This window comes from Candidatus Merdisoma sp. JLR.KK006, assembly GCF_036941035.1.
Lineage (GTDB): Bacteria > Bacillota > Clostridia > Lachnospirales > Lachnospiraceae > Laedolimicola.
Genome location: NZ_JAYMNS010000011.1, coordinates 1 through 57112, shown reverse-complemented (window position 1 = coordinate 57112; position 57112 = coordinate 1). Strand labels below are relative to the sequence as shown.

General features: G+C 45.3%; 57 protein-coding genes, 2 tRNA genes, 2 pseudogenes, 1 riboswitch and 1 other annotated feature (1 of these 63 cut by a window edge). Of the genes and pseudogenes, 51 read left to right on the top strand and 10 right to left on the bottom strand.

Annotated elements, in window-relative coordinates; all coding sequences use genetic code 11:
* Nucleotides 1-598, top strand: partial view of a glycosyltransferase family 2 protein gene (locus tag VSQ61_RS10775; RefSeq protein ID WP_334344433.1) — the 3' portion only. 377 nt of this gene lie to the left of the window's left edge; the window shows 598 of its 975 coding nt (coding positions 378-975); the start codon falls outside the window, past its left edge; its stop codon occupies nt 596-598.
* Complete coding sequence (locus VSQ61_RS10770; RefSeq protein WP_334344432.1) at nt 585-1658, top strand: glycosyltransferase family 2 protein; 1074 nt, start codon at nt 585-587, stop codon at nt 1656-1658. The genes VSQ61_RS10775 and VSQ61_RS10770 overlap by 14 nt, the downstream gene beginning before the upstream one ends.
* Nucleotides 1659-1805: 147 nt before the next feature.
* Here the strand turns inward: VSQ61_RS10770 and VSQ61_RS10765 are convergent, their stop codons facing one another.
* From VSQ61_RS10765 to VSQ61_RS10750, 4 genes are all read right to left on the bottom strand, one after another.
* Entirely contained in the window at nt 1806-2606 is an 801-nt protein-coding gene (locus tag VSQ61_RS10765; protein WP_334344431.1) for an ABC transporter ATP-binding protein, read from the bottom strand.
* Between the two features lie 2 nt (nt 2607-2608).
* Nucleotides 2609-3514: an ABC transporter permease gene (locus VSQ61_RS10760; protein WP_334344430.1), complete on the bottom strand. Its 906-nt coding sequence runs from the start codon at nt 3512-3514 to the stop codon at nt 2609-2611.
* 136 nt (nt 3515-3650) lie between these two features.
* On the bottom strand, nt 3651-4727 hold the full coding sequence (locus VSQ61_RS10755) for an ABC transporter substrate-binding protein (RefSeq protein WP_334344429.1): 1077 nt from the start codon (nt 4725-4727) through the stop codon (nt 3651-3653).
* A 159-nt stretch (nt 4728-4886) separates the two neighbouring features.
* Nucleotides 4887-5148: a binding site (T-box leader), on the bottom strand.
* Between the two features lie 71 nt (nt 5149-5219).
* Nucleotides 5220-6923, bottom strand: coding sequence for an ABC-ATPase domain-containing protein (locus tag VSQ61_RS10750; RefSeq protein ID WP_334344428.1), 1704 nt, complete (start codon nt 6921-6923; stop codon nt 5220-5222).
* A 596-nt stretch (nt 6924-7519) separates the two neighbouring features.
* Between VSQ61_RS10750 and VSQ61_RS10745 the strand changes: the two genes are divergently transcribed.
* The 7 genes from VSQ61_RS10745 to VSQ61_RS10715 all read left to right on the top strand — a co-directional run bounded on the left by VSQ61_RS10745 (nt 7520) and on the right by VSQ61_RS10715 (nt 12755).
* Nucleotides 7520-8509 (top strand): helix-turn-helix domain-containing protein, encoded by a 990-nt coding sequence (locus VSQ61_RS10745; protein WP_334344427.1) that lies wholly within the window; start codon nt 7520-7522, stop codon nt 8507-8509.
* A 27-nt stretch (nt 8510-8536) separates the two neighbouring features.
* A complete protein-coding gene (locus VSQ61_RS10740) occupies nt 8537-9469 on the top strand; it encodes a helix-turn-helix transcriptional regulator (protein ID WP_334344426.1) in 933 nt (310 codons plus the stop codon).
* A 200-nt stretch (nt 9470-9669) separates the two neighbouring features.
* Nucleotides 9670-10020, top strand: a complete 351-nt coding sequence (locus VSQ61_RS10735; RefSeq protein WP_334344425.1) for a TfoX/Sxy family protein — start codon at nt 9670-9672, stop codon at nt 10018-10020.
* Nucleotides 9998-10720: a GyrI-like domain-containing protein gene (locus VSQ61_RS10730; RefSeq protein ID WP_334344424.1), complete on the top strand. Its 723-nt coding sequence runs from the start codon at nt 9998-10000 to the stop codon at nt 10718-10720. Before VSQ61_RS10735 ends, VSQ61_RS10730 begins: the two co-directional genes overlap by 23 nt.
* 283 nt (nt 10721-11003) lie before the next feature.
* Nucleotides 11004-11768: a MerR family transcriptional regulator gene (locus tag VSQ61_RS10725; RefSeq protein WP_334344423.1), complete on the top strand. Its 765-nt coding sequence runs from the start codon at nt 11004-11006 to the stop codon at nt 11766-11768.
* A gap of 138 nt (nt 11769-11906) precedes the next feature.
* The gene (locus tag VSQ61_RS10720) at nt 11907-12056 is read left to right on the top strand and encodes a MerR family DNA-binding transcriptional regulator (RefSeq protein WP_334344422.1); all 150 of its coding nucleotides are present in this window, start codon (nt 11907-11909) and stop codon (nt 12054-12056) included.
* Between the two features lie 24 nt (nt 12057-12080).
* Complete coding sequence (locus VSQ61_RS10715; protein WP_334344421.1) at nt 12081-12755, top strand: TipAS antibiotic-recognition domain-containing protein; 675 nt, start codon at nt 12081-12083, stop codon at nt 12753-12755.
* A gap of 255 nt (nt 12756-13010) precedes the next feature.
* On the opposite strand, the gene yfcC is transcribed toward VSQ61_RS10715, so the two are convergent.
* Both yfcC and iadA read right to left on the bottom strand, forming a co-directional pair.
* Nucleotides 13011-14519: a putative basic amino acid antiporter YfcC gene (yfcC, locus tag VSQ61_RS10710; RefSeq protein WP_334344420.1), complete on the bottom strand. Its 1509-nt coding sequence runs from the start codon at nt 14517-14519 to the stop codon at nt 13011-13013.
* A 106-nt stretch (nt 14520-14625) separates the two neighbouring features.
* Nucleotides 14626-15798: a beta-aspartyl-peptidase gene (gene iadA / locus VSQ61_RS10705; RefSeq protein ID WP_334344419.1), complete on the bottom strand. Its 1173-nt coding sequence runs from the start codon at nt 15796-15798 to the stop codon at nt 14626-14628.
* 891 nt (nt 15799-16689) lie between these two features.
* On the opposite strand from iadA, the gene VSQ61_RS10700 reads away from it, so the two are divergent.
* The 14 genes and pseudogenes from VSQ61_RS10700 to VSQ61_RS10635 all read left to right on the top strand — a co-directional run bounded on the left by VSQ61_RS10700 (nt 16690) and on the right by VSQ61_RS10635 (nt 29518).
* A complete protein-coding gene (locus VSQ61_RS10700) occupies nt 16690-17985 on the top strand; it encodes an ATP-binding protein (protein ID WP_334344482.1) in 1296 nt (431 codons plus the stop codon).
* 91 nt (nt 17986-18076) lie between these two features.
* Nucleotides 18077-18361, top strand: a pseudogene (locus tag VSQ61_RS10695) (ATP-binding protein); the annotation flags it as partial.
* Complete coding sequence (locus VSQ61_RS10690; protein WP_334344418.1) at nt 18358-18552, top strand: excisionase; 195 nt, start codon at nt 18358-18360, stop codon at nt 18550-18552. The pseudogene VSQ61_RS10695 and the gene VSQ61_RS10690, both read left to right, overlap by 4 nt.
* A gap of 120 nt (nt 18553-18672) precedes the next feature.
* The gene (locus VSQ61_RS10685; RefSeq protein ID WP_334344417.1) at nt 18673-19872 is read left to right on the top strand and encodes a site-specific integrase; all 1200 of its coding nucleotides are present in this window, start codon (nt 18673-18675) and stop codon (nt 19870-19872) included.
* 150 nt (nt 19873-20022) lie between these two features.
* Nucleotides 20023-20499 carry a low molecular weight protein-tyrosine-phosphatase gene (locus tag VSQ61_RS10680; RefSeq protein ID WP_334344416.1) on the top strand — a complete coding sequence of 159 codons (477 nt, stop codon included), beginning with the start codon at nt 20023-20025 and terminating at the stop codon, nt 20497-20499.
* Between the two features lie 581 nt (nt 20500-21080).
* Entirely contained in the window at nt 21081-21401 is a 321-nt protein-coding gene (locus VSQ61_RS10675) for a PadR family transcriptional regulator (RefSeq protein ID WP_334344415.1), read from the top strand.
* Between the two features lie 17 nt (nt 21402-21418).
* The gene (locus tag VSQ61_RS10670) at nt 21419-22114 is read left to right on the top strand and encodes a DUF1700 domain-containing protein (RefSeq protein WP_502877032.1); all 696 of its coding nucleotides are present in this window, start codon (nt 21419-21421) and stop codon (nt 22112-22114) included.
* Nucleotides 22111-23088 (top strand): DUF4097 family beta strand repeat-containing protein, encoded by a 978-nt coding sequence (locus tag VSQ61_RS10665; protein ID WP_334344413.1) that lies wholly within the window; start codon nt 22111-22113, stop codon nt 23086-23088. Before VSQ61_RS10670 ends, VSQ61_RS10665 begins: the two co-directional genes overlap by 4 nt.
* Before the next feature lie 216 nt (nt 23089-23304).
* Entirely contained in the window at nt 23305-23496 is a 192-nt protein-coding gene (locus VSQ61_RS10660) for a PspC domain-containing protein (RefSeq protein WP_334344412.1), read from the top strand.
* A gap of 163 nt (nt 23497-23659) precedes the next feature.
* Nucleotides 23660-24779 (top strand): peptide chain release factor 2 gene (gene prfB / locus VSQ61_RS10655; protein ID WP_334344411.1). Its coding sequence is split into 2 segments (ribosomal slippage): nt 23660-23734 and nt 23736-24779, totalling 1119 coding nucleotides; the frame shifts between segments, so codons are not numbered across the junction.
* Nucleotides 24780-25328: 549 nt separating this feature from the next.
* Complete coding sequence (locus VSQ61_RS10650; protein ID WP_334344410.1) at nt 25329-25772, top strand: ACT domain-containing protein; 444 nt, start codon at nt 25329-25331, stop codon at nt 25770-25772.
* 6 nt (nt 25773-25778) lie between these two features.
* Nucleotides 25779-26993, top strand: coding sequence for a homoserine dehydrogenase (locus VSQ61_RS10645; protein WP_334344409.1), 1215 nt, complete (start codon nt 25779-25781; stop codon nt 26991-26993).
* A 7-nt stretch (nt 26994-27000) separates the two neighbouring features.
* The gene (locus VSQ61_RS10640; protein WP_334344408.1) at nt 27001-28203 is read left to right on the top strand and encodes a cofactor-independent phosphoglycerate mutase; all 1203 of its coding nucleotides are present in this window, start codon (nt 27001-27003) and stop codon (nt 28201-28203) included.
* Between the two features lie 106 nt (nt 28204-28309).
* Entirely contained in the window at nt 28310-29518 is a 1209-nt protein-coding gene (locus VSQ61_RS10635; RefSeq protein WP_334344407.1) for an aspartate kinase, read from the top strand.
* An 80-nt stretch (nt 29519-29598) separates the two neighbouring features.
* Here the strand turns inward: VSQ61_RS10635 and VSQ61_RS10630 are convergent, their stop codons facing one another.
* Nucleotides 29599-30360: a DUF975 family protein gene (locus VSQ61_RS10630; protein ID WP_334344406.1), complete on the bottom strand. Its 762-nt coding sequence runs from the start codon at nt 30358-30360 to the stop codon at nt 29599-29601.
* On the bottom strand, nt 30357-30731 hold the full coding sequence (locus VSQ61_RS10625) for a hypothetical protein (RefSeq protein ID WP_334344405.1): 375 nt from the start codon (nt 30729-30731) through the stop codon (nt 30357-30359). The genes VSQ61_RS10630 and VSQ61_RS10625 overlap by 4 nt, the downstream gene beginning before the upstream one ends.
* Before the next feature lie 152 nt (nt 30732-30883).
* Between VSQ61_RS10625 and VSQ61_RS10620 the strand changes: the two genes are divergently transcribed.
* The 18 genes from VSQ61_RS10620 (at nt 30884) to ispD (ending at nt 46088) form a co-directional block, all read left to right on the top strand.
* Nucleotides 30884-33037 carry a Tex family protein gene (locus VSQ61_RS10620; protein ID WP_334344404.1) on the top strand — a complete coding sequence of 718 codons (2154 nt, stop codon included), beginning with the start codon at nt 30884-30886 and terminating at the stop codon, nt 33035-33037.
* 12 nt (nt 33038-33049) lie between these two features.
* Nucleotides 33050-34414, top strand: coding sequence for a sensor histidine kinase (locus VSQ61_RS10615; RefSeq protein ID WP_334344403.1), 1365 nt, complete (start codon nt 33050-33052; stop codon nt 34412-34414).
* Nucleotides 34415-34483: 69 nt separating this feature from the next.
* Nucleotides 34484-35227, top strand: coding sequence for a LytR/AlgR family response regulator transcription factor (locus VSQ61_RS10610; protein WP_334344402.1), 744 nt, complete (start codon nt 34484-34486; stop codon nt 35225-35227).
* 166 nt (nt 35228-35393) lie between these two features.
* Nucleotides 35394-36422 (top strand): CPBP family intramembrane glutamic endopeptidase, encoded by a 1029-nt coding sequence (locus tag VSQ61_RS10605; RefSeq protein WP_334344401.1) that lies wholly within the window; start codon nt 35394-35396, stop codon nt 36420-36422.
* Nucleotides 36423-36561: 139 nt separating this feature from the next.
* Nucleotides 36562-36670: riboswitch (THF riboswitch) on the top strand.
* A 162-nt stretch (nt 36671-36832) separates the two neighbouring features.
* Entirely contained in the window at nt 36833-37393 is a 561-nt protein-coding gene (gene folE / locus VSQ61_RS10600; RefSeq protein WP_334344400.1) for a GTP cyclohydrolase I FolE, read from the top strand.
* Nucleotides 37390-37866 (top strand): HD domain-containing protein, encoded by a 477-nt coding sequence (locus VSQ61_RS10595; protein ID WP_334344399.1) that lies wholly within the window; start codon nt 37390-37392, stop codon nt 37864-37866. The genes folE and VSQ61_RS10595 overlap by 4 nt, the downstream gene beginning before the upstream one ends.
* A gap of 10 nt (nt 37867-37876) precedes the next feature.
* On the top strand, nt 37877-38071 hold the full coding sequence (locus tag VSQ61_RS10590) for a DUF4177 domain-containing protein (RefSeq protein ID WP_334344398.1): 195 nt from the start codon (nt 37877-37879) through the stop codon (nt 38069-38071).
* Nucleotides 38072-38104: 33 nt separating this feature from the next.
* Nucleotides 38105-38926, top strand: coding sequence for a dihydropteroate synthase (gene folP, locus VSQ61_RS10585; protein ID WP_334344397.1), 822 nt, complete (start codon nt 38105-38107; stop codon nt 38924-38926).
* A gap of 73 nt (nt 38927-38999) precedes the next feature.
* Entirely contained in the window at nt 39000-39818 is an 819-nt protein-coding gene (folK, locus tag VSQ61_RS10580) for a 2-amino-4-hydroxy-6-hydroxymethyldihydropteridine diphosphokinase (RefSeq protein WP_334344396.1), read from the top strand.
* 44 nt (nt 39819-39862) lie between these two features.
* The gene (locus VSQ61_RS10575) at nt 39863-40405 is read left to right on the top strand and encodes a chromate transporter (RefSeq protein WP_334344395.1); all 543 of its coding nucleotides are present in this window, start codon (nt 39863-39865) and stop codon (nt 40403-40405) included.
* Complete coding sequence (locus tag VSQ61_RS10570; RefSeq protein WP_334344394.1) at nt 40402-40968, top strand: chromate transporter; 567 nt, start codon at nt 40402-40404, stop codon at nt 40966-40968. The genes VSQ61_RS10575 and VSQ61_RS10570 overlap by 4 nt, the downstream gene beginning before the upstream one ends.
* Before the next feature lie 57 nt (nt 40969-41025).
* Nucleotides 41026-41454 carry a tRNA (adenosine(37)-N6)-threonylcarbamoyltransferase complex ATPase subunit type 1 TsaE gene (gene tsaE / locus VSQ61_RS10565; protein WP_334344393.1) on the top strand — a complete coding sequence of 143 codons (429 nt, stop codon included), beginning with the start codon at nt 41026-41028 and terminating at the stop codon, nt 41452-41454.
* Nucleotides 41451-42182, top strand: a complete 732-nt coding sequence (gene tsaB, locus VSQ61_RS10560) for a tRNA (adenosine(37)-N6)-threonylcarbamoyltransferase complex dimerization subunit type 1 TsaB (protein ID WP_334344392.1) — start codon at nt 41451-41453, stop codon at nt 42180-42182. The genes tsaE and tsaB overlap by 4 nt, the downstream gene beginning before the upstream one ends.
* Entirely contained in the window at nt 42175-42624 is a 450-nt protein-coding gene (rimI, locus tag VSQ61_RS10555; protein WP_334344391.1) for a ribosomal protein S18-alanine N-acetyltransferase, read from the top strand. Before tsaB ends, rimI begins: the two co-directional genes overlap by 8 nt.
* Before the next feature lie 182 nt (nt 42625-42806).
* Nucleotides 42807-43055, top strand: a complete 249-nt coding sequence (locus tag VSQ61_RS10550) for a hypothetical protein (RefSeq protein ID WP_334344390.1) — start codon at nt 42807-42809, stop codon at nt 43053-43055.
* Between the two features lie 266 nt (nt 43056-43321).
* On the top strand, nt 43322-44236 hold the full coding sequence (locus VSQ61_RS10545) for a ribonuclease Z (RefSeq protein WP_334344389.1): 915 nt from the start codon (nt 43322-43324) through the stop codon (nt 44234-44236).
* Nucleotides 44237-44321: 85 nt separating this feature from the next.
* A complete protein-coding gene (gene tsaD / locus VSQ61_RS10540; RefSeq protein ID WP_334344388.1) occupies nt 44322-45350 on the top strand; it encodes a tRNA (adenosine(37)-N6)-threonylcarbamoyltransferase complex transferase subunit TsaD in 1029 nt (342 codons plus the stop codon).
* Nucleotides 45351-46088 carry a 2-C-methyl-D-erythritol 4-phosphate cytidylyltransferase gene (ispD, locus tag VSQ61_RS10535; RefSeq protein WP_334344387.1) on the top strand — a complete coding sequence of 246 codons (738 nt, stop codon included), beginning with the start codon at nt 45351-45353 and terminating at the stop codon, nt 46086-46088.
* 253 nt (nt 46089-46341) lie between these two features.
* On the opposite strand, the gene VSQ61_RS10530 is transcribed toward ispD, so the two are convergent.
* Both VSQ61_RS10530 and VSQ61_RS10525 read right to left on the bottom strand, forming a co-directional pair.
* Complete coding sequence (locus tag VSQ61_RS10530) at nt 46342-47862, bottom strand: FGGY-family carbohydrate kinase (protein WP_334344386.1); 1521 nt, start codon at nt 47860-47862, stop codon at nt 46342-46344.
* 22 nt (nt 47863-47884) lie between these two features.
* Nucleotides 47885-48403, bottom strand: coding sequence for a transketolase C-terminal domain-containing protein (locus VSQ61_RS10525; RefSeq protein WP_334344385.1), 519 nt, complete (start codon nt 48401-48403; stop codon nt 47885-47887).
* A gap of 74 nt (nt 48404-48477) precedes the next feature.
* Here VSQ61_RS10525 and VSQ61_RS10520 point away from each other — a divergent pair.
* The 10 genes and pseudogenes from VSQ61_RS10520 to VSQ61_RS10475 form a co-directional block, all read left to right on the top strand.
* A pseudogene (locus tag VSQ61_RS10520) lies at nt 48478-48972 on the top strand (SDR family NAD(P)-dependent oxidoreductase); the annotation flags it as partial.
* Nucleotides 48973-49024: 52 nt separating this feature from the next.
* Entirely contained in the window at nt 49025-50182 is a 1158-nt protein-coding gene (locus tag VSQ61_RS10515) for a Gfo/Idh/MocA family protein (RefSeq protein WP_334344384.1), read from the top strand.
* A gap of 14 nt (nt 50183-50196) precedes the next feature.
* Entirely contained in the window at nt 50197-51243 is a 1047-nt protein-coding gene (locus tag VSQ61_RS10510; protein ID WP_334344383.1) for a zinc-dependent alcohol dehydrogenase, read from the top strand.
* A gap of 19 nt (nt 51244-51262) precedes the next feature.
* Nucleotides 51263-52765, top strand: a complete 1503-nt coding sequence (locus VSQ61_RS10505) for a sugar ABC transporter ATP-binding protein (protein WP_334344382.1) — start codon at nt 51263-51265, stop codon at nt 52763-52765.
* A complete protein-coding gene (locus VSQ61_RS10500) occupies nt 52758-53765 on the top strand; it encodes an ABC transporter permease (RefSeq protein WP_334344381.1) in 1008 nt (335 codons plus the stop codon). The genes VSQ61_RS10505 and VSQ61_RS10500 overlap by 8 nt, the downstream gene beginning before the upstream one ends.
* Before the next feature lie 218 nt (nt 53766-53983).
* Nucleotides 53984-54946, top strand: coding sequence for an ArsR/SmtB family transcription factor (locus VSQ61_RS10495; protein WP_334344380.1), 963 nt, complete (start codon nt 53984-53986; stop codon nt 54944-54946).
* A gap of 394 nt (nt 54947-55340) precedes the next feature.
* Nucleotides 55341-55874 carry a DUF6323 family protein gene (locus tag VSQ61_RS10490; RefSeq protein WP_334344379.1) on the top strand — a complete coding sequence of 178 codons (534 nt, stop codon included), beginning with the start codon at nt 55341-55343 and terminating at the stop codon, nt 55872-55874.
* A 6-nt stretch (nt 55875-55880) separates the two neighbouring features.
* Entirely contained in the window at nt 55881-56711 is an 831-nt protein-coding gene (locus VSQ61_RS10485; RefSeq protein WP_334344378.1) for a DUF6179 domain-containing protein, read from the top strand.
* A gap of 97 nt (nt 56712-56808) precedes the next feature.
* Nucleotides 56809-56894 (top strand) — tRNA-Ser (locus VSQ61_RS10480).
* A gap of 50 nt (nt 56895-56944) precedes the next feature.
* Nucleotides 56945-57034 (top strand) — tRNA-Ser (locus tag VSQ61_RS10475).
* The last annotated feature ends 78 nt before the right edge of the window (nt 57035-57112 follow it).

Below are 57112 nucleotides of genomic sequence, written 5' to 3'. Positions count from 1 at the left end.
TATTCCGGAAAAGGGGAAGGGCAAAACTCATATTTTTACCGGGAGAGAGATGCTGGCGAATCTTTATATCCCAGATGGTGCGTATTTTGTTGTAGCCTGGAACAAGCTGTATAAAAGGGAGCTTTTTGACACTATCCGCTATCCCCTTGGGCGGATTCATGAGGATGAGGCCACCACCTATCGGATTTATCATCAGGTGAGGCAGGCAGCCTATGTGGACAAGTCTCTTTACGGCTATTTTGTGGCGCCTTCCAGTATTACCAGAGGCTTTAATCCCAGGCGGCTGGACTGGGTGAAGGCGGGAGCGGAACGAGTTGATTTTTTTGAAGAAAATGGCTATAAGGAGCTGATGGTTCCGGCCCTTAAGGCACTGGCAGATGGAAGTATTGACATTTACTTTGGAATGAAGGATAAGCTGCCGGGAAGTGAGAAGGAGCAGAAGTGGATTCAGGATTTGATTCGCAGAGGGTTAAAAAGAGTGAAGTCCTACGGACATTTTTCTCTGCGGACGGAGATTGGATACCGGATGTTTCTTACGTGTCCCGGGGTGTATCGAAGATTGCTGGATCGGGTGAAGGATGAGAATGGAAAACAATAATCCGAAAATTAGCGTGGTGGTTCCTGTCTACAATGTGGAGGCTTATCTCAACCGCTGTGTGGACAGTATTCTGGATCAGACGGTGGAGAATCTGGAGATTATTCTGGTGGATGATGGTTCTACAGATGGTTCCGGGAAGATCTGTGATGAATATGGGGAGAAATATGAACAGATTCGGGTGCATCATAAGACCAACGGCGGACTGACCTCTGCCTGGAAATGTGGAGTGAACCTGGCTTCCGGGGAATATGTGGGTTTTGTGGACAGCGATGACTGGATCGATTCCCATATGTATGAGCGGATGCTTTGTCTGGCCCTTCAGGAGAGTGCTGATGTGACGGTCTGCGGTCTGGTGTTTGATTTCGAGGATCCAAAGATTCCAAGACGGGAGGAGATCTCGAACTTTGGAAAAGAGGTTTACAGCCGGGAGGAATTGGAGGCGCTGTTTCCTTCTCTCATCAATGACGGTCGTTTCTTTGGAAGGACATTGCAACCGGCCAGAGTGACGAAACTTTTCCGTACGGAATTGATCCGGAAGAACATGAAGTACTGTGAGGAAGGGGTAGCTTTGGGGGAGGATATGCAGATTACTTTTCCTGTGCTTCTGGATACCAGGAAGCTCTGTGTGGTACGGGATTTCTATCCCTACCATTATTGGATCAATAATAAGTCCATTACAGGAAAATATGACTGTGATTATATGGAAAAGGTGAAACTTCTGGCTTCCCGGCTTCAGTTTATCAGCAGGGAGAAGGGAGTCTATGATTTTTCAGATCAGATCCGCAACGATTTTCTGAGCATGACGGTGCTGACGGTTAAGAATGAGATTTATCGGAACTATAAGGCCGGAAGAAAGAGGGTGACGGCCAATGTGAAGCGAATCTGTGAGGATACCCAGGTTCGTGAAGCACTGGAGCGGCATACCATGGATCGTTTGTCTCTGTCTATCCGGCTGTATCTGCGGCTTATGAAGAAGGGGCATTACAGCCTGTGTTACTGGCTGGTTCTGGTGTTTTTTAAGGTAAATTATTATCTGGGACGGGAGTATAAGAGACAGTAATTGATTGGAAATGGTGACAGAATTAAATAAGAGACTGTTGTAGAATAAGGAGCATTTCTTATCTGGATTCTACAACAGCCTCTTATTTTGTTTCTGCAGATAATAAATTAGGAGGGGATATTTTATACTCCCGCGAATAGCTATTAGTTATTCAGACAGCAAAATCCGGTCGTTATCCAGTTCCCGTCCGGTTCCGGCTCTGAAACGAGCCAGCAGATCTTCTACAGACAAGTGGGAGCGTTCTTCACCACCGATGTCCAGGACGATGTTTCCGTCTGCCATCAGGAGTGTCCGATTGCCCAGCTCCAATGCCTGCTTCATATTGTGTGTGATCATCAGGCAGGTGATGTGTTCTCTGGCGGTGATTTCCCTGGTCAGCTGGAGGACTTTCCCGGCTGTGCCAGGATCCAGGGCGGCCGTGTGCTCATCCAGCAGCAGAAGTTTTGGGGGAACCATAGTGGCCATGAGCAGGGTCAATGCCTGACGCTGGCCGCCGGAGAGGAGGCCTACGGGCTGCTTCATCCGATCTTCCAGTCCCATGCCAAGTAAAGAGAGCTGTTCACGAAATACCGCTTTATCTTTCTTGGAAATGCGGCTGAATGGAGAGGAACCTTTGGAGTTGCGCAGATATGCCAGAGCCATATTTTCTTCGATGGTCATGCTGGGCGCCGTTCCTTTTAAGGGATCCTGAAAGAGACGGCCAATGAAGTGGCTGCGCTTGTATTCCGGAAGAAAAGTAATATCCTTTCCGTCCAGAGAAATAGAACCTTCATCCACATAGAAAGCACCGGCGATAGCGTTAAACATGGTAGACTTACCGGCACCATTGGAACCGATGATGGTGACAAAGTCCCCATCGTCCAGATGAAGAGAAAGATTGGAAATTGCTGTTTTCGCATTTACAGTACCAGGATTGAAAGTCTTGGAAATCTTCTGAATATCCAGCATGTCTAATGACCTCCTTTCCGGGCCGCAGCTTTCCGCTTCTGGAAAAGAATCCAGTTCTTGATGGTTGGAAATGCAATAGCCAGAGCTACAATGACAGCAGTGATTAGCCGTAAGCCCTGAACAGGCATAATCTTGGTGTATAGTACAATGGCATAGATGAGTCGGTAAATTGCAGAGCCAATAATCGCTGCGACTGCTCCTTTGATCAGAGTGCGCCGTCCAAGAACTGTTTCCCCTATGATGAGACAGGCCAGGCCAATGACTACAATACCGGTTCCGCCGTTGATATCAGCCGCATTCTGATACTGTCCAACCATCGCTCCGGAGAGGGCGGTCATCGCATTGGCAAGACACAGGCCGACTGTGATAGTAAAAGCCGGATTGATAGAGGAGGCCCGTACCATATCCATATTATCTCCTGTGGCACGAATGGAAAGTCCCAACCGGGTTCCCAGAAACAGGATCAGCAGGATGCCCATAAGAATGGTAATAAATCCGGCCAGGATAGCTTCATTCCAGGCTCCGCCGATACCGGTATTTTCAAAGAGCGTAAATATGGTTTCAGACTTCAGAAGACTTACATTGGCACTCCAGCTCATCACCATGAGATTGACAGTGTAAAGCCCCATATTGGTGACAATGCCGGCCAGTATGGAGGGAACTCCAAGCTTTGTCTGAAGAAAAGCAGTTACAAAGCCTGCACCCATTCCTGCGATCATAGCTGCAGGAATAGCAAGCAGCGGATGTCCGGAAGCGGCCAGGGTCACAGATACGGCGGCACCCAGAACAAAGCAGCCGTCTGTGGTCAGATCCGCAATATCCAGAATGCGGTAACTTAAGAATAGAGCCATAGCTACCAAGGCATAGAGAAAGCCCAGCTCCAGGGCCGTTTGTGTAATGTACAGCACGGTACTTCTCCTTTCGAATAATTAACAAGTAACAATGGACTGCTGCAGAAATTATGTGATTTTCTGCAGCAGCTTAATTATTTTGTGTGATATAAATTATGCAAGGGATTTATACCTTATGGGTAATACCTTACAGTTAATCTTCGGTTGTGACTACCTCAACGACCTCGCCCATATCGGAAAATACGGAATAATCAATGTTCAGTGTTTGAGCGGTTTCTGTATTTACGGTGATGATGCCGCCCTCTGTCAGATAGAAATCATCCATATCAGCCATGCCGTTTGTGACAGCATCAAAGGCAAGATCCGCAGTCTGTGTTCCCAGATCCGTGTAGTTTACACCACAAGTAATGAAAGCGCCGTTCCGGACAAAGGAGTCTGCTCCTGTGTAGTGAGGAATACCGGCTTTTGCCAGATCCTCGTAGATGGCAAGCTCAGAAGCCATGATTACATTATCGGTAGGAGTGAAGATAGCGTCCACGCCTTCTGCAATTAGGGCGGAAGCACAGGCGATTACTTCATCACTGGTTGCGGCAGGCTGCTCGCTGTAGGATATGCCTTTGGTTTCCAAATATGCCTTTGCCTCGGCAATAGGAGTGGTAGAGTTTGCTTCGGACTGGGAATAGAGAAGGCCTACCTTCTGAATATCCGGGTTCTGTGCAAACATCATATCCAGGATAAAGCTTGTATTCAGTGCATCGCTGGTTCCTGTTACGTAGTCAATATCTTTCAGTCCTGCCTCTGACGGATCTGAGATGGCGGCAAATATAACAGGAGTTTTGGTCTCTTCTGCACAGGAAACCATGACCTGAGCAGCTAATGTGGCAATAGGGATGATGGCATCTACTTTGTCAGCGATGAGTTGATCGCCAATCTGCTTTAAAGTGGACTGGTCGCCCTGCCCGGAATAGATTTTATGGGAAATGGTGATGCCCTTGTCGGCGGCAATGGCGTCCAGCTCGGCGGCGACTGCATTTGCAATCTCATCCAGGGAGGCATGGTCCATCTGCTTTACGATCGCTATATTATAGGAATCTTTTGTGCCATCTGCAGCGGGAGCTTCTTGGTCCGCCCCGTCTGTGCCAGCAGGAGCATCCGCTGTTTCTTCTGGTGCAGCAGGTTCCTCTGATTTGCCAGAACAGCCCAGCATGGAGCAGGCAAGTACGAAAGCACATCCGAGAGCCAGTAATTTTTTCATAGTCATCTTCTTCATAATTTTTTCTCCTTTTCTTTTACGAGGTTTTTGCTTGGGCGGCAGATGAGAAATTATGCTTTGCCAGGAGCATAATGTTTAAGGAAGCTTTTATCAGCGGCAGTCTGCCAGGCATCTGAATTTTCTTGGACGCCAGATAAAAAAACGCTTCTGTCCCATATATGGGACAAAAGCGTAAACTTCTGCGATACCACCCAAATTGACATCCCCTGTAGAATGTCCACTCGCTACACGTACCATCATACGTGCCCCGATGGATAACGGGTGGGGTCCCGTCAGCCCCTACTGGAAGTCCTTGCTCCCTTCGTTCAAAGCTGCCCTCCGAAGCCCATTCGCTGACTGCTTCACGCTCCCATCCCACCGCCGGGAGCTCTCTGTAGATCTGCTTCTGCCAGTTACTCTTCTTCTTCACAGGTTTATCTAATATTGCGTTACTGGTATTATATGCATTTGAATGCAGATTTGTCAAGAAGTTTTTTTAAAATCACACAATCATACAATCAACTGCCGATACCGGTTCAGGCAGGCCAGTATTTCCTGCCGCCGGGGACGTGCCAGGGAGGAGCGGACATCGCCGTGGTCAAAGAGCCCTTCCAGTCCCTGCTTATCAAGCAATGCTTCTATGTGATCCGCCAGAACCGCCATGTTCTTTTTCCCATCCATAGCCTGCAATTGAAGATATTTCAGGAGATAGGCAAGAGCCATGGTCTGCTCACCGTCACGAAGCTGCTCTAAGTAGCGGAGCTCTACGGCATCACGTCCAAGCAGCAGCTCGCTGGTTCCCATTGCTTTTAATTTCAGCCGATCATCCCGTTTTACGGCAGCGTTGACCTTGGGGCATCGATTGGAAGAATAAGCGGGGAACTTATCCTGGTTGGTGGAAAATACCGGAAATGCAGCAGCAGCTTCCTTTGCCTGCTTTGTAATATCATAAGGCACGTATTCTTTCATCTGAATTACGGTGTCCGCCACATGGAAATAGGAGCCGGAACTTCCGGCTACAATGATGGAGGAGATGCCAAAATCCTCATAGAGACTTCGTACCCGTTCAATAAAGGGAATAATCGGCTCTTCCTCAGGAGCAACCACCTGCTGCATCAGCTTGTCACGAATCATAAAGTTTGTGGCAGAGGTATCTTCGTCAATGAGCAAAAGAGTGCTGCCGCTTTCCATACTTTCCATAAGATTAGCCGCCTGAGAGGTACTGCCGCTGGCATCCTCCGTGGAGAAATGACGAGTATCTCTGCGCCCGGGAAGCTGACGGATAAAGGGGGAAATATCCACACCTGTTACGCTTCTGCCATCCTCGGAACGGAGCTTCCAGGCACTTTCATCCGTAATCACCAGTTCCCGTCCGTCCCCGCCTATATGATTGTAGACACCGTATTGGAGGGCCTGAAGCACCGTTGACTTTCCATGATAGCCGCCGCCTACAAAAAGCGTGATGCCTTTTGGAATGCCCATGCCTGTTACGGGCCCCTTATTTGGAAGATTTAAGGTTACTTCCATAGAAGCCGGCGCCTGAAAGGCTACGGCATCCTGCATGGGGCGGTCAGAGACGCCGCTTTGCCGGGGCAGGACGGAGCCGTTTGCAAGAAAGGCACAGAGCCCCAGAGCCGGAAGTTGTTCCCGGATATACTGCTGATCCTCGCAAAGCTCAATGGCAGCCTTTAAACGGCTCTTGTTGATCTTTTGATAGTAAAGACTGGCATGAACACAACCCGGCAAAATGTCAAAAAGCATTTTTTCCAGCTCTCCGGCATCAATGGTACGTCCTCTGGCCGGGAATCCGGCTTCAAAACGCAAAGTTACGGAACCATCACTATCCTGCACCCGGCAGGCAGTGCGCTCTAAAACTTTCTGACCACACCGGGAAGCAGCCAGAAGTCCGCTTTTTCCGGAACCCTTGGCCTGCTTGCTTCCGGAGAAAAGCTGGGCGGCAAAAAGACGTGTCAAATGATCCTGCAGGGTAATCCGTTTGGGATAGGTGTCGTAGTATTCCGCCGGAAATCCGGCTTTCTTTCCTGCCACAAGAACAGACAGTCTGGATGGGGAGGCAAAGGGGTCTCCCTGTACATGGTCAATGGAAAGGACAAAGCTTCCAAAATCATATTGCCCTTTCAGATCTTTATAGGCCGGATATCCCCGGTGGTCAATAGAGCGAAGCTTCGCCCGCAAATCCTGTGATGATTTCATAAAGATACTCCTTGTTTTGAAAAATATGATTGTTGTAATTTCTGTATTTAAAAAATGTATTTAAAGTTCTCCAATGCCATTTAAGTTAAGCACCAAAAAGCTTGTGAAGGCTTCGGGCAAGAACCGCCACCCCTGACCGGGGCGGCCCTCCGCCCCTACGCCGGTCATTTGTTGAAACTTAACTTAATGACATTGTAAAGTTCTCGCATCCTATTTTAAATCAGAACAAATTTCCGGTCAATGGAAAATCTGCTGTGGATTCATAATTTCCACACTTGCATTAGAATTGTTAATATTCACACTCCTTAGAATTTTACAATATTTCAATTCAATAGTCATCCATTGCGTTCTGATAATGGGACTTGTATAATGGAATGAGAAAATAATATGATATGAAGTGATTATGGACCAATATCAGACTGAATTTGTTAAAATTTGTAATTTTAAAAGGAAAAGCAACCGTTAGTTTACAAATTTCCAAGCGCACTTGGTGGTTGACAACCGAAAAAAGCCTAGAATAAGCACATACCCAAGGGGGTGTGTACATGTACAGTATCAAGTATTGCAGAACTGAATATAGAAAGGACAGAAAAAATATGATATTAGCAGATAAAATTACTGCACTTCGCAGGCAGCATGGCTGGTCTCAGGAAGAACTGGCCGGACAGTTGGGCGTATCCCGTCAGGCGGTTTCCAAGTGGGAGAGCGCTTCGGCCATTCCGGATCTGGAACGTATCTTGAAAATGAGCCAGATTTTTGAGGTGAGTACGGATTACTTATTGAAAGAAGAGCTGGAAGAAGCGGAGGTGTCCGTAAGTTCAGGAGAAGATCCGGCGGAATGTGTAAGAAACGTGTCTTTGGAGGAGGCGAATGAATTTATAGAGAAGAAGAAGCGGATGGCTCTTTCCCAGGCATTGGATGTTGCGGCATATATCCTTTGCCCGGTACCGCTGATTTTCCTCGCAGGCTATGCGGAGCTGGACGGCGCCCGGATTTCTGAGGAAGCGGCAGCCGGACTTGGTTGTATTACTTTGCTTCTGATTGTGGGCATAGCAACGGTTGTAGCGATTCTGAACGGCTCACGAATGGAGAAATACGAGTATCTGAAAAAGGGAAACTTCCGTCTTCAATATGGTGTGGAGGGGATTGTCAGAAAGAGCAAGGAAGAGATGGCAGGAACTTATCGGACCTGTGCAGCTGCGGGAACCTTTCTGTGCATTATATCAGCGGTTCCGATTTTCTTAATGTTTTGTTTCTGGGAGGATAATGATTTTGCGGGCGTGATTTCTGTGGATATTTTGCTGCTGCTGGTGGCAGTGGGAGTATTTCTGTTTATTTGGGCAGGAGAAGGCTGGGGAGCATGTCAGATTCTTCTTCAGGAGGGGGAATTTACACCGGAGGAACAGGCGAGAAAGCCGGTTTTTAAAATCTATTGGTGCGTGATAACGGCGATTTATCTGGGAATCAGCTTTTTGACATTTGAGTGGCATAAAACCTGGATCATTTGGCCCTGTGCAGGGGTCTTGGCCGGTGCGGTAAAGACAATCGAGCGAATGTGGCGGCGCAGCCGGAGGAAAATAGATTAATATTTCGTATGAATGGGGAAAGGGCTTATGAAGATAGAGCGTTTGATTGGCATATTGGCCGTGCTGCTGCAAAAGGAGCAGGTGACGGCACCTTATCTGGCGGAGAAGTTCGAAGTGTCCAGAAGAACGATTAACCGGGATGTGGAGGCCCTCTGCCAGGCAGGAATCCCCATTGTGACAGCTCAGGGAAAGCATGGAGGAATCTCCATTATGGAGGGGTATCGAATGGATCGAACCCTCCTGACTTCCAAAGATATGCAGGCTATATTGGCAGGACTTCGAAGCTTAGACAGTGTCAGCGGCACGAACCGCTACCGGGAGCTGATGGAAAAGCTGTCCGTAGGAAATTCTCTGACACTGTCCTCTAACAACCATATACAAATTGACCTTTCCTCCTGGTACCGCAGCACCCTTGCTCCCAAAATAGAGCTGATACAGGATGCCATTGAGCGAAACAGGAGAATTATCTTTACTTATATTTCCTCAAGGGGTGAGAGTGAACGGTGTGTGGAGCCGGGATATCTGATATTCCAGTGGGCTTCCTGGTATGTATGGGGATATTGCCTTAGCAGAAGGGAATTCCGTTTATTTAAGCTGAATCGTGTATCTAAGCTTGCCTGTACGGAGGACATGTTTGAGCCTCGTCCGATTCCGGAGCCGAAATTATCCACAGAACAGATTTTTTCCGGGGAACTTAAGGTAAAGGCTCTCTTTGAGCCGGGGGCCAGATGGAGGCTTATGGAGGAATTTGGTCCCGACAGCTTTCAGGAACAGGAGGATGGGAAGCTTTTGTTTTCCTTTGGATTTTCGGATCGGGAGAATCTGTTTGGATGGATTCTAAGCTTTGGAGCACAGGCGGAGCTTTTGGAGCCGGAAGAATTGCGCAGGGAGCTTCATGGGGTGCTGAAAGAGGCATGCAGGAGATATGAAGCAACTGACAGGAAGCTTGATGAAAATTAAAGCGTCCGTATATTGTTTACAAATCATAAAACAAGACAAACAGTTGTCGTGTTTTGTGTGATACTCTATTTTCAACCTGTTTTTTAAAAGAAAAATCCATATATTTGCGGGATGTTATGCAAAGGTATTTTTATATGAGAAAATAGGCTGTAAATCAAATAGTGCCATTGCGTAGCAATTTTGAATAGGAGGACAAGATCATGGCATCCAAATTGGAATTTGTTCAATATGCGGTAGATCAGCTTCAGGAGGCAGGGGAAATTGCATACCGAAAGATGTTTGGTGAGTATGGAATCTACTGTGACGGAAAGTTTTTTGCAATGATTTGCGATGATCAATTATTTTTCAAGATTACGGAGGGAGGCAGGAAGCTTTGGCCGGAGCTGGAGGAAGGAATCCCTTATCATGGTGCAAAGCTGCATTTTCTGATTGAAGAATTGGATGATAGGCGAAGACTTGCAGAGCTGGCACGGGTAACTTGTCAGGAGCTGCCTATGCCGAAGTCTAACAAAAAGAAAGGAGCTGCTGATGGAAAGAAAGACGCAAAGTAAAAAGCTGGATTATAAAAAAGAATTTCCGGATCTGTATCTCCCTAAAAAGAAGCCCATGCTGATTCATGTGCCGGAGATGGTGTTTATTCAGGTGGAGGGGAGCGGTAATCCCAATACCTCTGCGTCTTATGCAAATGCTTTGGCAGTTCTCTATGGGCTGTCCTTTGGAATTAAGATGAACCTGAAATTCGGCAAGGTGCCTGGGGAGCTTTTGGAAGGAGCTGACATGGAAAAAAGTGCCGCATTTCTGGAGGGAAATTATGTGGTGCCGCCCCTTGAGGGACTTTGGTGGGATAAGGACAGGGCATTTGACGGGAAAAATCTTGTGGATAAGGACAGGCTTTGCTGGTTGTCTATGATCCGACAGCCGGATGAGGTGACGGAGGAACTGTTTGAGTGGGCGACGGAGGAGCTTGAGAAGAAAAAACCGGAGCTGGATGCTTCGGCGGCGAAGCTCATAAGGTTTGAGGAGGGGCTATGTGCACAGATTCTTCATGTGGGACCTTATGATGCGGAACCTGCTTCTATTGAGCTTTTGGAGCAGTTTGTTGAGAATGAGGGCTGTGAGGAAGATTTTCAAGCGGGTGAGGCCGGAACCGGGATGGGGCGGTATCACCATGAGATTTATCTTGGGGACCCCAGGAGGACGGCACCGGAACGGCTGAAGACGGTGATTCGTCATCCGGTGCGGAAAAAGTAGGCCGGAGATTTTGCTGTACGAATACAAGAAATAAAGATACCCTCAGCAGACAGGGAAAATTTAACGAAAAAAACCTTGACTTTGACGCAGCGTCAACGGGTATGCTGAAATTGTCCGAGGATAAGAATAGGGTGTACTTGGAAGAAATTACGGAACTGGAAACAGTAATGGCTTCTAAGTGCACAAATCAATTTACAGGCACAAGGATTTGTGAATGGAAATTGATTTAGAATAAGGTGTACTTGGAAGAAATTACGGAACTGGAATAGGAGGCGGAAAGAGTATGGCATATGGTATTCGGGAATTGTCAGAGCTTGCGGGTGTGAGTGCACGCACACTTCGCTACTATGACGAGATCGGACTTTTGAAGCCCCTGTATGTGAGCGAAGCCGGCTACCGCTTTTATGGAGAGCAGGAGGCGGAAGCTTTGCAGCAAATTCTTTTTTATCGGGAGCGAGGCTTTGGCTTGAAGCAGATTGGTGAGATCTTGAAGGGAGAAGACTTTGATGTGGAACAGGCACTCAAGGAGCACCTGGCTGATTTGGAGGCCCAGAGAGATCACCTGAACGCTTTGATTCGGACGGTGAAGCATACGATTTTGTCAAGGAAAGGGGAATATGAAATGAGTGACAAAGAGAGATTTGAGGCACTTAAAGAAAGAGCTATAAAAGAAAATGAAGACCAGTACGGAGCAGAAATCCGGGAAAAGTATGGGGAGACTTCTGTGGAAGCCTCCAATGAAAAGCTGAAAGGTATGTCTAAGGAGGAATGGGAGCAGTTTCAAGGGCTTGAGAAGGAGATCCTGGATCGGCTGCATGAGTGTGTATCAGGTAAAATGAACTTTGACAGTGAAAAGGCGAAAGAACTGGTGATTCTTCATAAAAAATGGATCTGTATGACCTGGGCCAAGTATTCGGTGGAAGCCCACAAGGGTGTTGCAGCGACGTATGTGGCAGATGAGAGGTTCCGGCAGTATTATGACAGAGAGATGCCGGGATGTGCGGAATTTTTAAAGCAGGCCGTTGAATACTGGGCCGGGAGGCTGTAAAATATCGTTAAGGTAAAAAATCCAATAAGAGAACAGAGATATGCCGGTGCAACAGCCGGCATATTTTTGAATTTTCCTCTTGACCCTAACGGAACGTCATAGGCTAAAGTAAGCTTATCAAAATCAGGAGGTCAGAAAATGAGAACAGTAAAAGAGATTTCCAATTTCACAGGTATCAGTGTACGTACCCTTCACTACTACCACGAAATCGGGCTGCTGCTGCCCACGGCAGTCAGTGAAGCAGGATACCGGCTTTATGACGATAAGGCGTTGGAGACTTTGCGGTAGATCTTATTTTTTCGGGAGTTTGATATGCCCTTGAAGGAGATTCAGAAGATCCTGGGGAGCCCTGATTTTGATAGAGAAAAGATATTGAGAAGCCAAAGGAAGATGCTGGAGCTGAAAAAAGAACGATTAAATCGTATGATTGCCGGCATTGATGACATTCTGAAAGGAGAGGAAGCAATGGATTTTACAGTATTTCGTACACAGGATATAGAAGAGATTTGTGAGGCTGCATTTGCCAATATGTCCAGGGAGCAGCAGGAAATCGCTGCAGAGCAGTATGGAGGCCAGGAGGAATTTCAAAAGCATCTGGTGGAATCTATGTCCACGGAACAGGCGCAGAAAACTATGTCGAAGATGCTGGAATGGTATGGGGATAAGGAGACGTATATGGATGTGGCGGTTCATCCCTTAAGCGCTCAGGTGACGGAAGCCTATGGGAAACGTTTTGATGCCATTCGGAAAAAGCTGGCCGGAAAACGAGGGACGGATGTGAATTCCTTTGAGGTAAAGGAAATTGTAGGAGAGTTTGAGTTTGCAGCCAAGCAGCTTTTTCGGTTAAAAAATATGGAAGGCTTTATGATGGAGATGGCGAAGGACTATCGAAAGAATCAGGCGTTGCGGGAACATTTGGATCAGACAGAGGGGGAGGGTACGGCAGATTATCTGGCGGATGCGTTGGAGGCGTTTTATAAAAGATAAGGGGATGGAAGAGGCATGAGTGCCTGAAGTGATAGGTTAGATACTGATCAGGCAGGCATACCCCTTGCAGGGTATGCCTGCCTAACCAAGAAACCATATGCATATTACAATGGATAAACAGCATGTATATATATTTAAAAAGTGTCCTCTATTGATATAAAATATTGCTAAAATACAGTCTTTCTGAATATTACTCTCGATGGAGCATTTGCATTAATTTTATTTTATGTACATTAAAAGCATTCCGCAGATACTTTAGAAATGAATCAGCACCGCAATAATCATCACAATAGAAGCGCTCACAAACAATACACCCTGCATCTTAATCTGGAACTTTGCCCATTTGCCCCATTCAAGCTTGGCAACGCCAAGAGTACCCAATAGACATCCGGAGGTGGGAACGATCAGGTTGGAGAAAGCATCTCCAAGCTGGAATGCCAGTACGGAGGTCTGACGGGATACGCCTACCAGATCCGAAAGAGGAGCCATAATCGGCATTGTCAGAGCAGCTTGTCCGGAACCTGATACAACGAAGAAGTTAAATACGGTCTGGAACACATACATCAGCCATGCGGAGATTACAGACGGGAGATGCTGCATGCCGTTGCTGATTGCATGAAGAATTGTATTCAGTACAGTGGGAGAAGAGGCACTGGTTCCGCCTAAGATAATGATAATTCCCTGCGCCATACCGACAACCAAGGCAGCGCCTACCAGATCGGCGGCTCCGCTCTGGAATGAAGAAGCAATGTCGTTTACACGCATATCATTTAATTTGAAGATAACAGCAATAATACCGGATACCAGACCCATTACAAAGAACTGGGAAGCGATCTCCGGAATGTAAAAGCCTTTTGCAACAACGCCCCAGACGGTCCAGACCATAGTAGCGAAAATCACCAGCAGAATCAGCTTATGTCCCAGACGAAAATCCGCCTTGGTACTGTCTTCTTTGAATTCATTTCGATAAGCAACATCACTGTCATAGGCCACGGACAGCTTCGGATCCTTTTTGATCTTAGCGGCATAGACCATTGTAAAACCTGCGCCGATACCGGTAAACAGAAACCAGAGGATAATACGGAAACCAGCGCCGGAAAGAACGGGAACCTCTGCAATGCCCTGAGCAATAGCCAGACTGAAAGGATTCATCCAGGAAGCGCCGAAGCCGATCTGTGTAGCACAATAGGTTACGCAGACACCCACTACCGCATCATAGCCCATGGCAATAAACATGGGAGTTAAAATCATGGCAAAAGGAATTGCCTCTTCACCCATGCCAAATACAGCGCCGCCCAGAGAGAACAGGACAAACAGAACGGGAATCAAGAATTTTTCCGCTCCCTTCGTCTTCTCAATCATAGCCAGAATTCCCTGATCCACGGCTCCGGTTTTCAGAACAATGCCAAAAGCGCCGCCGATAACCAGGATAAATGCCACAATACCTACGGCAGAGCCCCATTTGTCGCCTACGGTCAGGCCCTCAAACACATAGTTGAGAATGCCCTGTCGGCCGAAGTCTTCCGTTCCGAAAAGGGGAGCAACCTGCGTAATCTTATTGCCGTTTTCGTCCGTTGCGTATTGGAAGCTGTCCGGATCCAGTACGGTTCGGGACTTTTCTTCCCCGTTCTGCATATAGGTAATATCCTTTGTCTCATACTGTCCAAGCGGAACAAACATAGTCAGAACCGCTGCAAACAGGATTACAAAGAAAATAATGACGTAGGTATGAGGCATCTGAAAATTTCTTTTTTTCTCATTCATAATCTGTTCTCCAATCCCTTTTTTGGATATCGCACAGGTATATCTGCCATTGGTGTAAAGGGAGATGATGACATACCCATAAGATATCAATGTGCATTTTTTAGTTTTACTCAAATGTACCTTTTTTGATCGCAGCGCCGCCCTGTACCATGAGTTGTCCCTTGGCGATTACCGTATCAATCGTTAGGGAGCTTTCATTTACAAGTACCAGATCCGCATCCTTGCCCACGGCAATCCGGCCTTTATTTTCCAGTTTCAAAAGAGCTGCCGGATTTGCAGTAACAGGTCGAAGCGCCTGCGTGATGTTCACCTTTTCCTGCAGGATGGCATCCCGAACCTCCCGGTACAAGGAGGTGACCTTTCCTACGCCCAGGCCGAGGAAAGTGCCGTCCTTGGCGAAGATGGGCATGCTTCCCTGTCCGTCAGAGGAAAAAGTAATCTGATTCTCGGGAACCCCTTGCTCCAGCATAAGACGAAGCCCGATGCTTGCTTTCACCTCGTCTTCTTCCAGGTAATCCGGATCCGAACTGGTAGTCAGATCCACGAACCCTCCCAGAGACTTGGCATAATCAATGCCGTCATTCAGAAGCCGGGTGCTCCGGTTGATATGGGTGGGAAGCATGTTGGAGGACGGAATCTCCGTTTCCTCTATTACATACCGAAGATAGGACAGCATCCGGGAGCCGTCTCCCATATGGATGTTTACCAGACCGGCCTTTCCGGAAAGAATACCGCCAACCCGGGTATCTCCAACAATGTGGGCAAATTCCTCACGGGTAGGCTGTGAAGAACGATGATCGGAAATAGCAATCTCGCCGCAGCCTACAACCTTATCAATCAGAATCAGATCATCCACAATGCTGCCCGTCAGGGTTCGGACCGGAACCTGATAGGAGCCAGTATAGACATAGGCAGAGATTCCCTCTTCCGAAAGTCCTCGTGCCTTTGCCAGCAAAGAAGCCATGTTTCTTGTGGTTCCGTCTGTTCCCAGACAGCCTACCACAGTGGTGACACCGCCTGACGTAATGTCGGTCAGCATGATTTCAGGTGTCCGGGTGTGGTAGCTTCCCTCTCCGCCGCCGCCCAGGATATGGACATGACCGTCGATAAAACCTGGGAATAGAAGCTTTCCGGTTCCGTCAAGCACTTCCACATCATAGGCATCTACTGCCGGGATATCTGAGGCAAGCTTAAGAATACGGGAATCTCCAATAAGGATATCCTGTATGCCAAGATATTCCGGAGCATATACGGCAGCGTTCTTGATTAGCTTCAGCATATGTGTTCCTCCATTCCAGTTCCGCATTTTCATCTTGATATCCGATAAAACCGAATAAAGGTGAACTTTAATATATTGCGCATATATGTGAAATTATTGTAACATAGGGAGCCAAGGATGTCCAAAAGAAATGAATAAATATGCAAAAAATATTGGAGATACGATTAACCAAATTTCATAAAGGGATGAATTTTTTAATTGGTGAAAATGATTCAAATGTGGATATCCGGCTTTTCGGTTTCTTTTAGAGAATAAACAGGGTAATCGGAAAGTATATAAAAATGGACATTCTGATATTGCAACCACGTTACAATACTATACGCATTATCAGTTTGAGGACGTGCAAAAAGAGATATTAGAACTGGAAAAGAAACAGAGGGAAATAAGATAAAGTAGAAAATATTTTACCTCTTAGGGAGAGTGGAAAATGAGTTATTTTACTTGTTTTCTAATCTTTTTGGGGGACAAGATATATGAAGATATGGTATGATATACGAGGTTAAGGGTTTTAAGAGTGATTGTAAGAAGCCTTAAAATATAAAGGAAAACCAAGAAATGTGGAGATATAAGGAGATATAAGAGAGATGATAAGAATTTTATTTGTCTGCCACGGCAGTATCTTGAAATGTTCTGGAAAAGCCTGTAAAATCAATGACTCTACGATATGGCAAGGCGTTTACTGTACCACTACTACACCATTTTTGAAAGAGCCTTGAAATGACAATCAGAAATTGAAATAGATTTTGTGAGGATATAGTATTTTGTAGAAGATTTTGTTATGATATGAATTGGGTAGATGTTGTCTACCCAATTTGACTTGGAGGTGCTTTCATGGCAGAGAGTCAGAATATTGAATGGAAAGAATCATGGCGGGATGAATATCTCAAATAGATATGTGGATTTGCCAATGCGCAGGGTGGAAAGATTTATGTCGGCACAAATGATGATGGTACTGTCATTGGTATCCAAGACAGTAAGAAGCTTATGGAAGACATTCCCAATAAAGTAAGGGATATTCTGGGAATTATCGTAGATGTGAATTTGTTATCTGAAGACGGAAAAGAATACATTGAAATTTGTGTCAGTTTAAATACTTATCCTGTGAATTACAGGGGAGAGTATCATTATCGGAGCGGAAGCACAAAACAGTTGCTTAAAGGACAGGCATTGAATCAGTTCCTCTTAAAAAAGACTGGCATTACCTGGGATAGTGTTCCCATACAGGATGTTGCAGTAAGGGATTTGCGGAATGATAGTTTTGATATTTTTCGTGAACAGGCCGTTCTTAGCAAAAGGATGGACAAAAAAGATGTCGATTTTTCCAATGAGCAATTGCTGGATAGCTTAAATCTGCTTGACCATGGCATGCTCAAGCGGGCGGCGATTTTACTATTTCATCATAATCCGGAGAAATGGATACCAGGTTCTTATGTAAAAATTGGCTATTTTGAAACAGATTCAGAATTGCGGTATCAGGACGAAATACATGGATCACTGATTTCACAGGCTGACAGAATTGTGGATTTGATTTTTACCAAATACCTGAAAGCAGAAATTTCTTATAAGGGAGTTACAAGGGTGGAAACTTATCCATTTCCTAAGGAGGCGATTAGAGAAGCCGTTTTTAATGCCATTGCCCACAAATTCTATGGAACATTGATACCGATTCAAATCAGGGTTTATGCGGATAAAATCATGATTGCAAACGATTGCGTGTTTCCTGATGACTGGACGGTTGATGATTTGATGGGAAGTCATCGTTCCAGACCATATAATCCGCTCATTGCGAATACTTTCTTTCGTGCAGGCTTTATCGAAGCATGGGGTCGGGGAATTGAGAAAATTAAGGACAGCTGTGCACAGGCCGGGAATCCCATGCCGGAGTATGCGGTTAAAAAAGAGGACATTATGGTGACGTTTAAAAGTCTGGTGACTGACACTACCCAAAATACTACCCAAGCTGTTACCCAAGGTACTACCCAAGTTGGTTTTCAGTATATTGAGAATTCGATTCCTATGCGGATTATAAAAGTCATTAAGGATAATCCGACATTGTCCCAAAGCCAGATTGCAGAAATGCTTGGGGAAAAGCATGATACGATTAAATATCATATGCGGAAAATGCGTTTGTCTGGGGTGATCGAAAGAGAAGGAAGCAGTCAAAAGGGAAAGTGGATTATAAAATAAAGTGTTGTTACCTTAATCAAGTGCTAATAGAACATTAAAAACTATATGAGTGGAATCGTACAAAACCGAAGGAGGAAAGTGAGATCAGTACATCCTTGACGATTTTGGAATGGAAAGGGGTACGGAATACGGTCTTGAGCAGGTCTATAACGTGATAGACAGCCGATACCGCAGTAATAAGCCACTGATTACGACAACAAACCTCACGCTGGAGCAGATGCAGCACCCGCAGGACACAGCCCACGCACGCATTTATGACAGGATGCTTGAAATGTGCGTACCTGTCTGCTTTACAGGCGGGAACTTCCGCAGAGTGACCGCACAGCAGAAAATGCATCGGTTAAAGAAACTCATGGAGAGAGGCGAAAGCCAATGAAAGAAGTTCCTATTTGGGAAAAGAGTAACCTAAGTCTGGAAGAAGCGGCAGCTTATTCTGGAATTGGCATTAATAAACTGCGCAAGCTTACAAATGAGAAGAACTGCCGGTTTGTACTGTGGGTTGGCAATAAGCGGTTAATCAAACGCCGCTTGTTCGATCAGTATATCGAGCAGGAATATTCTATCTGACAATAGCAGCTATCTCATCTCTTGCGGTTTTTATGAAACTTGTGGTGTAAAATCAGCTTTGATATGGTACAATGAATGAGTCATATCAAGGCTCTTTCCATCACGGAAAGGAGTTTGAAAATGTCCGAGAAGAGAAAAGACAATAAAGGGAGAATCCTGCGGACAGGAGGGAGCCAAAGAAAAGACCTGATTTATCAATATCGTTATACTGATATCCGTGGCAAGCGCCAGACCATTTATTCCTCTGATTTGAAAGAGCTGCGGCAAAAAGAAAAGACGATTCAAAAGCAGCTTGACGACGGAATTGACTATGCTGCCGGAAAGATTACCGTAATAGACCTTTTAGAGCGATACATCAGTCTGAAACAGGGAGTTTGCTACAACACGAAAGTCGGTTACAATTTTGTGCTGAATTTAGTCAGGAAAGAAGATTTCGGTTATCGTCAGATAAGGGATATCAAAGTATCAGATGCCCAAAAGTGGATTATGAAGCTTCACGACGAGGGGAAAGGATACAGCACTATTACAAGCGTCCGGGGCGTTGTCAAGCCAGCCTTTCAAATGGCATACAATGAGGATATTATCCGCAGAAATCCCTTTGATTTCAAATTGGTTGATGTTGTTCCTAACGATTCACAGAAGCGGATTGCCATGACGGAGGAACAGCAGGAGCTTTGGATGGGCTTTATCCGGAGGGATAAGACTTATGCGAAGTATTACGATGAATTTGTTGTGTTGCTGGGAACTGGTATGCGTATCAGCGAGTTTTGCGGTTTAACAAAGAGAGATTTGGATTTTGAAAACCGGAGAATCCGGGTAGATCACCAGCGTGTCCGGGAGAGGGGCGGAAAGTATTATGTCGAGAAAACCAAGACAGAATGCGGGTGCCGTTACATTCCCATGACAGAAGAAGTTTATCAAAGTCTGAACAATATCCTTGCCCGCCGCAAAAAAGTGAAAACAGAAATCATTGTAGACGGGTACAGCAGTTTCCTTTTGCTGGATAAAGCCGATGAGCCTAAAGTGGCGCTGCATATCGAAAATGAAATGCGCTGGGCTATGAAGAAATACAAGAAGCTGCATTCGGATAAGCCGCTGCCCCATATCACGCCCCATGTGTTCCGTCATACGTTCTGTACAAACATGGAAAATGCTGGTATGGATATCAAAAACCTGCAATATGTAATGGGGCATTCTGATGTAGGTGTTACATTGAATGTTTACACTCATGCAAGTTTCGACCGGGCGGCAGAGCAAATGGCGAAAATCATTGACTTTAAAGAAACCGATATGCAGGGAAAGAAGAGAAAATCAGGTTGAAAATACACCAATCTACTACACCATTTGCCCGTGAATTTGCGTAGAATTATAAAGAATTGCGTATGTTTCGGGCAAAATGCAAAATTGAAGAAAAGTGCCAAAAAGCCTAAAATATCAAGGTTTGTAGGCTTATGAAAGGATATAATCAAGATGATAAAAATACTCTTTATTTGTCACGGCAATATTTGCAGAAGCCCAATGGCTCAATTCGTAATGCAAGATCTTGTAAACAAAAAAGGTCTGTCCGACCACTTCTACATTGATTCCGCCGCCACCAGCACAGAAGAAATCGGCAGTGGTGTTCATTATGGAACAAGAGGGAAGCTGAGAGAAATGGGTGTCCCATTAGGGAGTCATCATGCTACACAGATGAAGCATTCAGACTATGATCAGTATGAATATATAATCGGCATGGACCAATGGAATCGAAGAAACATGCTGCGGATTCTTCGACAGGATCCAGAGGAAAAAGTATCATTACTTTTGGACTTTACAGATCGCCCTCGTGATATTGCAGATCCCTGGTACACCGGAAACTTCGACATCACCTATGATGACATCCTGGAGGGATGTCAGGCTCTTTTGAATCATATTCTTAAAAACGACAGCGACAGACTTTACGGCTAGTACAACGAAAATTAAGCTATTGGCAGTTTGACTTGCCTATTTTCCTGATAGCACTACTCCCCAAGCCTCGCCGTAGCCCCGCTACGACTGCGTTTGTGAAGCAGCACTCTCAGAAAAATATTCTGCGTCAAACTATCCAAAACTTAATTTTCGTTGTACTAGTAGTCCGTACCGGAAATCCTTGTGCATATTTCCGATACGGACTACTAGTGCACTGGCACAGAGAGATTCCCAAAAAATAAATACTTCCAAAACATTCCCCCCAATTATTAAGATTCCATTAATACTATTGACAGCATCATATTATACGTTGTATAGTATAAGCATCTTATAATATTATACAATATATAATATTATATTTCACAGATACATTAAAAAGTATATCCCATCGGCAGAACCGATTTTTCCGCCGGGATATACCTTAACAGCTATCTGTGATACATGTCCTTTTGGAACAGGCGAAGAACAGACGAAGATAGTTCGTCAAAGTATACCCTGTGGATGCACCATAATACATGCCCTTGCAGGGCAGGCGGACTTCGCCCGTCAGGGAAAAGAAATCAGGATAAGGAGAGGGTTGCATGGTATTTAACACAGGAGCGGCACTCCTGGACGCAATTGTACTGGCCGTAGTCTCCAACGATGCGGAGGGCACCTACGGCTACAAGATCACCCAGGATGTGCGCCAGGCCATCGAGATATCCGAGTCCACCTTATATCCGGTATTGCGCAGGCTGCAGAAAGATGGCTGTCTGGAAACCTACGATATGGAGTATGGAGGCAGGAACCGCAGATATTACCGGATTACAGAGGCAGGAACGGCGCAGCTGAATCTGTACAAGACAGAGTGGAAGCAATATTCCACCAAGATTGCGAAATTATTTGCGGGGAGAGGTGTGTAATGGATAGGAAGCAATTTATGGAAAAACTTGAGCGTCTGTTATGGAATATCTCAGACAGCGAACGAGAAGAAGCCTTGCAGTATTACAACGACTACTTCGATGATGCCGGAGCAGAAAACGAAGCCAGGGTTATTGAAGAATTGGGAAGTCCGGAACAGGTGGCACAGAAGATCAAAGTTGGATTCTCCGATTCGGCTTCTGAGTATTCGGAGCAGGGCTATGAGGATACCCGCTTCCGGACGGCACAGGAAGTGATATCCAGAGAAGAGGCGCAAAGGGAACAGCAAAGCAGCGAAAACGGCACGGGCAAAAGAGATGCCGGAAGGGCATCTGAGACAAATACATGGAAGCTTATTGCGATTATACTGATTTGTGTGTTGGTAGCTCCGGTTATTATTCCCGTTGGAGCAGCAATCCTTGCGGCCGTTGCCGCCGTAGTCTTCGGAATTGGAGGCGCATGCATCGGGGTTGCCGCTGCAGGTTTCTCGGTTTTGATCGTGGGTGTTGTCTTAATTGGAATCGGAATAGCCGAAATCTTTGCAATACCCTCCGTGGGGCTTGCAATGACAGGCGTAGGATGCCTTATCTTTGCGTTAGGAATTGTATTGTCTCTCTTAACCATCTGGTGCTGTGTAAAAATATTACCATGGCTGATTCGGGGAATTGTAGGACTGGTCAGCTATCCCTTTCGAAAGGCAGGTACAAATAAATGAAATCTTTAACTAAATTTTGCCTCATTGTGGCATCCGTATTTGTAGTTTTAGGAATTGTAGGTGTTGCGGCAGGTGTGAGCCTGGGAGCCAGGCCCAGCCAGTTCCTGAGAATGGTCCATTATAATCACCACTGGGACTTCTGGAACGATTGGGATCTGGCAGACGATATAGAAGATCTGCATGATGATTGGTATGATGACTTTGATGACTGGAAAAATGACATGAACGAATGGGGCGATTTGGAAACCATAGATGATATAGAAATAGCATCAGTTGAAAATGTGGATATACAGGAAGGAAACTTTGGAGGGGATCACATAGAAAAGCTAAAGCTGGATTTGGACAGAAGCTCCGTAAAGATCTACACTCATAATGAGGAAAGCTTCCGCATTACAGCTAAAAATGCGAAGGATTATTTTAAAATTAAAGAAGACGGAGATACGCTGCTTTTGGAGGATCACAGAGGAACACGCCGCAAAAATTCACTGATTTTGGAGATTTATGTGCCTGAACGTACACTGGAGAAGATAGAGCTTGACCTGGGAGCGACAGAGTTTTATGCGGAATCTCTTCAGGCTGAAAAGCTGGACCTGGATCTGGGAGCAGGGCAAAGTCAGATAGAAAAGATAGAGGCCCAAAAAGTTGAACTGGAGATAGGAGCCGGTGAGCTGCTGCTTCGGAATCTTAATGCATCCGAAAAAGCATTTTTGGGAGTGGGAACCGGACTTTTAGAAGTAAAAAGCTTTGCAGGCGGAGACCTTGAACTGGATTGCGGAGTAGGAAGCCTGGATATCCGTGTACAGGGGAAAGAGACAGATTACAATTATACCTTAAGCTGCGGAATCGGTTCCATAACCTTGAATAATGATGATTACTCCGGGCTGGGCCGTGAAAAGATAATTAACAATGATGCAAAAAAAGAGATTTTCATGGAATGCGGAATCGGAAATATTACCTTAAAATGTGTAGAATAAACAATCAACAGGTATTACGGAACTTTAATTAGTCCAGCTAAGAAATGTCAAGTGTTTTAAGAAATATTTTCTGCTGGACGGTAAAGTCGCAAAGGCACACGAGAGGAACTTTCATGAGTGTCCTTTCGAATGAAAGTTTCTCTCATTACAGGTGTGCCGAAGTGACTTTACCCTTTAGTACCGTTGCGTAGCAATTTGAGATAGGAGGAAAACAGAGTGGACGAAAAAAGATTAACAAAATCCAGAACAAATAAAATGATTTGCGGAGTATGCGGAGGTGTTGGAGAATACTTTCATATTGACCCTACCATCATCCGTCTTATCTGGGTGATCCTGACCATCGGAGGCTTTGGAAGCGGTCTTTTGGCCTACATCATCGCGGCAGTTATTATACCCGAGGAGTATTAGACCTTATAAAACGGAGATAAGGAGCAGCCGGCAGCTATTCTTACGGAAATCCTTGCACCCATCATACAAGTTTGCTATACTGAATAATCATGACAGCAGCAGGAGCATAGCGTGCGCAAATCCTTAAGCGCCATGAGAATCATAAAATGAAAGAGGTGGTAAAATGGTAGAATTAGATCAGTTTAAGTACACCTTAAACAACTATCAGGGACCATTAGTAGAATTGAGGGATTCACTTTGACCTGGCTGACAAGGCAAAGCGAATCGAAGAATTAGAACGAGAAATGGAAGCTCCCGGCTACTGGGACAACACCGAGAAATCCCAGGGAGGAATGCGGGAGCTGAAAAATCTAAAAGACGAAGCGGAAGACTATGAAAGTCTTCGGCAGCAATATGAGGACATTGAAACCCTCATTGAGATGGGCTATGAAGAAAATGACCCCGCCCTGATCCCGGAGATTCAGGGAGAGCTGGATACCTTCATAAACAAATTGGAATCCATGAAAATAAAAACCCTCCTGTCTGGTGAATACGATGGAAACAATGCCATCCTAAAGCTAAATGCAGGAGCCGGCGGCACAGAAAGCTGCGACTGGGCAGGAATGCTGTACCGCATGTACACCCGCTGGGCTGAGCGCAAAGGCTTCACTGTAGAAGTTCTGGACTATCTGGACGGAGACGAAGCAGGTATCAAATCCGTCACGTTTCAGGTTAACGGAGAAAATGCCTATGGTTACCTAAAGTCCGAAAAAGGCGTTCACCGACTGGTGCGTATCTCCCCTTTCAATGCTCAGGGCAAGCGTCAGACTTCTTTTGTATCTCTGGATGTCATGCCGGACATTGAAGACGAGATCGACTTGGACATTAAAGATGAAGATTTAAGGATTGACACCTATCGCTCCAGCGGCGCCGGCGGTCAGCATATCAACAAAACCTCATCGGCAATCCGGATCACCCACTTGCCCACCGGCATCGTAGTCCAGTGCCAGAACGAGCGATCCCAATTCCAAAACAAAGACAAAGCCATGCAGATGCTGAAAGCCAAGCTATACCTGCTGGAACAGCAAAAAAATGCCGAAAAGCTCTCCGGCATCCGGGGCGAAGTCAAAGAAATAGGATGGGGCAACCAGATACGTTCCTACGTCATGCAGCCCTACACCATGGTCAAGGATCACCGGACAAACGCCGAGATCAGCAATACCAACGCAGTCTTAGACGGCAACCTGGATCCTTTCATCAACGCCTATCTAAAGTGGCTCACCATAGGTCCGGAGGAAGAGTAAAGGGCACGCCAACTGCGGCAAAGCATTTTTCTTGAAAAATTTTATCAACATATCAATACTAGTAGTCCGTACCGGAAATTAAGTTTTGGATAGTTTGACACAGAATATTTTTCTGAGAGTGCTGCTTCACAAACGCAGTCGTAGCGGTGGCTGCGGCGAGGCTTGGGGAGTAGTGCTATCAGGAAAATAGGCAAGTCAAACTGCCAATAACTTAATTTTCGTTGTACTAGCCCCAGATGGGAAAATATACTTCCTGACAGGCGTGTTAGCCCTTCGGGCGGAGCCTGTCAGGAAGTATATTTTCCCATCTGGGGCGTCCGCATAAAAAACCACAAAAAAATCCCCACATTTCCACTTGCAATCTCCCCCAAACTATGATAATATTTTCCCTGTTGAATCCATGAGAGAAAAACAAATGTTTTCAACAGACGCACACGAACGGTAATTCGCCTGTTCGCAAAGGGAAAGACTGAAATCAAATTATAAATCTTAAATTTATGTCTCAAAGACACACGCACCCAACGGCGCTTAGGACATTAGGAGGCAAAAATGTCAGAGAAAAGCAAGTATTTTGTAGTAAGCCAAAAAGCCGTACCGGAAGTACTTTTGAAGGTAGTAGAAGCCAAGCGCCTACTGGAATCCTCAAAGGCAATGACCGTACAGGAGGCAACCGGGCGGGTAGGGATCAGCCGCAGTTCCTTCTATAAATATAAGGATGACATATCCCCGTTCCATGACAACTCCAAAGGGAAAAGCATCACCTTCGTCCTCCAGATGGATGACCAGCCGGGCCTGTTGTCTTTGGTACTGAAGACCATCGCTGAATACAAAGGAAATGTTCTCACCATTCATCAGACCATTCCCATCAATGGAGTAGCGTCTCTAACCCTCACCGTAGATCTATTGCCAATCACCAGGGATGTATCCTCTATGATTGAACAGATAGAAAGCCAGGAGGGCATTCATTATTTAAAAATACTGGCAAAGGAGTAGACTAGAATGATACAGATTGCAGTTATGGGATACGGAACCGTAGGCTCTGGAGTAGTAGAGGTATTGAATACCAACCAGACTAGCATCAACCGCCGGGCAGGAGACGAGATCAACATCAAATACGTCTTAGATTTGAGAGAATTTCCCGGAGATCCGGTAGAATCCAAGCTGGTTCACGATTTTGAAACCATTGTAAACGATCCGGAGATCCGCATTGTTGTAGAGGTTATGGGCGGTGTGGAGCCTGCATACACCTTTACCAAGCGTTGCCTGGAAGCAGGAAAGAGTGTCTGTACCTCCAACAAGGAGCTGGTAGCAAGACATGGAGCCGAGCTTTTGGAGATTGCAAAAGAACGGGAACTGAACTATCTGTTTGAGGCCAGCGTAGGCGGCGGAATTCCCATTATTCGTCCCTTGAATTCCTCACTGACCGCAGATGAGATTATAGAGATTACGGGTATCCTCAATGGAACCACCAATTATATTTTAAGCCAAATGACTCATGAAGGAATCGACTTTGACACCGCATTAAAGGAGGCCCAGGCCAAGGGTTATGCAGAGCGGAATCCGGAGGCTGATGTAGAAGGCTATGATGCCTGCCGGAAGATCGCTATCCTAACCTCTCTTGCCAGTGGATGCCAGGTAGATTACGAGGATATTTATACGGAGGGAATTACAAAGGTCACAGCCGAGGATATCAAATATGCCAGGAAAATGGGCCGTGCCATTAAGCTTCTGGCAACCAGCAAAAAAGAGAACGGCCGATTCTTCGCCATGGTTGCTCCGTTCCTTATCAACGAGCTGCATCCCCTTTACAGCGTAAATGATGTATTCAATGCCATTTTCGCCAAAGGAAATGTGCTGGGCGATGTAATGTTCTACGGAAGCGGAGCCGGAAAGCTGCCTACAGCCAGCGCAGTTGTGGCAGACGTGGTGGATGCGGCCAAGCACCTGCACCGAAACATTATGACTTTCTGGAGCAGCGAAAAGCTGGAGCTTACGGACCTGAGCGATGCCAAGCGCCGCTTCTTTGTAAGAGTAAAGGGAAATAAAAAGACTGATGCTATTAAGATGGCAGAGATTTTCGGACCCATTGAGGTGGTTTCCGCAGATCTGGCCGGAGAGTTCGGCTTTATTACAGGAGAATATACGGAGGCGGAATACAAGGAGCGTGCAGCCAGGACAGATGCTGTCATCCATATGATCCGTGTGGAAGGATAAGAGAGCTATGAAATATGTAATTGTACTGGGAGACGGCATGGCAGACGAGCCGATAGAAGCATTGGGAGGAAAAACACCTCTGGAATATGCCAGGACCCCCGTTATGGATGACTTGGCAGGCCGTTCACAGGTGGGCCTTGCCTGCACCATTCCGGAGGGAATGAAGCCGGGAAGCGATACGGCCAATCTTGCGGTTTTGGGTTATAATCCAAGACAATATTACACCGGCCGTTCTCCTTTGGAGGCTTTGAGCATAGGCGTTAATATGAGAGCGGATGATATTGCCATTCGAACCAATCTTATCACTTTATCCGAGGATGAGGAAGCTTATGAGGATAAAATCATTCTCGATCACAGTTCTGATGAGATCAGTACGGAGGATGCGGCCATTCTTTTGGAGGCGGTTCGAAAAGAACTGGAGGATGATATTTATAAGTTCTATGTAGGAACCAGCTATCGCCATCTTCTGATTTGGGCAGGAGGAAGTGTGGCAGAGCTGACACCGCCCCACGATGTGCTGGGACAAAAAGCAGGGAATTATCTTCCGGCGGATGAAAAGCTTGGAGCCATGCAGAAGAAGAGCTATGAGATTCTCTCTAAGCATCCCATCAATCTGGAGCGAAAGGCAAAGGGACTTAAACCTGCTAATTCCTGCTGGTTCTGGGGAGCAGGAACCCGCCCGGCCCTTTCCTCTTTTGAAGAGAAGTACCATAAAAAGGGAGCCATGATTTCAGCAGTGGATCTTCTCAAAGGAATTGCCGTGGGAACAGGAATGACAAATATCAGCGTGGAGGGAGCTAACGGCGGTCTTCACACCAATTATGAGGGAAAAGCTCAGGCGGCGGCAGATGCCCTTTTAAAGGATGGATTTGATTTCGTCTATATTCATGTGGAGGCTCCGGACGAGATGGGGCATCAGGGCAGCACGGAAAAGAAGATTCAGGCAATTGAATATCTGGATGAGCGGGTAATACGAATTGTTCGGGAAGCGCTTGACCAGGCAAAAGAGCCCTATCGCCTTTTGGTGCTTCCGGATCACCCCACGCCCATTCGAGTGCGGACCCACACCAGCGATCCCGTTCCCTATCTTTTGTATGACAGCGAAAAGGAGCTTCGCAGGATTGGGGCATATAATGAAAGAGAGGCTAAGGAGAGCGGAATTGTTGTAGAGCATGGATATGAATTGATAGAGAAATTGTTCGAAGCATAAGAAAAGCTTTGAGATATCCTGAAAAACAGCAAGGATGTGAGCAAAAGTTTATATTAAAAAGGTCACAAAGCCAAACTGATAAATATAAAAACGAGGAGAAAAAGCAATGCTGATAGTGAAAAAATTTGGAGGCACCTCCGTAGGCGACAAGGAGAGAATTTTCAATGTGGCCAGACGGTGCGCCGAGGAGTACAGAAAGGGAAATGACATTATTGTAGTACTTTCCGCTATGGGCAAGTCCACAGATGAACTGATTGCCCTGGCCCAGACCATCAATCCGAACCCACCCAAGAGAGAGCTTGATATGCTGCTTACTACAGGTGAACAAGTATCTACAGCACTGATGGCAATGGCTTTTGATACAATGGATGTGCCGGCAGTGTCCCTGAATGCCTTTCAGGTAGCTATGCATACTACCCGAACCCATGGAAATGCCAGATTAAAGCGCATTGATACGGATCGGATTATGCACGAACTGGAGCATCGGAGGATCGTTATCGTTACTGGTTTCCAGGGAGTGAACAAATACGACAATTATACCACTTTGGGCAGGGGCGGTTCCGATACCACAGCAGTAGCTCTTGCGGCGGTTCTGCATGCAGATGCTTGTGAGATTTATACGGATGTGGACGGTGTTTACACCGCAGATCCAAGATATGTGCCCAAGGCCCGGAAGCTGGAGGAGATCACTTATGACGAGATGCTGGATCTAGCAACTCTGGGAGCAGGCGTGCTTCATAATCGGTCAGTGGAAATGGCAAAAAAATACGGCGTACAGCTTGTGGTACGTTCCAGTCTGAATGATCACGAAGGGACAATTGTTAAGGAGGAGACAAACGTGGAGAGAATGTTAATCAGTGGAGTGGCACTGGATAAAAATACGGCCAGAATTTCAGTAATCGGATTAAAGGATCAGCCGGGTATGGCATTTAAGCTGTTTAATATGCTGGCAAAGGAAAATATCAATGTGGACGTAATCCTGCAGTCCATCGGACGTGAGAACAGCAAGGACATTTCCTTTACCGTATCCAGAGACGAGGCGGATACGGCAGTGAAGATTCTGGAGGCTAATTTAAGCCGAGTCGGCGGCAAGAGCATTTCCTGCAACAAGGAGGTGGCAAAAGTATCCATCGTAGGCGCAGGCATGATGTCCAATCCCGGTGTGGCGGCAAAGATGTTCGAGGCTCTTTATAATCAGAATATCAACATCAACATGATCTCCACCTCTGAGATTCGTGTGACCGTTCTGATTCATGAAAGAGATGCGGAGCGTGCGGCAAATGCGGTTCATGATGCTTTTGGACTGGAAGAATAAAAGAAAGCTCCCTAAAAATAGGATAAGGAACATAAAGAAAGGCTTGCCGCAGAAGTAAAAATCTGCGGCAGGCCTTTTGGCTACACAACAATGGAAATCTGTGGTTCCTCCGGAAGTTTCTGATGGCTGATCTCCATATAGAACTGGCTCATAGTGGTATGGAAGTAAGGCTTCACCCATAAAATCGCCACACCGGAGGTTCCGATAATCAGAAGAATAAAAGGAAGAAAACTGAGCCAAAGCCGGAACAGGCGCATATAATTGCCTTTCATAAGCCGGCGGCTGGTTCCCAAAGCCTCATGTGCCAGGCAGTAAGGCTGATCCAGCAGAACATAGCAGGCAAGACCGTAGGGCAGTGATACCAGTAAGGCCGGAAGAATTGCTGCCAGGACCAGCAGAATAATCGGAAAAAGAGCCCGTATTAATGCAAGAGGCTCCAGGTTCAAGGGAAGCTTTCGAACCTCCCATATGGCCGGGATAAACCAGACCAGAGCCACAAGATATCGAAAAGCGTAAACCAGGATAAACGTATCCGGCTGATTGCGATAAGCATAAAAAAGAGCAGGTGAGTGAGGTGTCTTTTCTTTTCTGCTCAAAAGATAGACATAACGGATAAGCCCCACCTCCAGCAAAGAGCCTAAAAGAGCCATAATGATCCACAACGTATAGTAAAAAACAATCCCCATAGGCTTTTCAGAGGCAGCCAGGCCGCTGTACTGCAGAATCAAAGTGACGAAAAAGGAATACAGCATCAGGGTACAGGCGGTGTTGGCGGCAAAGAAATATTTTCCCTCCAGTACGGAGCGGGCTCTTCGCTTTAATTCTCGGGATGGAATAGTCATAATCCGTTTCCTCCAGTCTGAAATTCATTCATATAACTGCGCATGAACTCGTCTAATATTTTCTGCAGATTTGCAGGATCCTGCAGAGCTTCCGCACCGAATCTCTGAGCCAGAAACTGTTGCAGATACAAAGCGGCCACAGACAGAAGCAGCGCAATCACAATGGCAAAGATGGAGGTAATAAGACCGGCCAGGGCTTTATCCGGCATTTTCAGTCCGCTTCCTCTGGAAAGGTTGGCAAAAAGAATACTTAAGCATCCGCAAAAAAGTCCGTAGACCGGTATGATAAAAGCAAGACCAATGGCGAATAACCCCAGCATCAGGGCCGCACTTGCCATAGGATTTCGTTTTGTCTGTTGTAATTGTTCCATGGTAAACCTCCTGGATCCCACGAAATAGGATCTTTCTTTATCATATCACAGCCATCCGGGAAAAACAAATGCTTCTTGCGGAGGCTTCCAGTTTTGTTTATAATAGGAATACTGAGAAAAAACCCTCCAACAGGGGACAAAGGAGTTTATATATGGACATTTTGAAAAAACTGACAGAAGAACTGGGCGTGCAGCGGTGGCAGACGGAGGCGGCCGTGAAACTGATTGATGAGGGCAATACCATTCCCTTTATCTCCCGCTATCGAAAGGAAGCCACAGGCTCACTGAATGATGAAGTTCTTAGGAACCTCAATGAGCGTCTAACCTATCTCCGGAATCTGGAAGAGAAGAAAGAACAGGTTCTTGGAAGCATTCGGGAGCAGGGAAAGCTGACGGAAGAGCTGGAGAGCCAGATTTTAGCGGCGGAGACAATGGTTGTAGTGGATGACCTGTACCGTCCCTACCGCCCCAAGCGGCGTACCCGTGCGACCATTGCGAAAGAAAAGGGCCTGGAGGGGTTGGCAGATCTTATCCGTCTCCAGATGACAAAACGCCCTCTTACCGAGGATGCGGCAGCCTATGTATCGGAGGAAAAGGGAGTCTTGACCCTGGAGGAAGCCATCCAGGGAGCCGGGGATATTCTGGCAGAGGCTATTTCTGATGAAGCAGATTACCGGATCTATATTCGAAAACTGACTTTTGATGAGGGAAAATTGACTTCCGCTGCTAAGGATGAGAAGACCGAGAGCGTCTATGAGATGTACTATAACTTTGAGGAGCCTGTGAAAAAGCTGGCAGGCCACCGGATTTTGGCATTGAATCGTGGAGAAGCGGAAAGGATTCTGACCGTTAAGCTTGAAGCCCCTGAAGAATGCATTCTGCGTTATCTGGAAAAGAAAGTGATTGTAAGAGACAATCCGTACACAAGCTCAGTGCTGAAAGAGGTGATTGAGGACAGCTATAAGCGTCTCATTGCCCCGGCTATTGAGCGTGAGATTCGAAACGAATTGACGGAAAAGGCCGAGGACGGAGCTATCAAGGTATTTGGAAAAAACCTGGAGCAGCTTTTGATGCAGCCTCCCATTGTAGGGCAGGTAGTTCTTGGCTGGGACCCGGCTTTCCGTACCGGGTGTAAGCTTGCGGTAGTAGACGCCACGGGAAAGGTGCTGGATACGGTAGTCATTTATCCTACGGCTCCCCAGAACAAGGTGGCCGAAGCAAAAGCAGTCCTGAAAAAGCTTATTTCCAAGTATCATATTACGCTGATTTCCGTGGGAAACGGTACGGCTTCCCGGGAATCGGAGATGGTGATTGTAGATCTTCTAAAGGAGCTGCCCGTAAAAGTGCAGTATGTGATTGTCAACGAGGCTGGAGCATCCGTCTATTCGGCAAGCAAGCTGGCCACGGAGGAATTTCCTAACTTTGACGTGGGGCAGCGAAGTGCCGCTTCCATAGCAAGGCGTCTCCAGGATCCCCTGGCGGAGCTGGTAAAGATCGATCCTAAGTCCATCGGCGTGGGACAGTATCAGCATGATATGAACCAGAAGAAACTCAGTGAAGCCCTGGCAGGCGTAGTGGAGGATTGTGTAAATAAGGTAGGGGTAGATCTGAATACCGCCTCCGCATCCCTGTTGGAATACATTTCCGGTATCAGCAAGACTTTGGCGAAAAATATTGTGCTCTACCGTGAGGCCAACGGCCGTTTTTCGGATCGCCGCCAGCTTTTGAAAGTAGCCAAGCTGGGCCCGAAAGCTTATGAGCAGTGTGCGGGCTTTATGCGTATTACCGGAGGAACCAATCCCTTAGATGCCACCAGTGTGCATCCGGAATCCTATGAGGCGGCGGAAAAGCTGCTTGCTTCCATGGGATACAGCGGAGAGGATCTGAGAAAGGGAGGACTGGCAGGTCTGTCGCAACGGGTAAAGGATGTAAAGAAACTGTCCGACAGTCTGGGAATAGGTGAGATTACCCTGAAGGATATTGTAAAGGAGCTGGAGAAGCCGGCACGTGATCCCAGGGATGAGATGCCCAGGCCCATTCTGCGCACAGATGTGCTGGAAATGAAAGATTTGACTCCCGGCATGATTCTTAAGGGAACCGTTCGCAATGTGATTGATTTCGGCGTCTTTGTGGATATTGGCGTTCACCAGAACGGCCTGGTGCACATTTCCCAGATAACCGATAAGAAGTTTATCAAGCATCCCCTTGAGGTTTTAAGCGTGGGGGATGTGGTAGAGGTAAAGGTTATGAGTGTGGATCTGCAGAAAAAGCGGATTGCCCTTACTATGAAAGGGCTAGAAGCATAAAAGGTAGCGGTTATGAGCTTTGGGCAGATTGTCAGTGCAAATTTTATTGAATTAATAATATATTTTATATTTCTTTTGTGGATGTCCCGAATGCTTCTGGGCCGGATTCCGAGACTGGGCGGGAGTTATAGGGCAAAAAGCTTATTACTCGCCTTGCTTTTGGCATTGATAATGGCGATTCTGGGGGCAATCTCCTTTCGAATAGGTGCATGGCAGTGGATATATGGCACCGGTGCCTTAATATGGGTTTACTGTGTGATGGCAAGTGAGGTTTTGCTTCTGCGGATTTTATATCGGGTGCCTCTGCGGGAATGCGGTCTTGCCGTCTTGATGAGTGAGATGTTATATTCCTATGGAGAAATTCTTGCGGAGCTATATGCCTATGGGAAAGTTTATAATCTGTCCATAGCCAGCGAACGCCGGAGCTATCTCTTCTGGTTCTTTGTCATAACTCCGGCCTGTCTGCTCCTTTGCGGCCTGGTGATTTATAAATCCGGAGCGTGGAAGATTTACAGGCAGTGGATGGAACAGGAGGAGAAAAACAAAGGAATTTTGGCTTTGCTTGTATTTTACCCTATCCTGCATTTTATGCTTGATGCAGTGACTGACAATGAGAAAACCGGATGGGTGTCTCTGCTGCTTCCGGTGTCCCTGCTTTTAGTGATCCACATGATTTTTGTCTATGTGGGGCGGGACTGGCAGCAGAAGCAATATATTGCGGCACAGCAGCTAAGCATCAGGCAGCAGACGGTGTACATAGAAAAGATGGAGCAGATTCAGTCGGAGCTTCGAGGATTTCGCCATGATTTTAAAAATATGATGGCAGGGATGTATCTTCAGGCAAAGGAGGGAGATTTGGAGGCGGTTCAAGCCTTTATTCAGGAAATGACAGAGGATTTTGATCGGCAGGTAGGTGACCAGGTCCGGCTTTTGAATCAGCTTGCCAATATACATATGGTAGAGGTAAAGGGGCTGCTTTTGGAGAAGCTGGGCCAGATGCAGAAAGAAGAGATTCGCTGTGAGCTGGAGGTACTTCGGCCCTTTGAGGGCACTCGAATGCGCAGCACGGATCTCTTAAGATGTCTTGGCATTCTGATGGACAATGCGGTGGACGAGGTCCGGGGAAAAAAGGATGCCAGGATTCACCTGATGATCAGCAGCCAGAATGGATGTACCACTTTTCGGGTAAAAAATACCTTGTATGGGACGGTGGATTTTCAAAGCTTGGGAACAGAGGGATATACCACCAAGGGGGTGGGCCGTGGAATTGGCCTGGAAAGCTATCGTAAAATTCTGGGGAAATATGACTTTGTATTTCCCTTTACAGCCATACAGGACGGCTTCTTTGTGCAGGAATTGAAAATACAGGAGACGTGATTAAAATATAACCAGTTTTGGGATGTCACACAGGCTGCTTTATAACTGTAATTGTATTAGGAGGATTCCATGCTGCCTATTTATATATGCGAGGATGAGGAACCGATTCGAAATGCCGAGCGGATTTGGCTGGAAAAGCAGATTCTTATTGAAAATTGTGATATGGAGATTGCATTGTGCACCGGCAGCCCGGAGGAGCTTTTGGAGCGGCTTGAGGATGAACGGCGTCAGGGAATCTATTTTTTGGATGTGGAATTAAAGGGAGCGTCCATGGATGGCTTTCGTCTGGGGCAGGAGATTCGAAAAATAGATTCCAGAGGTTTTCTGATCTATGTGACGGCCTTTCGGGATCTGGCCTTTGAGACGTTCCGCTATCATCTGGAGGCGTTGGATTACATCTGCAAGCAGGATGGGGAACAGATGCAGGCGGGGCTTTCCCGATGCCTGAAAGTGGTTGCGGAACGTGTGAAACGGGATCGGGGAGAGCAGCAGGAGTATTTTACCGTAAAGACCCTGGATGTGATTCGCCATATTCCATTGGATGAGATTTTATATTTTGCTACCGCCGGGCGGACGCACCGGATCGAGCTTCATGCCATGCAGGAACGCCTTGATTTTATCGGAAGCATGCAGGAGCTGGAGGAACGGCTGGGAGAGCGCTTTATCCGTGTACACAGGGCATATCTTGTCCGAGGGGCTCAGATTGCCCAGGTAAATCTGAAAACCAGGGAGGTCGTACTGAAAAACGGCGAACGATGCCCGTTTTCCAGAAATATGAGACAGAAGCTTGAGACCTTGTTTTCGGATTCCTGAATCCTAAGATAGAGTCGTATGGACATGTCAGCATATCCGCCTGGATGATAAAAACCATTCAGGCAGTAAAACAGACTATTCAGGCATTTTATACCTTTCGAAAGGGAGTAAGTGATAATATTATTTTATAAAAGTGAAATTACTGAACAGAAAGAAGTGGTATGAAATGACTGAAACAACGAAAACCAAGAGACAGCTTCTCATTTTTCTTCTGGTTGCCTATGGAGTAACCTATGTGATGGGGATTCTAACCTGGTATGGAAGCACCATACCGGTGGAGATGAGCATATTTCCAAGTGCCCAGATGTTTTATCCGGCGGCAGGAGTGATACTTGCTTATCTGATAACGGAGTGGAAAGAAGGTCTTTTGCCGAAAGGCTTTTATATAGGCTTTTTACTGGTGACATTGTCAATGGCAGTTTTTTCCCTCTTGTCCGTAGCACTTCCGGGAAAGACGATTTCCCTGAACGGACAGTCAATCTCCATGTGGGCAATCCTTTCTCAGTATGTAATGATAGGGGGCAGCATTCTCTTATGGATTCTGCTGTTAATAGCCGGGAAAAAGAAAAGAGCCGCCTATGGGCTGGGATGGAAGCAATGGAGAGTTTCGGTATTTTGTGTTTTACTATTTCTTGTACTTTATTTTGGCCGTGCAGCCATTGCCTATGCCATGGGAGGGGAGGCAGGGACGATGCTGGAGATCCTGCAAAATCCCTCAGCCTGGGCTTATCTTCTCTTTACGCCGGTGAACTTTTTCCTTGCTTTTGCGGCATTTTTCGGAGAGGAATATGGCTGGCGTTATTATCTGCAGCCCTTGCTTCAGAAGCGGTTCGGTATGCGAAAGGGCGTGCTGATTCTGGGTGCGGCCTGGGGTGTGTGGCATGTGTTCCTAGACTTTTTCTACTACACCACACCGGATAAGGGGCTGATTATGCTGATGACCCAGATTGTTACCTGCGTAACCCTTGGAATCTTTTTTGCCTGGGCTTATCTGAAAACAAACAATATCTGGGTTCCTGTGATTCTGCATTTTCTGAATAACAACCTGTCTCTGGTAATTGCCAACAATTATTCCGTGGAGGTGATGGAGAATCAGCAGGTAACCTGGGAAATGTTGCCTGCGACAATACTGCTTGATGGGATATTATTTGGCCTGTTCTTGTTGTCTAAGGAATTTCGGGAGAAAAATGTGTAGTGTAAGCTCTTTTGGAGCCGGGGGATTTTGCTCATTAAGGTATAGATCTTTTATGTATCCTGTGATATAATACCCTCAGCTGGCAGATACAAAATTTTGCCAGCTGAGGGCTATTTGTTAACAAAAATAAAGAATAATATGCAAAATAGGTTTTCATGCGTCAAGTGTTCAGCGGATGGGGAGTTGCCGTCGAAACGAAAAGTTGGTTCATGTACCAGTCTTACGATATGATTACCGCACCCGTTGCAGCAATATAAGATCGCATCTCATATTGTGAAGGGATATTTCGTCATATGTTCTGCCACATTATGGAGGTGCTTTTTGTATGGAAAAGCAGTCTCCAAAAGTAACATTTTATGGTATACCTTACTGCCCGGAAAGAGGGGGCGGTGAAAGGAGGACTGTTTTTTATGATGGATTACGAGAAGATAAAAGCTGGCGTTAGGCTGATGCTTGAGGGAATCGGCGAGGATGTGAACCGTGAGGGGCTCTTGGAGACTCCCGATCGAATCGCACGGATGTGCGCAGAGATCTACGGAGGCCTGTATGAGGATCCGGCGGTGCATTTGAAAAAGCAGTTTACGGCCGAAGGAAATGATATGGTAGTGGAGAAAGACATTACCTTTTATTCAACCTGTGAACACCATCTGCTGCCCTTTTACGGAAAGGCTCATATCGGTTATCTGCCAAATGGCAAGGTAGTGGGCCTGAGCAAGCTGGCCCGGACCGTGGATGTGTTTGCCAGAAGACCGCAGATACAGGAAAAAATGACGGCTCAGATTGCAAAAGCTCTGGAGGAAAGCCTAAGTCCCAAGGGTGTAATTGTGATGCTGGAGGCAGAGCACACTTGCATGACAATGCGGGGAATCAAAAAGCCGGGAAGCAAGACCGTGACACTGGTAACCACAGGTGTATTTCAGGATAATGCCAAGCTTCAGGAACGTTTTCTGGCACTGGTGCGTCAGTCATGAAGCGGATAGATGCCATCTGGCGCCATGAAACCTATCAAAGCTGTCTGAAGAAGCTGAATGCATGGGAAGAAAAACGGGAATTTTGCCGCCATACGCCGGAACATTTTCTGGATGTGGCCCGTATTACCTGGATTCTGGCGCTGGAAGCCGGCATCCCTGCAAAAAAAGAAATCATCTATGCGGCAGGGCTTCTCCATGATATCGGCCGTTTCCGCCAATATGAGGAGGGAATTCCCCACGAGCAGGCAAGTGTCCGGATTGCGGAGGGAATTTTGAGGGACTGCGGTTTTGAAGAATCAGAGCGGGAGCAGGTATTGGAGCTTATACAAAGCCACCGGACAAAGCAGCAGGAAAAGAGCTTGTCAGGGCTGTTTTATAAAGGAGACAAGCTGTCACGGAACTGTTTTTCCTGCCCGGTAAGGGATAAATGCGACTGGCCGGAGGAAAAGAAAAATCTTTCGATTGGTATTTAAAGGAGACAGGATGAAAAAATATGAGTATGTGAATGTCCATATCGGTAAGTTCTGCGGTGCGAAATCCGAAGAGCATAGAAGTATTATCAATCACTATGCAGCAAAAGGTTATCGCTATGTAGGGTACATACCTACCAATATGACAGATTACGGAAAGATTAAGGATATGGACCTGGTTTTCGAAATGGATTTGGAGCATATATAAGCGCTTGCCAAAAGGACGGAAAGGAACAAATACATGAAAATTGGAAATAGAATATTTGATACGGCAGATCAAACCTATATTATGGGAATCCTGAATGTAACTCCGGATTCCTTTTCAGACGGCGGACAGTGGAATGAGTTTGATAAGGCACTAAGCCATGCGGAGCAGATGGTGAAGGACGGAGCCGATATCATAGATATCGGCGGTGAATCCACCCGTCCCGGACATGAGCAGATTACGGAGGAGGAAGAAATCAGTCGTGTAGTCCCCATTATTGAAGCGGTAAAGACTCGAATTGATGTACCCGTTTCCATAGATACCTACAAATATCGTGTGGCAGAGGCGGCAATCAAGGCAGGGGCCGATCTGGTCAACGACATATGGGGACTGAAATATGATTCCAAGATGGCGGGATTAATCGCCCAATCGGGAGTGGCCTGCTGTCTGATGCACAATAAGGAAAAAGCCGAGTACAATCATTTTTATCGTGAGATGCTGCGGGAGACAAAGGAATGTGTGGCAATTGCCAGAGCAGCAGGCATCCCGGATGATAAGATCATTCTGGATCCGGGAGTAGGTTTTGGCAAAACCTACGAAATGAATCTGGAAACTATTCATTATATGGAGCGTTTTCATTCCCTTGGCTATCCCATGCTTCTGGGAACCTCAAGAAAATCCGTTATCGGTTTAACTCTGGATTTACCGGCAGCTCAGCGGGAGGAAGGAACCCTGGTAACCACAGTTATGGCCGTAATGAAAAAGTATTCCTTTGTACGGGTACACGATGTAAAAGCCAACAAGCGGGCCATTCAAATGACAAAGGTGATTTTGGCGGCAGGATCGGAGGAATTTTAGAATACTGATCTGCGTAAATATTATATTTTATATAACTTTGTACATGAGCAAAGTGAAAGGAATGAATCATAATATGGATCAGATACACATTAAAAATCTGGAGATATTTGCAAAGCACGGTGTATTCCCGGAGGAAAATGTTCTGGGGCAGAAGTTTGTAGTTTCAGCAACTCTTTATACCTCCACCCGGGAAGCGGGACAAAAGGATGATCTGACGAAATCTATTCATTACGGAGAAGTCAGCCACTTTATCTGCAGATTTCTGAAAGAACATACCTATAAGCTTTTGGAGACAGCGGCGGAAAAACTGGCGGAAGAGCTGCTGCTTCAGACAGAGCATCTGGAGCGTATCCGCCTGGAGATAAAAAAGCCCTGGGCGCCCGTAGGATTGCCCTTAGAGACGGTTTCCGTTGAGATTGAACGGAGCTGGCACACGGCTTATATTGCCCTGGGCTCCAATATGGGAGACAAAAAAGCCCATTTGGATATGGGAGTGGCGGGCCTGCAAAAGACAAAGGGCTGTCAGGTTCTGGCGGTATCCGATTATCTGACCACAGAACCCTACGGCGTAGTGGATCAGGATGAATTTCTGAATGGCGCCATGAAGCTGCGTACGCTTCTGACACCTCATGAGCTTTTGGAACGGCTTCACGAGATTGAAAAGGAAGCAAAACGGGAGAGAGTGATTCATTGGGGGCCACGGACCTTAGATCTGGATATTCTGCTCTATGATGATCTGATTCTGGACGAGGAAGAGCTTCATATTCCCCATATTGAGATGTACAAACGTGATTTTGTGCTGGAGCCCCTTTGCCAGATTGCCCCTTATGTACGGCATCCTGTTTATCACAGGACTGCGCAGGAATTGCTGGAGGCTTTGAAAGATAAATAATCTATATAAAACCAATTATAAAATGGAAGAAAGAGGAAAAAGTCATGAAAGTATTGCTGCAGCTTTACACGGCATGGTTTAAAATGGGCCTTTTTACCTTTGGCGGCGGCTATGCCATGCTGCCTATGATACAAAAAGAGGTTATCGAAAAGTATCATTGGGCCACTGAGGATGAAATCATGGACTATTATGCCATTGGGCAATGCACACCGGGAATCATAGCAGTCAATACGGCTACCTTTGTAGGATATTATCAAAAGGGAATCCTTGGAGGAATCGTAGCTACACTTGGTGTAGTGAGCCCGTCCGTAATCATCATAGGCCTCATCGCTTCCCTGATATCCAATTTTGCAGAGCTTGAGGTGGTGCAGCATGCGTTGATGGGTATCAACGTAGCCGTCTGTATGCTGATGATTCAGGCCATCGCCAACCTGTGGAAAAAAAGCATCAAAAATATAGCGGCATTCTGTATATTTGCATTAGCGCTCATCCTGTCCCTTTTGACCGGCATATCGACCGTATGGCTGGTAATTCTGGCAGGAATACTCGGTGTAATCTTAAGCAAAGCGGGGTGGCTTAAAGGATGAATAAAATATGGCTGTTAATCCTGGAATTTATGAAAACAGGCTTATTTGCCGTGGGAGGCGGTCTTGCAACCATTCCTTTTCTTAATGAAATGGGAGTAAAATACGGCTGGTTCACCATGGATACCCTGTCAACCATGATAGCCGTATCCGAATCCACTCCGGGTCCCATTGGAATCAATATGGCAACCTATGTAGGCTATACCGTAGCGGGAGCAGGGGGAGCAGTGTTTGCCACATTGGGTCTGGTAGCTCCCAGTATTGTTGTCATCTGCATCATAGCAAACTACTTCCAGAAATTCAAAAATGCAAAAATTGTACAAATGATTTTTGCGGGCCTTAAACCGGCAGTAGTGGCTTTTATTGCTGCCGCCTGCCTGAACCTGTTCATATCTACATTACTCCGGGCAGAGGCAGGGATAAGTGGAGGAGCTGCGGAATTTTTTAACTGGAAATGCATTTTGCTTCTGGTGGTCTTGCTTGCTTTTAAAAAGAAATTCCCCAGGGTACACCCCATAGCGTTTATCGTTGCGGCGGCAGCAGCAGGAATTGTCTTTTCCTTTTAAATCAAATATGCTATACTAATACCGCATCTTTCATACTAAAAATCACGGAGCACATACATGATCATAGAAACATTTTCAGAACAGGAAACCCGAACATTAGGTGAACGGTTAGCAGCCAAAGCGAAGCCGGGAAGCATCTATACCCTGACCGGTGACCTGGGGGTAGGCAAAACTGCATTTACGCAAGGCTTTGCGAAAGGTCTTGGTATCGATGAGCCGGTAAACAGTCCGACTTTCACTATTATTCAGGAATATGAGGATGGCCGCCTGCCTTTTTACCATTTTGACGTATACCGCATCGGCAATATAGACGAGATGGAAGAGATCGGGTACGAGGATTACTTTTACGGAAAAGGAGTCTGTCTCATCGAGTGGGCCAACCTGATTGAAGAAATCCTGCCGGGGGAACGGTTTGCCATAACCATAGAAAAAGATTTGAATCGGGGCTTTGATTATCGGAAGATTACAGTGGAGGGGACGGAATGAAAGTATTAGCGCTGGACAGCTCGGGCCTTGTGGCGTCCGTGGCTGTGGTGGAGGATGACGGTGTAAACAGCAATCTTCTTGCAGAGTACACAGTCAACTATAAAAAAACACATTCCCAAACGCTTCTCCCTATGCTGGATGAAATTGCTTCTATGACAGAGCTGGATCTGAACACCTTAGATGCCATTGCGGTGGCGGCCGGCCCAGGCTCCTTTACAGGACTTCGAATTGGATCGGCTACAGCCAAAGGGCTGGGACTTGCACTTGATAAGCCCCTGGTACACATTCCAACCGTAGATGCACTGGCTTACAACCTGTATGGAACAGACCGAATCATCTGTCCCTTAATGGATGCCAGAAGAAATCAGGTCTACACAGGGATTTATGAATTCAAAAATAACCGTCTGCATGTTCTGGAGCCTCAGATGGCAGTAAGTATCAAGGAAATAGCGGAAAAGCTCTGTGCCCTGGGACGGGAAGTTGTATTCCTTGGAGACGGGGTACCCGTATACAGGCATTGTCTGACAGAGGTACTGATGGCAGGACAGAGGTTCTCCTTTGCCCCGGCCCATTTAAGCCGTCAGCGGGCAGGGGCCGTAGGAATGCTTGCCATTCAGTATGTCCGGGAAGGACGGACAGAAACGGCGATGGAGCATAGTCCCGATTATCTGCGGCTGCCTCAGGCAGAGCGGGAGAGAGCGGAAAAGGAAGCAAAAAACCATGAGTAAGCTAATCATCCGCCAGATGGAACAAAAGGACATTCCACAGGTATACGCCATAGAAGAAGAGACATTTTCCATGCCATGGTCAAAGAAAGCCTTTGAAGAGAGCATTTCCTATTATCATACCCTGTTTCTGGTGGCGGAACTGGATGGTGAGATAGCAGGTTACTGCGGTTGTTACCAGAGCCTTGAGGAAGCGGAGATAACCAACATAGCAGTAAAAAGGCAGCTTCGGGGCCATGGAATCGGCAGGAGGCTTTTGGAGGAATTGATGCGTATCGGAAAAGAGCAAGGGGCTTTCGCCTACACTCTGGAAGTGCGTGTAAGCAACCAGGCAGCCATACATTTATATGAAAAGATGGGATTCACCTCCTTTGGCATTCGTAAAAATTTTTATGAAAAACCAAAAGAAGATGCCATGATTATGTGGCGGCATTGGGAAATATAAGGTATCCCTTTATGCCTGAAACATGGGCAAATTAAGGAAACTTGTGGCTGTAAGCAATTCCCACTATCTGTACGTAAAAATCTTATGTAAAATAGAGTTGCAGCAGACAAATAAACGCTCTTAAAAGCCTGCAATATCTAAGCTTAAGAGAGCATTCGGGACAGATAGGGAGGACAAGTAATATGCGTGAATATAAAAAACAAGAAACAAAAACTTTGGAGAGGATCATCTGCAACGGATGCGGCAAGATCATTGCCGTCAAACATGGAATGCCTATGGAGGGGGTACTCCAGGTGCAGCAGGTATGGGAATACATGTCCGGCAAGGACGGCGAAGTAGACAGCTTTGATTTGTGCGAAGAATGCTACGACCGCATGACGGAACAATTCCGCATTCCGCCTACAAAAGCAGAAGTAATAGAGTTAGTATAAATTAAAATATGCCAAATCCAGGGGCTGTTGCAAAATAAGGCAGCAGGCTTTTCCAATATCCAGTGTCCGGCTTTTCGTGTACAGCGGTCTGAATCTGGCGAACATTGCTCGAATTCCATATCAGGCAACGCCTGACTAGGCATTTAAAGCAATGTTCGACAGAGGCAGACTGATGTACATGAAACGTCCGAACATAGGATATTGGAAATGACGGATGTCTTATTTTGCAACAGCCCCGTACGTTATCGAAAAAATGGAGAAAAGAAATGTTAGATGTATGTTTGCTGGGAAGCGGCGGAATGATGCCGCTCCCATACCGCTGGCTTACAGCATTAATGACCAGATACAACGGAAGCAGCCTTTTAATTGATTGCGGAGAGGGCACCCAGATAGCCATAAAAGAAAAGGGATGGAGCTTTAAACCCATTGATATTATCTGCTTCACCCATTTTCATGGGGATCACATCAGCGGCCTGCCGGGGCTCCTATTAACCATGGGAAATGCGGAACGCACGGAGCCCCTGACGCTGATTGGACCAAAGGGTCTGGAGAGAGTGGTAAATGCCCTGCGGGTCATTGCTCCGGAGCTGCCATTTCCTATTCAATTTATTGAGCTTACTCAGGCGGAAGAAGAGCTGTGCTTAGGCGGATACCGCATAAAGGCATTTCGGGTAAATCACAACATTACCTGCTATGGCTATTCCCTGGAGATCGACCGTGCCGGAAAGTTTCAGTTGGAACAGGCCATAGAGCGTCAGATTCCCAAGCATTTCTGGAATAAGCTGCAAAAGGGTGAGAATGTTACCGGAGAGGATGGGACGGTCTACACACCGGACATGGTAATGGGCGCCCCCAGAAAGGGAATCAAGCTGGTGTATTGTACCGACACCCGCCCCACTCCATCCATTGCGGCCAATGCAAAGCATGCGGATCTCTTTATCTGCGAGGGCATGTACGGGGAAAAGGGAAAGGAAGCCAAGGCAGCGGCGTATAAGCATATGACCTTTTACGAGGCGGCAAAATTGGCAAGAGAAGCAGAAGTAAAGGCTCTCTGGCTGACCCATTACAGCCCGTCCCTTAACCGGCCGGAGGAATATATGGATGAGGTGCGCCGGATTTTTCCAAAGGCGGAAGCGGGAAAGGATCGGAAATCCATAGAGCTGGATTTTGAGGAAGAGTAAAGAAAACGGCGATAATTTATATCCCCCTGCATAAGCAGAGCGGAGTTGTAAGAAAGAGTTTACGCAGGGTGGAATGGAGATTGATATGAGCGAACAAAAAGATATTTATATTCTGGCAATTGAGAGCTCCTGTGATGAAACGGCCGCTTCGGTAGTGAAGAATGGCCGCTGTGTGCTGTCCAATGTGATTTCCTCACAGATTGAGCTTCATAAGCTTTACGGCGGCGTGGTGCCGGAGATTGCATCCAGGAAGCATATTGAGAAAATCAATCAGGTGATTCAGGAAGCCTTGGATCAGGCACAGGTCACCCTGGATGATCTGGATGCCATCGGCGTAACTTATGGACCGGGATTGGTGGGAGCTCTTCTGGTGGGGGTGGCTGAGGCCAAGGCCATCAGCTATGCCAGGAAGCTGCCCCTGGTGGGAGTTCATCATATTGAGGGCCATATTTCTGCTAATTATATTGAAAATCCTGACCTGGAGCCGCCTTTTATCTGTCTGGTGGTATCCGGAGGGCATACCCATCTGGTTCGGGTAAAGGACTATGGAGTATATGAAATTTTGGGACGAACCCGAGATGATGCGGCGGGGGAAGCCTTTGACAAGGTGGCGAGAGCGATCGGCCTGGGATATCCGGGCGGGCCGAAGATTGATAAGCTTTCTAAGGAGGGGAATCCGGAAGCCATATCATTTCCAAGGGCAAAAATTGCGGATTCGCCTTATGACTTTAGCTTCAGCGGTGTAAAGTCAGCGGTGCTCAATTATCTGAATAGCTGTCAGATGAAAGGGGAATCAGTAAATCGGGCAGATGTAGCGGCATCCTTTCAGAAAGCGGTTTGCGATGTGCTGGTAGAACATGCAATGATGGCTATGAAAGATATTGGCGGAGATAAGCTCGCAATTGCCGGCGGAGTGGCATCGAATTCCACTCTGCGTGCAGCCTTTGCCGAAGCCTGTGAAAAGCAGGGGATTCGCTTTTATCATCCCTCACCAATTCTGTGTACGGATAATGCCGCTATGATTGGGGCGGCTGCTTACTATGAATATCAAAAAGGGGTACGGCATGGCCTGGATCTGAATGCGGTTCCCAATTTGAAGCTGGGAGAACGGTAGATGGAAAAAGCGGACAAATTAAAAAAACGCTGTACAGCAATTGTGTTAGCGGCTGGTCAGGGAAAACGTATGGGCGGCAATGTGCAAAAGCAATATCTGGAACTTATGGGAAAACCCATTATCTATCATACCCTGGCTGCTTTTCAAAATTCCCCCCTGATTGACAGCATCATTTTGGTTACCGGATCGGAACAGATGGCATGGTGCAGAAATGAGCTTGTACATAAATACAATTTATCCAAGGTAGATACCATTGCCGCAGGCGGAGCGGAGCGCTATACTTCCGTGTGGAATGGGCTGCAGGTGATTGAGGAGGATATGACAAAAGCAGATCGGGAGGGAATTGTGTTCATTCATGACGGAGTACGCCCTTTTGTGGATGATGAAATGATTGCCCGAACCTTGGAGGCCACAGAGATTTATGGCGCCTGTGTAGCGGCTATGCCTGTGAAAGAGACCATTAAGCTAGCGGATGAAGATGATTTTGTGAACAGCACTCCGCCACGAAACAGAGTTTGGGGGATTCAGACGCCGCAGGTCTTTGATTTTCATCTGATTTACAGAGCTTATCAGGCAGCAATGGAGAGCGGCCGTACGGATATGACGGATGATGCGATGATTGTGGAGAGCTTTACGGATGTGAAAGTAAAATTAGTAGAGGGATCCTACGAAAATATCAAGATTACGACGCCGGAGGATCTGGAGATTGCGGAGACGTTTTTACGGAGGCGGAGATAATTTTTGCAAATAGTGAGCCGGATATAAGTGTTGACGTATTTATTCGAATTTTACAGACGATGGGGCAGGATTAACGTTGCTTAATCTTGCCCCATTGTAGTTTTTGAAATCTATCCTTATAGACAATAAGCTAAGCTTGAGTGCTTGTTCGTTTTACAAATGCTGTAAGATGTTTGGCTGTGTATTTTTGGCTTCTATATGCTTTTTGGCTGGTTTGATAACATTTGAATGATAAAGAGATCCGAATATTACTTTAAATAGTTGACCTTAACTCACGTATTTTTTCAAGAGACGGATAAATATTTTGATACAGGTTATAGCTGGCTGCATATTTTTTGGCAAGAAGCGGATTGGGCTCAACCTTATCAATAACATGGACTGCCTGTTTGACTGCATCCTCGGCATTCTTGTAAACGCCTGTTGCCATGCCGGCGAGCATGGCAGCTCCAAGACATCCGGCTTCATCACATTGCATCCGGTGCATTATTTTTCCGGACAGAGCAGCTCTGAGTGCTAAAGAAAAATTATGTTTGCTGCCGCCCCCGTTTATATAAACATCTTCAAAATTACCAACATATTCATTAAGGAGTGCGGTTACGGCCTTGAATTCATAAGCGATTCCCTCATATATAGATTTGTAGATTTTGTGGCGGGAGGCATAAGAGGTGAGGCCAATGATGGTGCCTGTTGACCGCACATCATTATAAGGATTACATGCACCGACAAAGTGTGGCATAAAAAAGATACCAGTTGGCGCTGTCCCCAACTCCTGAACTTTTTGTTCCAGATATTTATAAACGGATATCCTTTCTTTTTCTGCTTCTATGTAATCCGCTGCGGCAAATTCGGATAAGTACCATGCAGTTGAAAATCCCGCCGGAAAGAGAACGAGGGATATATATTTGTCCTTAAGGACATGGCAATAAGTGTTAATATTTACAGCCAGTGCCTCTTTGCTTGTGTTAGGAGTGGAAGCGGCCATAGTCACACCTTCATAAGTGCCTGCCTGGTCGGCGGCAACATTTGAACTGATAGCTCCCGAACCAAAGGCTGCAAGAGGGCAGTCGTGCCCACCGGAGACAACTGCGACATTCTGATTAAGTCCAAGTAATTCGGCAGAGGATTTGCTAAGATATCCAATAAATTGTCCGGATGAAATGGGGGTTCCCAGTTTTTCCCTGCATATCCCTGCTACACTTAGAATTTCGTCTGACCAGTCGTGCTTTCTGATATCAAGCATGAAGGTTCGGCAGCAATTTGAGTAATTGCAGAGGGGATCAAAGCCAAGCTTCATCATCATAAAATCTTCACAGCTTACTATCTTGTAGGTTTGAGCATACAGATCCGGTTCATTCTTTTTAAACCACATGATTTCGGATATACCAAACATGGTATGAACAGGCTCGCCTGTTATCTGGTATAAATCTTCCCGGCTGATTTGTGATACCAATTCTTTTATTTCCTTTACCCCCCGGTTATCTGCGTTCATGAAAGCGGGGCGGATTGGATTGGCATATTTGTCAACTGCAATCATCGTTTCTCCCTGAGAACAAAATGCTAATGCCGAAACTGGATCTGCAGTTACTTTACTGGCGACCTCCCGAACAGATTTAATAACAGCATCCCAAAAAAGATTTGCATCAATTTCTACATAGTCTGGCTTGGGACTGTATGTTTTGTAAGAGTGTGATGCGCTGGCAAGGGGCTTTCCTTCAACTGAAAAAACGACAGCTTTACAACTATTAGTTCCAATATCAATTCCCATTAAACTCATAAAAGTTTCTCCATTCTTTGAATTATAGAATCTCTTTGATCTTAGATGTCAGAGCATTGGCATCTAAATGATACAAATGGTACAAGTCGGAAGCGCTTGCTGAACCTCCGTATTCGTGCAGGCCCATTTCAATCATCGATGTATGAATATTGTTCTTGCTCATAAATAGGGCAATTAGAGAGCCAAGACCTGTTCTGGCATTATGATCCTCAAAAATAATAACAGGACCAAATGAAGCAGCATTTTTGATAGCGTTTTCGTCAAGCTTTAAAGGACAGCATATATTTAATACATTGCAGTTGATTCCTTCCGTGCGGAGCTTGTCGGACACTTCGACGGCTGTATGAAGTAATGTTCCATAGGTAATAATAGTTATATTTCCGCCCTGACGAATCCAATCGGCTTTGCCATACTCAAAGACAAAGTTTTCGTCATAAAAAATACTTCCATCTTCTTTTTTTATAACAGGAAGAGTGGATCTTCCGACGGCGATACCTCCGGCCTCGTCTATGGAGGCTAGGTATCGAATGGCCAGACTCATCTGATTACTGTCTCCGGGTACCATAATGGAAAAATGATACATATTAGCTGTGAGACCTATGTAGTCAATATGCAGGGATTGGACGTCCCAGGTCATCTGCGGAGATGAGTGTAAAGGACTGGCAGGATGTTATTGATATCAATCTTTCTGGGGTGTTCTTTATGTCACAGGCAGCGGGCAAGGTAATGATAAAGCAGGGGTTTGGAAATATCATTAATACCGTTTCGATGTCTGCCTACATATGCAATTGGCATTCGGCACAAACAAATTATTATGCTGCGAAAGCAGGCGTTGCGGCCGTTACAAAAGCATTGGCTGCAGAGTGGGCGCCTCATGGCATTCGGGTAAACGGCATAGCGCCTGGAGTAACGGTGACAGATCAGACCGATTGGATGTTTAAAGATCCGAGTATGGCAGATTATGTTAAAGAGATTTTTGACTGGACACCCCTTGGCCGGCCGGCTCAGCCGGAAGAACTTGCAGGAGCCTGTATTTATCTTGCGTCTGATGCGTCTTCCTATACGACGGGGCATGTGATCGTTATTGATGGCGGACATACAATTTATTAATTTGGTTTTGCTTAACTGATACTGTTTAATGAAATATATTTGGAGGAAATACATGAAAAAAGAATTTTACAATGTAGGAATAATTGGCGGCGGTCTGATGGGGAAAGAATTTGCAAGTGCTGTTGCCAGATGGTGCCATGTGACGGCAGAAACACCAACTCCCAGAGTTGTGGGGATCGGTGATCCGAATCCGGAGGCAAGGAAATGGTTTGAAAAACTTCCGGAATTAAAATATTCGGTAACTGATTACAAAGAATTGCTTGAAAAAGATGATGTGGATGTTATTTATGTAGCAATTCCCCATAATTTGCATGCTCAGGTTTACTGCGACATTATAAATGCAAAGAAACATATGATGGGTGAAAAACCATTCGGTATGGATTACCAGGCAAATGCAAAGATTATGAAGGCGATTAAAAATAATCCGGATGTATTTGTCAGGTGTTGCAGCCAGCATCCATATTATCCGGCGTGCCAGGAATTGATTCGGTGGGTGAAATCCGGAAAGGTTGGGAAGATAATTGAAGTACATTCAGGATTCCGGCATAGTTCGGATTTGGATTTATCAAAACCAATTAACTGGAAGCGGACGATTTCTATAAATGGAGAATATGGCTGCATGGGAGATCTTGGCATACATACGATGCATGTGCCCTTTAACCTTGGTTTTATTCCCAAAACGTTATATGCACAGCTTTCCAATATTATTAAGGAAAGACCGGACGGAAAGGGTGGGATGGCGCCTTGCCTGACGTGGGATAATGCAACCTTAATCTGTGATTCAGTAAATGAAAAAGGCGAGGAATTCCCGGTGTTTTATGAAACCAAGCGAATGGCGCCCGGATGTACAAATAGCTGGTATATAGAAGTGTATGGAGTTGGCTGCAGTGTCAAATTCAGCACAGATGATGCAAATGGCTTCTGGTATACGGAGAATTTTGGAAAGGAACAGGCTTGGTGCCGTGTGAATATAGGGTATAAGCCTGCGTACTCTACAATTACCGGTTCTATATTTGAGTTTTGTTTCCCGGATACTGTTCAACAGATGTGGGTGGCATTCTTTAGGGAGCTGGATGGGGAAACAGTTGATTTTAAGTGTTTTCTTCCGGAACAGACGCAATTGGCACATAAATTACAGACAGCTGCTCTTGCCTCGAATCTCCATAAGGTGGTTGTTGATTTGGATACTTTCGATGCAAACAGTATTTGAAAGAAGGGATAAAAATGGAAAAGAATCAGATGAGGATGGCCAGATTTACAGAGCCCTATGTTATTCGTTTTGAAACCAGTGAAATTCCTGTTCCGAAAAAGGGACAGGTATTATTAAAGGTATTGAGATGTGGTATCTGCGGTTCGGATCCTACTACGTTTAAGGGAATGCATCCTTTCTGCCCACCGCCGGTGGTTATGGGGCATGAGTTTTCGGGGATAATTGCAGAATTGGGAGAGGGAATCACTGACCTGTCGGTGGGAGACAGGGTTACAGTGCTTCCCCATCTTACCTGTGGTGAGTGTGACCGGTGTAGAGAAAACAGAAGTAATCTTTGCGAAACTGTAAAATGCATAGGAGGACAGGCTGACGGGGCGCATTGTGAATATATTGCCCTGGATCGTCACATGATTTTTCCTATAGCGGATACAATGAGCTTTGAGAGTGCGGCAATGGTGGAACCGGCAGCAGTTGGCTATCATGGCGCTGTGAGAGCGAATATTACCCGGGATGATTATGCGCTTGTTTTCGGTGCGGGGACCATAGGGATTTTTGCAATGCAGGCATGCAAAGCCAGAGGAGCAAAAAGAGTGTTTATTACGGATGTGGATGCTGAACGGTTAGAACTGGCATTGTCGTTGGGGGCTGATGGAATCATTAATCAAAGTAAAGAGTCTCTGGAAGAAGGGCTTACACGGCTTTGCGGTGATACTCATAGGATTGATAAGTTTTTTGAATGTGTCGGTGGAAAAGGAGCTGTGCTGGATCAAATTATTTCTATCGCCAGGAGAGGAACAACGATTGTTATGATTGGTATCCAAAATGAAGGATGCCATGTAGAGAAGCTTCCGTATTTGGGGGAACATGAGCTTTCCCTGCTTGGTTCCAATATGTATGATGCGCAGGATTATAAGGAAGTTATTGATTTTATGGGCAGGAATGAAATTCGAACAGAGGGGATGATAACGCATACATTTAAGTTCGATGATCTGATGGAGGCGTTTGATCTTGCAGTGAATAAGAAAGAAAAATTCATGAAGATTATGCTGGAAATGGATTAATTGCACGGAGGAGACAGACGTGGCAGAAAAATTATTGTTTAGTGCAAAGAATATTTCGAAAAGCTTCCCGGGAGTTAAAGCGCTGCAAAATGTCAGCTTTGACTTGCGGGAGGGAGAGGTACATGCGCTTCTTGGGGAAAATGGAGCTGGGAAATCAACCTTAATAAAGATTTTGGGCGGAAATTACCAACCGGATTCCGGAGTGATTGAAATAGAAGGCCAGACGATAAAAGGGATGACAATTCAGGAATCTAAAAGCTATGGCATTAGTGTCGTACATCAGGAATTGTGTCTTGCTCAAAACATGAAAGTTTATGAGAATATACTTCTGGGGCGTGAAATTGTAAAATTTGGTGTTTGTAATGAAAAAGCAATGATGCGATATGCCGAAGATGTACTTAAGAGTCTCAATCTTGATATTGATCCTTTGGACATGACAGTCTCGCTGTCAACAGGAAAGAGACAAATGATAGAAATTGCTAAAGCGGTGTCATATGGAGCGAAGATCATTGTTATGGATGAACCTACATCATCCCTTTCTGATAATGAAGTAAATGCGCTGTTTAATACTATCTACACCTTGAAAGAGCGGGGTGTAGGCATTATTTATATTTCACATCGGCTTGAGGAACTGGAAACTATTGCAGATAGAGTGACGGTTCTCAGAGATGGACAATGGATTGCGACAATGGATTACAAGGATGTCAGCCGAACACGTATTATTAATATGATGGTAGGACGTGAAATTGCGGATATGTACCCCAAAAAACGGCCTTGCGGAACGGAAGTTGTGTTTCGGGTAGATGGGTTGAATACCGGTAAAGTAAAGAATGTTTCATTTGACGTAAAAAAGGGGGAGATTCTTGGATTCTTTGGACTTGTAGGGGCAGGGCGCACGGAATTGATGGATGGTATTTTTGGAGTGGATACTGTTTTTAAAGGTACGATCGAGATGAATGGAGAACGATTGGCTATTCGTTCACCAAAAGATGCTCTTTCCAATAATATTTCTCTTGTTCCAGAAGAACGCAAGAGAAACGGCTTGATATTGATTCAGGATATAACCTTTAATGTATCAGTATGCATCTTTGATAAGCTTATTAAATTAGGGCGTCTGGATAGTAATAAGCAGATGGAAATACTTAGATACTATAAAGAAAAATTTTCCATTAAAACACCGTCATTTAGCCAGTTTGCAGGGAACCTGTCAGGAGGGAACCAGCAGAAAGTAGTTTTGTCAAAAGCCCTCTCCGTGAATCCTCAGATCCTTATTCTTGATGAACCTACACGAGGCATTGATGTTGGCGCAAAGGCGGAAATATATAAAATCATATCAAACCTGGCGGCTGAAGGGATGAGTATTATCTGCGTTTCATCGGAATTGCCGGAAATCATTAATCTCTGTCATAGGGTATGCATTATGAATGATGGCGAGATTGTTAAAATAATTGATAGGCAAGAGGATATGACACAAGACAGAATCATGGAATTTGCGCTGGGAGGAAAGGATAGCAATGAGTAGTAAGATAAAATTTAAAGAAAATCCTGTGGTTAAATACTTTTCTAAATATCTTGGGGTGTATGCATTTCTTGTTGTTATTATTGTATTTATGACTGTTGTTAGTGACAAATTTTTGACGACAAGTAATATTATTAATGTCTTAAGACAGATTTCCGTAAATGCAATCATTGCTTTTGGAATGACATATTGCATACTTTTAGGAGGAATCGATCTTTCTGTTGGCGCTGTTATATGTCTTTCCGGAGTGCTGACGGCTAAGATTATAAGCGGCGGAGGTGATATTTACATTGCGATGCTTGCAGGCGTGGCGGTTGGTGTGATTTCGGGGGCATTTAATGGCATTCTGATATCAAATACGGGAATTGCAGCATTTGTAATTACGTTTTGCTCGCAGAGTATTTGTAATGGTTTAGCCTATGTTCTGACAAAGGGCAGTCCTATTACATGTAATGAGGATTCGTTTACGTTTTTTGGAAATGGATATATTTCCTTTATTCCTGTTCCGGTTGTAATTATGCTGATAGTTTTTCTGTTGGTACTATTTCTCCTGACAAAAACCGTATTTGGAAAATATGTATATGCTATTGGAGGTAATCAGGACTGTGCTGTTTATGCAGGCATCAATACAAAGAAAGTTGAAACTTTAGCCTATGTGCTTTCGGGCACTTTGGCGGGCCTTGCAGGAGTGATCCTTGCAGCGAGAATGTATTCTGGTCAGCCGAATGCCGGTGATGGCTACGAATTGAATGCGATTGCCGCTACGGTTATAGGAGGAACTTCTATGACTGGTGGAATTGGTTCGGTGGCGGGAACAATTCTTGGCGCTCTTATAATAGGTATTATGAATAATGGTCTGAATCTTATGAAAGCGCAATATTATTATCAAACAATTGCAAAAGGTGTAGTTATTTTGGTTGCGGTTCTTTTTGATACTTATAAAAGAAAGCTGGAGGCGAAGAGACAGCTTGAGGCGGCAGCCAATGCAGGAAAGGAAAGCTAAAAAACATAGCGTTTGGGCTTCAGTTGTTTTGGGAATGACTTGGAGTGAATAAACCGGTGGTCTAAGAGGAGAAAAGTTAGACCATCGGTTCCTCTTGTTTTTTGATTCAAAATATATGATAAGAATCGTAATTTGCATTATTTACACATTTGTGATATCATTTTGATGAAAAAATTATACATTTAGGATTGATGGATGAATAAATGGATACGAATGACATGATTATAAGCAAGGGAAATATCAAGGCTGTAGCGAGCGCTCTGGCATCGCAAACAAGACTTGATATTATCAATATGCTATCAAAAAAGAATATGAATGTGACAGAAATTTCCAGTGCCATGAATATCCCGGTTTCTTCCGCAATATCTGCCGTGCGAAAGCTAGAAGAGGCGGGCCTTGTAAGAACAGATATAGATGGGAGAAAAAAGGTATGTTCTATACCCTATAAAACCCTTGTGTTAGAGTTGAATGGAAAGAAAACCTTCCAAAAGGAACGGGAAAACGCAATTACGTACAACATTCCGATTGGCGGTTATTGTGAATACCATGCAGTGCCATCCTGCGGCTTGGTTGGAAACAGGAATTTTATAGGCGAGTTGGATAATGAAGAGTGCTTTGCTTCGCCGGATAGAATTAATGCCTGTTTAATATGGCTCAGAAAAGGATTTTTGAAATACAGGGTGGTAAAACTGATGAATCAGAGACGCAATATTCAATCGGTTTCCATAAGTCTTGAGATATGCTCTGAATTCCCCGGATATAATAATAATTTTGTGTCTAATATTGATTATTATGTAAATGGAAAATTCGTTGGAACCTGGGTGGCCCAAGGGGATTATGGCGGACGTTATGGAATATTTACACCTCGTTGGTGGAGCCTGAGTAACACCCAATTTGGAAATCTTGTTACTTGCTGTATTACTAAGGAGGGAACATTTCTCAATGCAGAGAAAGTGTCAGATGTCAATATAGAGTCCATAGAAGTAAACGAGAAAGATGACTTCGATGTGAAGATTGAAACACAGGGAACTGGTGGGTTTAATATCTTTGGAAGAAATTTTGGGGATTATGATCAGGATATAATTATTAGATTTAATTTGTCAACTGACCTGGATGATATGGAAACTTCATTAGAAGAAAACGACAATGATAAAGATGTTAGAAAGCATTTTAGCTCCTGACTTTATCTGTGATTAAAAAGGTAACATCTATGTGTGAAATTAAATTCTACCAAATAAATTGTCTCTGGTGTTTTTGCGTTACAAAAGAGTGGGAAGAAAATGCAGTAGCATAAAGGGCATACTGAGCGATACCAACTCTCTTTCAATATAAAAATTAATTATATAAATAAAAAAGGAGGCAGATACAAGAATATGCTTCCTTTCTTGCCCTTATAATACCACAAAAATGGGAAAAATTCAAGACTGGTATCCATATCGGCACTATGTTATAGTAACAGTTCACACAATATCTTCTTGTACTCCCTATTGCCGTACAAGAAGCGTCGGATGTCCACCCGATAGGGAAATAGACATATTATATTCATAATCCAACATAAACATGGAGGAATACTTTATGGATGATAATTGGCTCGCTTTATTGCAGCAACAAAATCAGATCAAAGAAATAATGGAAACAAATCAGACAACAGCAAAATATGGGATAGCTTTAAGTGAGCAGGATGCAAAGCTAATCGTGGCAGAACGAAACAACACTCTTCGAGAACAAAGACGAGTGGAATTTGGCCCTGGAATAGCAGGGAAGATTGTCTATGAATTTTGCGACTCCGCTTATATAGATCAGAACAATTATACGGACACGATTATACAGCTCCAGGAAATATTCTATCTATATAAAAACGAAATGCTTGATGAGATTACCGATGATGAACTTCTGCATTTTATGAAAGAGCAATTTGAGACGGTTTGTTTTGGCGATTTGGAATACCTGGCAGGGACTTGCCTTAATAACTTTGCACGGGCTATTCGGGCGGGATATAGTGGGTTTAGGAGAACGGATGGATATGGAGAATATTCAAAATTTGATGAGGTAAACAGATGGGATTATGAATTGTATCTTGAGACATTAAAAGAACTTTGCTGGAGGTAACTGCCGATGACTTATGAAATGGAAGAATTACTGCCCATAATTGCAAAGCTTGTTGAAAAATATACCGGGCATGAAAGTACATCAATTACTTATGAAAAAGCGGAACAGTTCATGGAAGCCGTTTTATATTGCATCGGAGAGATGAGTGTGTCTGAGGGCAACTCTATGATTCAGATAGAAAAAATGTCAGCACAGCAGGCATATGAAATCGGATATAAGAGTGTGGTAAGAAAAGTTAAATCGGCATTGGATATATATAATGATGTTTTGAAAGGATTTACAGGCTACGGAAATCATTGTCTATATGATACGGTTGTAAAAGGCATACCGGAATTTTTTAAATGGTATAATGTTGAATTTGAACCTCAGAATACAATTCTGACACTGGATTATCCGGTATTAAAAGATTTGTCCCCATACAGCGGTATTGATAAAGTATATGAATTTATAACATGCATTCGTACAGAGAAGATATTTTTGAGCCGATTTTCGGAAGATTATGTGATAGACATACTCCGCAGCTATCATTGTCAATATCAGGATATGGTAGAAAATATCTGCGAAATTGTATACATGGATATTATCTATCATGTTTTGGCCGGGAAATCATTAGCAGAACAAAGCTTTAGCGAAAGTAATTATAAGCAGATACAAAAGGTACTTTTCCAATTTGACAGAGAGCATATAAAAAATCGGTTGATTGAGATTACGAAAGCCCTTGTGGAGAAATATTATGAAGATAACAATGACTTATTGAAATATTTGACTGCTTCTGTTGACGATATTGTCGTCCGCCTGAAAATGGCAGTTAATAGCGGCAGAATGAAAGATGTTTAAAAATTCAAAAATCCTAAAAAAAGCTGTTGACACAGGAAAATAAAGGTGTTAAAATACGAATTGTCGCCACGCAAAGGCGGTATGTAAGTCAGAGTGTGGAGAGGTATCGAAGTGGTCATAACGAGGCGGTCTTGAAAACCGTTTGTCCGAAAGGGCGCATGGGTTCGAATCCCATCCTCTCCGTTTATTGCCACTATAGAATATAGAATTCGATTTTGGAAATCGAGCATCTTGGAGAAGTACCCAAGCTGGCCGAAGGGGCTCCCCTGGAAAGGGAGTAGGTCGTTAATAGCGGCGCGAGGGTTCAAATCCCTCCTTCTCCGTTAAGCTTAAAAATTGTTATTGACAAGCTTTGGAAATTGTGGTAATATATTTAAGCTGAATTGTTGAGATAACACGAG

Excerpts from the sequence above, each read along its gene's own strand:
- VSQ61_RS10770 (WP_334344432.1), top strand. The coding sequence starts at position 585 with ATGGAAAACAATAATCCGAAAATTAGCGTGGTGGTTCCTGTCTACAAT.
- VSQ61_RS10765 (WP_334344431.1), bottom strand. The coding sequence starts at position 2,606 with ATGCTGGATATTCAGAAGATTTCCAAGACTTTCAATCCTGGTACTGTA.
- VSQ61_RS10755 (WP_334344429.1), bottom strand. The coding sequence starts at position 4,727 with ATGAAGAAGATGACTATGAAAAAATTACTGGCTCTCGGATGTGCTTTC.
- VSQ61_RS10750 (WP_334344428.1), bottom strand. The coding sequence starts at position 6,923 with ATGAAATCATCACAGGATTTGCGGGCGAAGCTTCGCTCTATTGACCAC.
- VSQ61_RS10745 (WP_334344427.1), top strand. The coding sequence starts at position 7,520 with ATGATATTAGCAGATAAAATTACTGCACTTCGCAGGCAGCATGGCTGG.
- VSQ61_RS10740 (WP_334344426.1), top strand. The coding sequence starts at position 8,537 with ATGAAGATAGAGCGTTTGATTGGCATATTGGCCGTGCTGCTGCAAAAG.
- VSQ61_RS10735 (WP_334344425.1), top strand. The coding sequence starts at position 9,670 with ATGGCATCCAAATTGGAATTTGTTCAATATGCGGTAGATCAGCTTCAG.
- VSQ61_RS10730 (WP_334344424.1), top strand. The coding sequence starts at position 9,998 with ATGGAAAGAAAGACGCAAAGTAAAAAGCTGGATTATAAAAAAGAATTT.
- VSQ61_RS10725 (WP_334344423.1), top strand. The coding sequence starts at position 11,004 with ATGGCATATGGTATTCGGGAATTGTCAGAGCTTGCGGGTGTGAGTGCA.
- VSQ61_RS10720 (WP_334344422.1), top strand. The coding sequence starts at position 11,907 with ATGAGAACAGTAAAAGAGATTTCCAATTTCACAGGTATCAGTGTACGT.
- VSQ61_RS10715 (WP_334344421.1), top strand. The coding sequence starts at position 12,081 with ATGCCCTTGAAGGAGATTCAGAAGATCCTGGGGAGCCCTGATTTTGAT.
- yfcC (WP_334344420.1), bottom strand. The coding sequence starts at position 14,519 with ATGAATGAGAAAAAAAGAAATTTTCAGATGCCTCATACCTACGTCATT.
- iadA (WP_334344419.1), bottom strand. The coding sequence starts at position 15,798 with ATGCTGAAGCTAATCAAGAACGCTGCCGTATATGCTCCGGAATATCTT.
- VSQ61_RS10690 (WP_334344418.1), top strand. The coding sequence starts at position 18,358 with ATGAAAGAAGTTCCTATTTGGGAAAAGAGTAACCTAAGTCTGGAAGAA.
- VSQ61_RS10685 (WP_334344417.1), top strand. The coding sequence starts at position 18,673 with ATGTCCGAGAAGAGAAAAGACAATAAAGGGAGAATCCTGCGGACAGGA.
- VSQ61_RS10680 (WP_334344416.1), top strand. The coding sequence starts at position 20,023 with ATGATAAAAATACTCTTTATTTGTCACGGCAATATTTGCAGAAGCCCA.
- VSQ61_RS10675 (WP_334344415.1), top strand. The coding sequence starts at position 21,081 with ATGGTATTTAACACAGGAGCGGCACTCCTGGACGCAATTGTACTGGCC.
- VSQ61_RS10670 (WP_502877032.1), top strand. The coding sequence starts at position 21,419 with ATGGAAAAACTTGAGCGTCTGTTATGGAATATCTCAGACAGCGAACGA.
- VSQ61_RS10665 (WP_334344413.1), top strand. The coding sequence starts at position 22,111 with ATGAAATCTTTAACTAAATTTTGCCTCATTGTGGCATCCGTATTTGTA.
- VSQ61_RS10650 (WP_334344410.1), top strand. The coding sequence starts at position 25,329 with ATGTCAGAGAAAAGCAAGTATTTTGTAGTAAGCCAAAAAGCCGTACCG.
- VSQ61_RS10645 (WP_334344409.1), top strand. The coding sequence starts at position 25,779 with ATGATACAGATTGCAGTTATGGGATACGGAACCGTAGGCTCTGGAGTA.
- VSQ61_RS10640 (WP_334344408.1), top strand. The coding sequence starts at position 27,001 with ATGAAATATGTAATTGTACTGGGAGACGGCATGGCAGACGAGCCGATA.
- VSQ61_RS10635 (WP_334344407.1), top strand. The coding sequence starts at position 28,310 with ATGCTGATAGTGAAAAAATTTGGAGGCACCTCCGTAGGCGACAAGGAG.
- VSQ61_RS10630 (WP_334344406.1), bottom strand. The coding sequence starts at position 30,360 with ATGACTATTCCATCCCGAGAATTAAAGCGAAGAGCCCGCTCCGTACTG.
- VSQ61_RS10625 (WP_334344405.1), bottom strand. The coding sequence starts at position 30,731 with ATGGAACAATTACAACAGACAAAACGAAATCCTATGGCAAGTGCGGCC.
- VSQ61_RS10620 (WP_334344404.1), top strand. The coding sequence starts at position 30,884 with ATGGACATTTTGAAAAAACTGACAGAAGAACTGGGCGTGCAGCGGTGG.
- VSQ61_RS10615 (WP_334344403.1), top strand. The coding sequence starts at position 33,050 with ATGAGCTTTGGGCAGATTGTCAGTGCAAATTTTATTGAATTAATAATA.
- VSQ61_RS10610 (WP_334344402.1), top strand. The coding sequence starts at position 34,484 with ATGCTGCCTATTTATATATGCGAGGATGAGGAACCGATTCGAAATGCC.
- VSQ61_RS10605 (WP_334344401.1), top strand. The coding sequence starts at position 35,394 with ATGACTGAAACAACGAAAACCAAGAGACAGCTTCTCATTTTTCTTCTG.
- folE (WP_334344400.1), top strand. The coding sequence starts at position 36,833 with ATGATGGATTACGAGAAGATAAAAGCTGGCGTTAGGCTGATGCTTGAG.
- VSQ61_RS10595 (WP_334344399.1), top strand. The coding sequence starts at position 37,390 with ATGAAGCGGATAGATGCCATCTGGCGCCATGAAACCTATCAAAGCTGT.
- VSQ61_RS10590 (WP_334344398.1), top strand. The coding sequence starts at position 37,877 with ATGAAAAAATATGAGTATGTGAATGTCCATATCGGTAAGTTCTGCGGT.
- folP (WP_334344397.1), top strand. The coding sequence starts at position 38,105 with ATGAAAATTGGAAATAGAATATTTGATACGGCAGATCAAACCTATATT.
- folK (WP_334344396.1), top strand. The coding sequence starts at position 39,000 with ATGGATCAGATACACATTAAAAATCTGGAGATATTTGCAAAGCACGGT.
- VSQ61_RS10575 (WP_334344395.1), top strand. The coding sequence starts at position 39,863 with ATGAAAGTATTGCTGCAGCTTTACACGGCATGGTTTAAAATGGGCCTT.
- VSQ61_RS10570 (WP_334344394.1), top strand. The coding sequence starts at position 40,402 with ATGAATAAAATATGGCTGTTAATCCTGGAATTTATGAAAACAGGCTTA.
- tsaE (WP_334344393.1), top strand. The coding sequence starts at position 41,026 with ATGATCATAGAAACATTTTCAGAACAGGAAACCCGAACATTAGGTGAA.
- tsaB (WP_334344392.1), top strand. The coding sequence starts at position 41,451 with ATGAAAGTATTAGCGCTGGACAGCTCGGGCCTTGTGGCGTCCGTGGCT.
- rimI (WP_334344391.1), top strand. The coding sequence starts at position 42,175 with ATGAGTAAGCTAATCATCCGCCAGATGGAACAAAAGGACATTCCACAG.
- VSQ61_RS10550 (WP_334344390.1), top strand. The coding sequence starts at position 42,807 with ATGCGTGAATATAAAAAACAAGAAACAAAAACTTTGGAGAGGATCATC.
- VSQ61_RS10545 (WP_334344389.1), top strand. The coding sequence starts at position 43,322 with ATGTTAGATGTATGTTTGCTGGGAAGCGGCGGAATGATGCCGCTCCCA.
- tsaD (WP_334344388.1), top strand. The coding sequence starts at position 44,322 with ATGAGCGAACAAAAAGATATTTATATTCTGGCAATTGAGAGCTCCTGT.
- ispD (WP_334344387.1), top strand. The coding sequence starts at position 45,351 with ATGGAAAAAGCGGACAAATTAAAAAAACGCTGTACAGCAATTGTGTTA.
- VSQ61_RS10530 (WP_334344386.1), bottom strand. The coding sequence starts at position 47,862 with ATGAGTTTAATGGGAATTGATATTGGAACTAATAGTTGTAAAGCTGTC.
- VSQ61_RS10525 (WP_334344385.1), bottom strand. The coding sequence starts at position 48,403 with ATGAGTCTGGCCATTCGATACCTAGCCTCCATAGACGAGGCCGGAGGT.
- VSQ61_RS10515 (WP_334344384.1), top strand. The coding sequence starts at position 49,025 with ATGAAAAAAGAATTTTACAATGTAGGAATAATTGGCGGCGGTCTGATG.
- VSQ61_RS10510 (WP_334344383.1), top strand. The coding sequence starts at position 50,197 with ATGGAAAAGAATCAGATGAGGATGGCCAGATTTACAGAGCCCTATGTT.
- VSQ61_RS10500 (WP_334344381.1), top strand. The coding sequence starts at position 52,758 with ATGAGTAGTAAGATAAAATTTAAAGAAAATCCTGTGGTTAAATACTTT.
- VSQ61_RS10495 (WP_334344380.1), top strand. The coding sequence starts at position 53,984 with ATGATTATAAGCAAGGGAAATATCAAGGCTGTAGCGAGCGCTCTGGCA.
- VSQ61_RS10490 (WP_334344379.1), top strand. The coding sequence starts at position 55,341 with ATGGATGATAATTGGCTCGCTTTATTGCAGCAACAAAATCAGATCAAA.
- VSQ61_RS10485 (WP_334344378.1), top strand. The coding sequence starts at position 55,881 with ATGACTTATGAAATGGAAGAATTACTGCCCATAATTGCAAAGCTTGTT.